Annotated in this window: 50 protein-coding genes and 1 pseudogene (1 of these 51 running past the window's edge); 22 read left to right on the plus strand and 29 right to left on the minus strand. The window is 62.7% G+C overall.

What is annotated here, in order from left to right; genetic code table 11:
• Positions 1-639: 639 nt before the first annotated feature.
• The 3 genes from nrfD to fdh are packed head-to-tail and all read right to left on the minus strand — an operon-like array spanning position 640 to position 5689.
• Positions 640-1629 carry an NrfD/PsrC family molybdoenzyme membrane anchor subunit gene (gene nrfD / locus ACFRAU_RS14405; protein ID WP_378000418.1) on the minus strand — a complete coding sequence of 330 codons (990 nt, stop codon included), beginning with the start codon at positions 1627-1629 and terminating at the stop codon, positions 640-642.
• The gene (locus ACFRAU_RS14410; RefSeq protein ID WP_378000419.1) at positions 1626-2444 is read right to left on the minus strand and encodes a 4Fe-4S dicluster domain-containing protein; all 819 of its coding nucleotides are present in this window, start codon (positions 2442-2444) and stop codon (positions 1626-1628) included. The genes nrfD and ACFRAU_RS14410 overlap by 4 nt, the downstream gene beginning before the upstream one ends.
• Positions 2441-5689 (minus strand): formate dehydrogenase, encoded by a 3249-nt coding sequence (gene fdh / locus ACFRAU_RS14415; protein ID WP_378000420.1) that lies wholly within the window; start codon positions 5687-5689, stop codon positions 2441-2443. The genes ACFRAU_RS14410 and fdh overlap by 4 nt, the downstream gene beginning before the upstream one ends.
• Positions 5690-6138: 449 nt before the next feature.
• Between fdh and ACFRAU_RS14420 the strand changes: the two genes are divergently transcribed.
• The gene (locus ACFRAU_RS14420) at positions 6139-6357 is read left to right on the plus strand and encodes a hypothetical protein (RefSeq protein WP_378000421.1); all 219 of its coding nucleotides are present in this window, start codon (positions 6139-6141) and stop codon (positions 6355-6357) included.
• 216 nt (positions 6358-6573) lie between these two features.
• Here ACFRAU_RS14420 and ACFRAU_RS14425 read toward each other — a convergent pair whose 3' ends face one another.
• The gene (locus ACFRAU_RS14425) at positions 6574-7896 is read right to left on the minus strand and encodes an MFS transporter (protein WP_378000422.1); all 1323 of its coding nucleotides are present in this window, start codon (positions 7894-7896) and stop codon (positions 6574-6576) included.
• 281 nt (positions 7897-8177) lie between these two features.
• Between ACFRAU_RS14425 and ACFRAU_RS14430 the strand changes: the two genes are divergently transcribed.
• Positions 8178-8516, plus strand: a complete 339-nt coding sequence (locus ACFRAU_RS14430; RefSeq protein WP_378000423.1) for a hypothetical protein — start codon at positions 8178-8180, stop codon at positions 8514-8516.
• Between the two features lie 46 nt (positions 8517-8562).
• Here ACFRAU_RS14430 and ACFRAU_RS14435 read toward each other — a convergent pair whose 3' ends face one another.
• Positions 8563-9258, minus strand: coding sequence for a VOC family protein (locus tag ACFRAU_RS14435; RefSeq protein WP_378000424.1), 696 nt, complete (start codon positions 9256-9258; stop codon positions 8563-8565).
• Between the two features lie 1403 nt (positions 9259-10661).
• Here ACFRAU_RS14435 and ACFRAU_RS14440 point away from each other — a divergent pair.
• Positions 10662-10847 (plus strand): annotated as a pseudogene (locus ACFRAU_RS14440) (hypothetical protein); the annotation flags it as partial.
• A 327-nt stretch (positions 10848-11174) separates the two neighbouring features.
• On the opposite strand, the gene ACFRAU_RS14445 reads toward ACFRAU_RS14440, so the two are convergent.
• Together ACFRAU_RS14445 and ACFRAU_RS14450 are read right to left on the minus strand one after the other, a co-directional pair.
• Entirely contained in the window at positions 11175-11645 is a 471-nt protein-coding gene (locus ACFRAU_RS14445; protein ID WP_378000425.1) for a hypothetical protein, read from the minus strand.
• Positions 11645-11899: a hypothetical protein gene (locus ACFRAU_RS14450; RefSeq protein ID WP_378000426.1), complete on the minus strand. Its 255-nt coding sequence runs from the start codon at positions 11897-11899 to the stop codon at positions 11645-11647. Before ACFRAU_RS14450 ends, ACFRAU_RS14445 begins: the two co-directional genes overlap by 1 nt.
• Before the next feature lie 216 nt (positions 11900-12115).
• Between ACFRAU_RS14450 and ACFRAU_RS14455 the strand changes: the two genes are divergently transcribed.
• The 3 genes from ACFRAU_RS14455 to ACFRAU_RS14465 all read left to right on the plus strand — a co-directional run bounded on the left by ACFRAU_RS14455 (position 12116) and on the right by ACFRAU_RS14465 (position 13336).
• Positions 12116-12805, plus strand: coding sequence for a TetR/AcrR family transcriptional regulator C-terminal domain-containing protein (locus tag ACFRAU_RS14455; RefSeq protein WP_378000427.1), 690 nt, complete (start codon positions 12116-12118; stop codon positions 12803-12805).
• 187 nt (positions 12806-12992) lie between these two features.
• On the plus strand, positions 12993-13154 hold the full coding sequence (locus ACFRAU_RS14460; protein ID WP_378000428.1) for a hypothetical protein: 162 nt from the start codon (positions 12993-12995) through the stop codon (positions 13152-13154).
• 11 nt (positions 13155-13165) lie between these two features.
• A complete protein-coding gene (locus tag ACFRAU_RS14465; RefSeq protein WP_378000429.1) occupies positions 13166-13336 on the plus strand; it encodes a hypothetical protein in 171 nt (56 codons plus the stop codon).
• Between the two features lie 30 nt (positions 13337-13366).
• Here the strand turns inward: ACFRAU_RS14465 and ACFRAU_RS14470 are convergent, their stop codons facing one another.
• The 3 genes from ACFRAU_RS14470 to ACFRAU_RS14480 form a co-directional block, all read right to left on the minus strand.
• On the minus strand, positions 13367-13528 hold the full coding sequence (locus tag ACFRAU_RS14470) for a hypothetical protein (protein ID WP_378000430.1): 162 nt from the start codon (positions 13526-13528) through the stop codon (positions 13367-13369).
• A 1092-nt stretch (positions 13529-14620) separates the two neighbouring features.
• On the minus strand, positions 14621-15256 hold the full coding sequence (locus tag ACFRAU_RS14475; RefSeq protein ID WP_378000431.1) for a hypothetical protein: 636 nt from the start codon (positions 15254-15256) through the stop codon (positions 14621-14623).
• Positions 15257-16007: 751 nt separating this feature from the next.
• On the minus strand, positions 16008-16496 hold the full coding sequence (locus ACFRAU_RS14480) for a hypothetical protein (RefSeq protein WP_378000432.1): 489 nt from the start codon (positions 16494-16496) through the stop codon (positions 16008-16010).
• A 922-nt stretch (positions 16497-17418) separates the two neighbouring features.
• Between ACFRAU_RS14480 and ACFRAU_RS14485 the strand changes: the two genes are divergently transcribed.
• Positions 17419-17829 (plus strand): hypothetical protein, encoded by a 411-nt coding sequence (locus ACFRAU_RS14485; RefSeq protein ID WP_378000433.1) that lies wholly within the window; start codon positions 17419-17421, stop codon positions 17827-17829.
• Between the two features lie 9 nt (positions 17830-17838).
• Here the strand turns inward: ACFRAU_RS14485 and ACFRAU_RS14490 are convergent, their stop codons facing one another.
• Entirely contained in the window at positions 17839-20682 is a 2844-nt protein-coding gene (locus ACFRAU_RS14490; protein ID WP_378000434.1) for a LuxR C-terminal-related transcriptional regulator, read from the minus strand.
• A gap of 594 nt (positions 20683-21276) precedes the next feature.
• Between ACFRAU_RS14490 and ACFRAU_RS14495 the strand changes: the two genes are divergently transcribed.
• From ACFRAU_RS14495 to ACFRAU_RS14520, 6 genes are all read left to right on the plus strand, one after another.
• A complete protein-coding gene (locus ACFRAU_RS14495; RefSeq protein ID WP_378000435.1) occupies positions 21277-22389 on the plus strand; it encodes a HesA/MoeB/ThiF family protein in 1113 nt (370 codons plus the stop codon).
• The gene (locus ACFRAU_RS14500) at positions 22335-23585 is read left to right on the plus strand and encodes a hypothetical protein (protein ID WP_378000436.1); all 1251 of its coding nucleotides are present in this window, start codon (positions 22335-22337) and stop codon (positions 23583-23585) included. The genes ACFRAU_RS14495 and ACFRAU_RS14500 overlap by 55 nt, the downstream gene beginning before the upstream one ends.
• A gap of 411 nt (positions 23586-23996) precedes the next feature.
• Positions 23997-24725: a GNAT family N-acetyltransferase gene (locus tag ACFRAU_RS14505; protein ID WP_378000486.1), complete on the plus strand. Its 729-nt coding sequence runs from the start codon at positions 23997-23999 to the stop codon at positions 24723-24725.
• A gap of 180 nt (positions 24726-24905) precedes the next feature.
• Positions 24906-25880, plus strand: a complete 975-nt coding sequence (locus tag ACFRAU_RS14510) for a DUF998 domain-containing protein (RefSeq protein WP_378000437.1) — start codon at positions 24906-24908, stop codon at positions 25878-25880.
• Positions 25881-26234: 354 nt separating this feature from the next.
• Positions 26235-26954, plus strand: a complete 720-nt coding sequence (locus ACFRAU_RS14515) for an HNH endonuclease family protein (RefSeq protein WP_378000438.1) — start codon at positions 26235-26237, stop codon at positions 26952-26954.
• Positions 26955-27161: 207 nt separating this feature from the next.
• Positions 27162-27749: a TetR/AcrR family transcriptional regulator gene (locus ACFRAU_RS14520; RefSeq protein WP_378000439.1), complete on the plus strand. Its 588-nt coding sequence runs from the start codon at positions 27162-27164 to the stop codon at positions 27747-27749.
• A gap of 707 nt (positions 27750-28456) precedes the next feature.
• Here ACFRAU_RS14520 and betT read toward each other — a convergent pair.
• The 3 genes from betT to ACFRAU_RS14535 form a co-directional block, all read right to left on the minus strand.
• Positions 28457-30523: a choline BCCT transporter BetT gene (gene betT, locus ACFRAU_RS14525; RefSeq protein WP_378000440.1), complete on the minus strand. Its 2067-nt coding sequence runs from the start codon at positions 30521-30523 to the stop codon at positions 28457-28459.
• A 338-nt stretch (positions 30524-30861) separates the two neighbouring features.
• Positions 30862-31239 carry a cupin domain-containing protein gene (locus tag ACFRAU_RS14530; protein ID WP_378000441.1) on the minus strand — a complete coding sequence of 126 codons (378 nt, stop codon included), beginning with the start codon at positions 31237-31239 and terminating at the stop codon, positions 30862-30864.
• A 717-nt stretch (positions 31240-31956) separates the two neighbouring features.
• Positions 31957-32409 carry a DoxX family protein gene (locus tag ACFRAU_RS14535; RefSeq protein WP_378000442.1) on the minus strand — a complete coding sequence of 151 codons (453 nt, stop codon included), beginning with the start codon at positions 32407-32409 and terminating at the stop codon, positions 31957-31959.
• Between the two features lie 458 nt (positions 32410-32867).
• On the opposite strand from ACFRAU_RS14535, the gene ACFRAU_RS14540 reads away from it, so the two are divergent.
• A complete protein-coding gene (locus tag ACFRAU_RS14540) occupies positions 32868-33200 on the plus strand; it encodes a cupin domain-containing protein (protein WP_378000443.1) in 333 nt (110 codons plus the stop codon).
• Between the two features lie 411 nt (positions 33201-33611).
• Positions 33612-33974 (plus strand): cupin domain-containing protein, encoded by a 363-nt coding sequence (locus tag ACFRAU_RS14545; protein WP_378000444.1) that lies wholly within the window; start codon positions 33612-33614, stop codon positions 33972-33974.
• Here ACFRAU_RS14545 and ACFRAU_RS14550 read toward each other — a convergent pair.
• Positions 33964-34965 carry a hypothetical protein gene (locus tag ACFRAU_RS14550; RefSeq protein WP_378000445.1) on the minus strand — a complete coding sequence of 334 codons (1002 nt, stop codon included), beginning with the start codon at positions 34963-34965 and terminating at the stop codon, positions 33964-33966. The two genes, ACFRAU_RS14545 and ACFRAU_RS14550, sit on opposite strands and share 11 nt — an antisense overlap.
• A 525-nt stretch (positions 34966-35490) precedes the next feature.
• On the opposite strand from ACFRAU_RS14550, the gene ACFRAU_RS14555 reads away from it, so the two are divergent.
• Positions 35491-36336: a hypothetical protein gene (locus ACFRAU_RS14555; protein ID WP_378000446.1), complete on the plus strand. Its 846-nt coding sequence runs from the start codon at positions 35491-35493 to the stop codon at positions 36334-36336.
• Here the strand turns inward: ACFRAU_RS14555 and ACFRAU_RS14560 are convergent.
• Both ACFRAU_RS14560 and ACFRAU_RS14565 read right to left on the minus strand, forming a co-directional pair.
• Positions 36333-36785, minus strand: coding sequence for a DUF488 family protein (locus ACFRAU_RS14560; RefSeq protein ID WP_378000447.1), 453 nt, complete (start codon positions 36783-36785; stop codon positions 36333-36335). The genes ACFRAU_RS14555 and ACFRAU_RS14560 overlap by 4 nt on opposite strands.
• A gap of 1681 nt (positions 36786-38466) precedes the next feature.
• Positions 38467-38928, minus strand: a complete 462-nt coding sequence (locus tag ACFRAU_RS14565) for a hypothetical protein (RefSeq protein ID WP_378000448.1) — start codon at positions 38926-38928, stop codon at positions 38467-38469.
• Positions 38929-39403: 475 nt separating this feature from the next.
• Between ACFRAU_RS14565 and ACFRAU_RS14570 the strand changes: the two genes are divergently transcribed.
• A complete protein-coding gene (locus tag ACFRAU_RS14570; RefSeq protein ID WP_378000449.1) occupies positions 39404-40318 on the plus strand; it encodes a ComEC/Rec2 family competence protein in 915 nt (304 codons plus the stop codon).
• Positions 40319-40962: 644 nt separating this feature from the next.
• Here the strand turns inward: ACFRAU_RS14570 and ACFRAU_RS14575 are convergent.
• The 6 genes from ACFRAU_RS14575 to ACFRAU_RS14600 form a co-directional block, all read right to left on the minus strand.
• On the minus strand, positions 40963-41826 hold the full coding sequence (locus ACFRAU_RS14575) for an aldo/keto reductase (RefSeq protein ID WP_377994255.1): 864 nt from the start codon (positions 41824-41826) through the stop codon (positions 40963-40965).
• A 457-nt stretch (positions 41827-42283) separates the two neighbouring features.
• Positions 42284-43261, minus strand: a complete 978-nt coding sequence (locus ACFRAU_RS14580) for an ROK family protein (RefSeq protein WP_377994254.1) — start codon at positions 43259-43261, stop codon at positions 42284-42286.
• Between the two features lies 1 nt (position 43262).
• Positions 43263-44102, minus strand: coding sequence for an alpha/beta fold hydrolase (locus ACFRAU_RS14585; RefSeq protein ID WP_377994253.1), 840 nt, complete (start codon positions 44100-44102; stop codon positions 43263-43265).
• Positions 44102-44938 carry a sugar phosphate isomerase/epimerase family protein gene (locus ACFRAU_RS14590; RefSeq protein ID WP_377994252.1) on the minus strand — a complete coding sequence of 279 codons (837 nt, stop codon included), beginning with the start codon at positions 44936-44938 and terminating at the stop codon, positions 44102-44104. The genes ACFRAU_RS14585 and ACFRAU_RS14590 overlap by 1 nt, the downstream gene beginning before the upstream one ends.
• On the minus strand, positions 44938-46005 hold the full coding sequence (locus tag ACFRAU_RS14595; protein ID WP_378000450.1) for a Gfo/Idh/MocA family protein: 1068 nt from the start codon (positions 46003-46005) through the stop codon (positions 44938-44940). The genes ACFRAU_RS14590 and ACFRAU_RS14595 overlap by 1 nt, the downstream gene beginning before the upstream one ends.
• Positions 46006-46099: 94 nt before the next feature.
• Positions 46100-48100, minus strand: a complete 2001-nt coding sequence (locus ACFRAU_RS14600; protein WP_378000451.1) for a glucose PTS transporter subunit IIA — start codon at positions 48098-48100, stop codon at positions 46100-46102.
• A gap of 193 nt (positions 48101-48293) precedes the next feature.
• Between ACFRAU_RS14600 and ACFRAU_RS14605 the strand changes: the two genes are divergently transcribed.
• Together ACFRAU_RS14605 and ACFRAU_RS14610 are read left to right on the plus strand one after the other, a co-directional pair.
• Complete coding sequence (locus tag ACFRAU_RS14605) at positions 48294-49439, plus strand: glycerate kinase (RefSeq protein ID WP_378000452.1); 1146 nt, start codon at positions 48294-48296, stop codon at positions 49437-49439.
• A gap of 82 nt (positions 49440-49521) precedes the next feature.
• Complete coding sequence (locus ACFRAU_RS14610) at positions 49522-49800, plus strand: HPr family phosphocarrier protein (RefSeq protein WP_377994248.1); 279 nt, start codon at positions 49522-49524, stop codon at positions 49798-49800.
• Between the two features lie 51 nt (positions 49801-49851).
• On the opposite strand, the gene ACFRAU_RS14615 is transcribed toward ACFRAU_RS14610, so the two are convergent.
• Both ACFRAU_RS14615 and ACFRAU_RS14620 read right to left on the minus strand, forming a co-directional pair.
• On the minus strand, positions 49852-51054 hold the full coding sequence (locus ACFRAU_RS14615) for an ROK family protein (protein ID WP_378000453.1): 1203 nt from the start codon (positions 51052-51054) through the stop codon (positions 49852-49854).
• Positions 51055-51174: 120 nt separating this feature from the next.
• The gene (locus ACFRAU_RS14620) at positions 51175-52023 is read right to left on the minus strand and encodes an HAD-IIB family hydrolase (RefSeq protein WP_378000454.1); all 849 of its coding nucleotides are present in this window, start codon (positions 52021-52023) and stop codon (positions 51175-51177) included.
• A 408-nt stretch (positions 52024-52431) separates the two neighbouring features.
• Between ACFRAU_RS14620 and ACFRAU_RS14625 the strand changes: the two genes are divergently transcribed.
• A complete protein-coding gene (locus ACFRAU_RS14625) occupies positions 52432-52587 on the plus strand; it encodes a DUF4177 domain-containing protein (RefSeq protein WP_378000455.1) in 156 nt (51 codons plus the stop codon).
• A 100-nt stretch (positions 52588-52687) separates the two neighbouring features.
• The gene (locus tag ACFRAU_RS14630; RefSeq protein WP_378000456.1) at positions 52688-53101 is read left to right on the plus strand and encodes a hypothetical protein; all 414 of its coding nucleotides are present in this window, start codon (positions 52688-52690) and stop codon (positions 53099-53101) included.
• A gap of 141 nt (positions 53102-53242) precedes the next feature.
• On the opposite strand, the gene ACFRAU_RS14635 is transcribed toward ACFRAU_RS14630, so the two are convergent.
• The gene (locus tag ACFRAU_RS14635) at positions 53243-53761 is read right to left on the minus strand and encodes a hypothetical protein (protein ID WP_378000457.1); all 519 of its coding nucleotides are present in this window, start codon (positions 53759-53761) and stop codon (positions 53243-53245) included.
• A gap of 110 nt (positions 53762-53871) precedes the next feature.
• Here ACFRAU_RS14635 and ACFRAU_RS14640 point away from each other — a divergent pair, with 110 nt between their 5' ends.
• On the plus strand, positions 53872-54015 hold the full coding sequence (locus ACFRAU_RS14640; protein WP_378000458.1) for a hypothetical protein: 144 nt from the start codon (positions 53872-53874) through the stop codon (positions 54013-54015).
• 272 nt (positions 54016-54287) lie between these two features.
• Here the strand turns inward: ACFRAU_RS14640 and ACFRAU_RS14645 are convergent, their stop codons facing one another.
• From ACFRAU_RS14645 to ACFRAU_RS14655, 3 genes are all read right to left on the minus strand, one after another.
• Entirely contained in the window at positions 54288-54713 is a 426-nt protein-coding gene (locus ACFRAU_RS14645) for a hypothetical protein (RefSeq protein ID WP_378000459.1), read from the minus strand.
• Positions 54714-55519: 806 nt separating this feature from the next.
• On the minus strand, positions 55520-55744 hold the full coding sequence (locus tag ACFRAU_RS14650) for a hypothetical protein (protein WP_378000460.1): 225 nt from the start codon (positions 55742-55744) through the stop codon (positions 55520-55522).
• Positions 55745-55872: 128 nt separating this feature from the next.
• Positions 55873-56222: the end of a tetratricopeptide repeat protein gene (locus ACFRAU_RS14655; RefSeq protein ID WP_378000461.1), read on the minus strand. It continues 514 nt past the right edge of the window; the window shows 350 of its 864 coding nt (coding positions 515-864); its start codon lies off the right edge, out of view — the gene reads right to left on this strand; the stop codon is at positions 55873-55875.

Raw genomic sequence — 56222 nt, forward strand, 5'->3', positions numbered from 1 at the left:
CAGCCACGGGGCGAAGTAAGCCCGGTGCCGGCCAGAAAAGCCGGCGCCGGGCTTACGCCTGGGAACCGGCGAATTGACGGTCACCTCCGGCTTCGCGTCCGGCGACGCGGTCGGTGGATGGTGTCCTGGGGTTCGGCGGTCAGGGTGCCTGCCCTTTCGACCGTCCGGTGTGTTCGCAGCTGCTCCTTTGCTTGTCTTCGATGGCCAGGTTCCTTCTAAATGCCTACTGACTCAGATCGGCGGCGAAGAGAATGGCCTGTCCGCCCGCTGAGGGGTGATGGGCGTGCACGGCACTGTCGATATTGGCCGCGGGGACTCGACCACCAAGAGCCGGACTGCGTTGTTGCCAGAACCGCGGGTGAGCTCGTTGGTCAGGGGCATCCAGGCTTCCCTGCCTCGCGGTTTTTGTGCCGGGTTCCTCCCGGCGGTCCGGGTCTGGACAGTTCCGATGAGGTTGTATTCAGCGGCACCGACGTTCGCCGGATCTGGGCGTTCCCCCGAAGGGTACCTGTCTGTTCTGTGGGAGCGGCAAGCCCTGTCAGGTGCTTAGACCTGTGGGGTCGTCAAGAATGGCATTTCTGCCGTTCCAGTGCCGGTGTGGAGGGATTCCTGAGGCCTGGTTTAGCGGGTTCCGGTGGTTCAGGTCCAGCTCCGCGCCGACGGATTGCTGGACTGCGCTTTCATGCGGTCGCCGAAGAGAAGACGGCCGGAGCCCCGGCGGTCCTGTCCGGCGTCCACCCGTTCGCGCTGGGGCACGACCACGTATTTCGGGTCCAGCGTGGACGCTTTGCCTGCTTCGAACACGCCGAACCGCAGCATTGCGGAGCCGGCGGCGACGGCGAGCCCGCACACCGCCGCCACGGCCCGGGACCGCTGGCCGCCCAGCGCAAGACCGGTAACCCCGGCCAGGGTGCACGCCTTCGACAACCGCATCAGCGTTCCGGCGCGCCCCTGGTGCAGGGTCTCGGCCGAGAGGTGGCCGCTTCTTTCCATGGCAAGGACCATGACGGTTTCAACGGCCGCCCCGCTGACGGCCAGCCGCCGGGCCGGGCCGGCCTCTTCGAGAGGAGTTAACGCGGCGGCAAATCCGCCGGCCGAGGCCGCAGCGGAACCGGCGAATACAAATGGCAATACTTTGTGGGCGTCGTGCCACGTGGGCACTGCCGTGTCTGCCAGGAGCACACCGGTGTAGGTCGCTACTGCCGAGCCGGCCACAGCGGCGCCAATTCCGCAAGCGCGCCCGGCCCGGGGCAGGATGCCGAGCAGGTTCGAGACGGCACTCGCTCCGGCCAGCGGCCCGTAGACCGAAAGGATCCAGGAGCCCATGCTCATCGGGGAGGTCGGCTTGGCCACCCGCAGCATGTTGAGGAACCGCTCTGGCCGTCCCAGGTCATGGACCAGAGCCAGCGCGGACACGGAGATCGCTGTCAGGGCAGTGAGTTTGGTGCGGCGCTCAAGCCGGGGAAGCCCGCTGTGCTGGGCGCCTGCGGCGAGCATCGAGGACGCCGCCGCCAGACCCCCGGCAAAAATGTATCCCGCGATGTCGACGGCATGCCAGGTCGGCTGCTTCAGGATCGGCCTGCCGTAGTACGAGGTGAACTCCTCGCTGCGTTCGCGGCGCGGGCTCACTTCTTCGCTCCCCAGAAAGCGACGGCGGCGCCGATCAGCATCCCGGCTGCCGCGCCCGCCGCGCACTTCCACATCGCGGCAAGATCCCGGGTAGTAACCACGGGGTCGGGCGGGAGACCATACGTCTCGGGTTCGTCGAGCAACAGGAAGAACGCGCCGTCGCCGCCGACGCCATCGTTGGGGTCCCGGCCGTACAAACGGGCGCCTTCCTCCCCGCGCTCCTGCAGCTCGGCCAGCCGCGCGTCGGCCCGTTCATGCAGTTCGTCGAGTTCGCCGTACTGGATGGATTTCGTGGGGCACGCCTTCGCGCACGCGGGTTCCTCGCCGGCGCCGAGCCGGTCGTAGCACATGGTGCACTTGAACACCCGGCCGTCGTCCTTGCGCTGATCGATTACGCCGTAGGGGCAGGCCGAGACGCAGTAGCCGCAGCCGTTACAGATGTCCTGCTGGACGACGACGGTGCCGTGTTCGGTCCGAAAGAGGGCTCCGGTGGGGCACACGTCCAGGCAGGCGGCATTCGTGCAGTGCTTGCACACGTCCGAGGACATCAGCCATTTAACGCCGTCGTGCGCGGAGGGATCGGTGGCCGGGACTTGTTGCTCGATGAAAGCCACGTGCCGCCAGGTGTCCGCGCCAAGCGCGGACGTGTTGTCGAAGGACTCGCCCGTCAGCTGCATGGAGGTGTCTGCGGGGACCGAGTTCCACTCCTTGCATGCCACCTCGCAGGCTTTGCATCCGATGCAGAGACTCGTGTCGGTGAAGAATCCCTTGCGTGGGAGACCGATCGACGGCATTCCCAACTGTGTGACGCTCATGGGTTGACTCCCTCCGTGCCGGTACGCTCCGTGATGCCGGCGCGCCGGCGGTAATCCTCCACCAGGGCCAGCAGGCCGGCCCCGCGGGGGCGCCTGCCGGGCCGGATGTCCACGGTGAGCGCCTTCACCTCCTGGATGTGGACGTTCGGGTCCATGGCGATCGATGACAGCTCGTTCATGGCGTCGCCTTTGCTCAGTCCATTCGGGCCCCAGTGGTAGGGCATGCCGATCTGGTGGACTGTCCGTCCGCTCACGGTCAACGGCTTCATCCGGTTGGTCACCAGCACACGGGCCTCGATGGCTCCCCGTGCGGACACGAGCGTTGCCCATCCCTTGTGGCTCAGGCCCCGTTCAACTGCCAGCGCGGGTGAGACTTCGCAGAACGACTCCGGCTGGAGCTCGGCCAGGTAGGGCAGCCAGCGCGTCATGGCGCCGGCGGTGAAATGCTCGGTGAGACGGTACGTGGTGAGCACGTAGGGATAGATCCTGGCGCCCTGCTGCCGGCCGCTGGGATGGTAGCGGTTGCCTTCCAGGGGCAGCAGTTTCCGCACGGGATTTCGCTGTTGACCATAGAGTTCGTTGTCGAATGGCGACTCCTGTGGTTCGTAGTGGGTAGGCAGCGGACCGTCAACCAGGCCAGCCGGGCAGTAGAGCCATCCCTTCCCGTCCGCTTGCATGATGAAAGGATCGATGCCCGAGATCGCGTCGGGGCCCTTCGCATCCTCCCCGGGCCGGTAAGACGGTGGCTTTGTGGGTTCGAAGTCCGGCACGTCGTCACCGGTCCATTTGCCTTTCTCCCCGGCCCACCAGATGAGCTTCTTCCGCTCGCTCCAGGGATTGCCCTCGGGATCAGCCGACGCGCGGTTGTAGAGCGTCCGGCGGTTGGCCGGCCACGCCCATCCCCACTCGAGGCTGGAGATGCCTTGTTCGGTGTGGGGTTTGCGGCGGGCCGCCTGGTTAATGCCGTCGGCGCGGCAGCCGCAGTAGATCCAGCAACCGCACGACGTCGAGCCGTCATCCTTCAATTCGGTATACGCGGACAGGGGAGTACCGTCGGACTTTCGTCCGTTGATTTCCGCGAAGACCGCTTCCGCATCCGGCTCGTCGTGGATACCGGCGCTCGGGTAGTCCCAGGTGAGATCCAGAACGGGCCGGTCGAGTTCGTCGGTGGAACCGGCGAGCATTTTGCGAATCCTGTTCCCGAGGTGCCAGATGAACCAAAGATCACTGCGGCGTTCAGCCTCGGGCTCCACCGCTTGCTCACGCCACTGAAGCAGCCTGTTCGTGTTGGTGAAGCTGCCGCTCTTCTCAGTGTGCGAAGCCGCCGGGAAGAAGAAGACCTCGGTAGCGATGTCCTCGGTGCGCATTTGGCCGGTCGCGATTTCAGGGCCGTCTTTCCACCACGTGGCACTCTCAATCAAGGAAAAGTCGCGGACGACGAGCCACTCCAGGGAGGCCATGGCCTTGCGCTGCAGATGGGCGTTGGCTGAGCCAACCGCGGGGTTCTCTCCCATCAGGAAGTAGCCCTTGCATTTGCCCTCCAATTGGGCCTGCACCGTGTCGTAGGTGCTGTGGCTGCCGGTGATACGGGGCAGGTAATCGAAACAGAAGTCGTTCCCGGCCGTGGCGGCGTCTCCCCACCAGGCCTTCAGCAGGCTGACCATGTAGGCGCGCATGTTGGCCCAGAAACCGCGTTCGGCAGAGTCGGCCTCAATGTAACCATCCAGATGCAGATGCTGATGCGCGTGCGGCATCGGCAGATAGCCGGGAAGCAGATCGTAGAGGGTAGGGATGTCACTCGAGCCCTGGATGCTTGCATGCCCGCGCAAAGCCATGATGCCGCCACCTGGCCGGCCGATGTTTCCCAGCAACAGCTGCAGCACCGAGGCGGCCCGAATGTACTGTGTTCCGGTAGTGTGCTGGGTCCAGCCGACCGCGTAGGCAAAGGCCGTGGTTCGCTCCCGCCCCGAGTTGGACGTAATCGCCTCCACCACTTCGGCGAAGAGTTCCTGTGGAACACCACAGACCCGCTCAACCATCTCGGGGGTGTAGCGGGCATAATGCCGACGCAGCGTCTGAAATACGGTCCGCGGGTCCTGCAAGGTTTCATCCCGCCGCCATTGCCCCCGCAGGCCGGGACCGCCTGAACCGTGGGACTGTGCGTGGGATGACTCGCCTAAAGTGCTGCCTTTCTCCTCTTCTGCCTGGGATTCCCGCTCGCCGGAGGATGCCGCTACGTCGGCTCCCTCGTACTGCCATGTCTGCAGGTCGTAGGACGGATCGTCGGGATTGAAACCGGAGAAGAGGCCGTCAAGGTCTTCCGTGTCCTGGAAGTCCTCCCGCAGGATGGTAGCGGCGTTCGTATAGTTCAGGACGTATTCGTGGAAATACGCCCCGTTGCTCATGACCCAATTGATCAGCCCGCCAAGGAAAGCGATGTCGGTGCCGGCGCGGATCGGCACAAAGGTGTCGGCCAGCGCGCTGGTGCGTGAGAACCGCGGGTCGACGTGAATGACTTTCGCGCCGCGTTCCTTGGCTTCCATTACCCATTGAAAACCGACCGGATGGGCCTCGGCGAAGTTGGACCCCTGGATGATGATGCAATCCGCGCGCTGCAGGTCCTGCAGGTACGTCGTTGACCCGCCGCGGCCGAAGCTGGTGCCAAGACCCGACACTGTGGAGCTGTGGCAAACCCGCGCCTGGTTCTCGACCTGCACGATGCCCAGCGACGTGAAGAGCTTCTTAATGAGGTAGTTTTCCTCGTTGTCCAAGGTGGCGCCGCCCAGGCTTGCGATCCCGAGGGTCCGGCGGGTCCGCACGCCTTCGTCGTCCCATTCCCACGTGTCCCGCCGGGTCCCCACAACCCGCCGGGCCACCATGTCCATCGCCGTCTCCAGATCCAGGCGTTCCCAATCGGTGCCATGCGGCCGGCGGTAGAGCACATACCTCTCGCGGGAGTCGCCGGTGGTCAGCTGAAGCGAAGCCGAGCCTTTAGGGCACAGCCGTCCCCTGCTGATGGGGGAGTCAGGGTTCCCCTCGATCTGGATGACCTTCTCGTCTTTCACGTACACCCGCTGGGCGCAGCCGACGGCGCAGAACGGGCAGACCGACGGCACGACACGGTCCGCGGTAACTGTTCGGGCCGTAAGCTGCTCCGTAGCCCGGGACTTGACGGCATGATGCCGGCCCGTGGGGTCATTCTCCAACAGTTGGCGCAGGACGGGCCACTGCAGCGGGTTCACCATTCGGGCACCTCCACCTCGTCGGGAAGCCACCGCGTGACGTCCGCCACACGGCACCATGCGGAACATCCTAACCGAGGATCAGCTTTTGTGGGCGGCAAGCCGGGGAAGCCATCCGGGGCCGGATGCACTGGTTCGTCCAGCCTGGACGCCGCCAGGCAACAACTGGCCGAAAAGGTCAACAAGAGCTCCCACGGATGCACGCCGGCCAGCCTCCCCGACACCCGGCCCGGCATTCCGGAACCCCTCCCCGCCGGCGAGCCCTGATTCGGGATCGTGCAACGGTGGCCTCCGAGAAGTCCTCCAACAAGCCAGGCAGCGGCTCACTCTTACAGCTGCCTGAACCGGGGGCCGGCCTGCAATGCAACGAACGCCGATAAGCGTGATCCGGCCACCTAACACGGAACGAACACGCGGCATTAGGCTTGTGCCATGAGAACGGAGGAGACGGGATGACCACGCCTATGCGCCGGCCCTGGCAGCGGCTGCTGACCCCGGCCCTTGCTGTATCAGCGATGGCCGTGGGAATTGCCGCCCTTCTGGCACCCCGGGAGCCCATCGGATGGTTCGCTTATGCGCCCCTGGCAGAGGAGACATTCATCCCGGACCAGCTCGTCCTGATGGACACCGGTGCACGGGCCGATACCTGCTTATTGCTGCAGGCCTTCTGACACTGGCATTCTGGCTCGGATACCGCCTTGGTGTCCGACGTAAGGGCAGCTGACCCGGGAAGGACAGCTGAACCCGCGCCCGCCGCCATGAAGGCATGACTATCAGGGTGCTTCTGCAGAGGGTTCCGGCTGGCGTCCTTCAAAACGCCTATGGGGACGGTTCCTGCCTCCGGGGAAGGCCAGCTGCGGCTTTCTCATTGATGCCGCGCCTGTCGCTCAGGGTACTGTTCGGGCCATGACGACGGCGGTGGCAAGGGCTGTGGCCGCGGCCAGGAGGAGGCCCACTGAGTAGGCCGAAAAGGCGCCGTACGTCCCGGCAGATGCCACAAGCACTAAAACGGCCGCTCCCAGCGCTGTGCCCACTTGGGCGCCGGTGTTCAGCAGCCCGGTAGTGGTGGAGACATGGGTTCCGGGAAGGTCCGTGCCCAGGTCGTTGCATCCGACGGAGGACAGGCCCAGTCCGAACCCGATGAGTGAAACCGCCATGACGATTCCGGCGATGGAGGCCAGGCTGAAGGCGGCGAGGAGATTTCCTGCGGCGATGAGTGCCAGCCCGGCGGTGATCGCCATCCGGCGGGAGGACCGTTTGATGACGGGTGCTGCGGCGCTGGAACCGGCGATTACTGCAAGGCTGACCGGCAGCAGGGCGAGGCCGGTCTGGAACGGCGTGAGTGCTTCCTGCTGCTGCAGAAACAGCGTGAGCAGCACTGAGGTGGAACTTGTTGTGGCGGTATTGATGAACGAGCCGAAGGTGCCGAGGGACGGTTTTGGCCGGCGCAGGGCTGACGGCGGAATGATGGGATCTGGCGCCCGTTTCATCCAGCGCGCCAGCACGAATGCGCCCAGTATTCCCAGGGCCACTGCTGCTGCTCCAAGAGCCCGGGAAGCGGCGTTCTCCAGGAACGCCGCGCCCACAACCACAGCCATAACGGACCCGATGAGCACCATGGCTCCTGGAATATCAAATGACACGTGCGGCTCGCGGTCGCCTGGGGCAGCCACCCGCCAGCGGACCCCGGCCGACAGCAGGATCCCAATGGGTATGTTCATCCAGAAGACGGCCGGCCAGCCCAGCAGGTCAGTCAGGCCGCCGCCAATGAAGAACCCGGCGGCGCCCGCGGCGGCCCCTGCGGCACTCCACAGTGCCAGGGCAGGGGCGCGGATTCCCTTGTCGTTGGCGACCGAGAGGAGCAGGCTCAGGGCGGCGGGCACAGACACGGCCGACGCGGCGCCCTGCATCGCCCGGGCGGCCACCAGGTGCCAGCCCTCTGCGGCCACGGACCCCAAAGCACTGGCGAGAACGAAACCCGCCAGCCCGCCAAAGAGTATCCTCCGGTGACCGTACTTCCGGCCCAGACGGGCTCCGAGCACCAACAGGCCGCCGAAGAACATGGCATAGGCGGTGGCCAGCGGCCCGGCGAGTGAATGGCCGGCTCCCACCCCCTCCAGCATGGCGGGAATGGCGGTGATTGCACTGGTGACGCCCAGGACATCCACGAACTGGACGAGGCACAGAACTATTACAGCGCTGTCGGGCACTAATCCTGTGCTGCCCGGGCGGCGCATGTCATGAACCTCCTGCGTGGGAACGGCAAGGAACGTTTGGAGAGTCTCTCGCATGCTACCGGCAGCGAACTGTCAGGTGTTTGTTCAACCGTGCCGGACGGCCACGACTGGTTTGACTTGCAATTTCCCGGTCCGCCGGTAGCCTCTGTCGCAACCACAGCAGCTTCGCGTCGACCCGAAGGGCCAGCATGCAGCCTGATACGTCCGCTACCCCCAATCCCACCATAGAACTCATCCGTCCCGGGCTTGTCCGTGTGACAATCCATCCCGGCTCCACGCTCGACGAGGATGACGCCGAGGCGGCCCGTTGTGCAGTGCGTCCCTTCACGCGCGGGCGGCCTGTCGGCTTTCTTCTGATCGTCTCGGGGACTACTTTTATTCACCCGGCTGCCATCCGGGATGACGGCACCATAGTCCCTGCCGCCCTTGCCATCCTGGGCCGGACACCAGTGGACAAGGTCCTCGCGTACCGTCTCCTCCGACTGCAGCTGCCCTGCCCGGCCAGGTACTTCACTGACGAGGATGACGCCGCAGAATGGCTGGAGAAGCAACTGGCCGGCAGACCCGACGATCCTCCGAGCCCCATGGAATAGCGCCGGCACGCTCCGTCGGTGCAAACTGCAGGCCGGGCCCCAACTCTTAGCGGGCGTCGGGGTGGTTTTCGTCTGGCTTCATTTCTATGAGCTGGATGAGGTTGCCGCAGGTGTCGTCGAAGACTGCCATGACAGCGGTGCCGATGTCAGTCGGCGGCTGGGTAAACACCACGCCCCTGCTGGTCAGCCGGGCGTGCTCGGCCTCGATGTCCTCCACCGCGAATTGCGCGAGCGGGATGCCGTCTTCGGCAAGGGCATCCCGATAGGGCTTCACTGCGGGGTGGCCCGAGGGTTCCAGCAGCAGCTCGGGACCGTCAGGCGACTCGGGCGACACAACGGTAAGCCAAAAGTCATCGCCGAGGGGGATGTCATGGCGCTTGGTGAAGCCGAGCACGTCGGTGTAGAAGGCGAGGGCCGCCCGCTGGTCGTCGACGAACAGGCTCGTCAGGGCAATTTTCATTGTTCGGTCCTCTTTCTGGTGGGCCATCGATCGGTGACCTGGGCGAGTGGCCCGGGGTTTGAAGTAGTGGAACTTTGCACGTCCGTGGCGCTCCGTCACGATGAGACCGGCAGACTCGAGCACGCCGAGGTGCTGCGAGACCGCCTGACGCGTGAGGCTGAGGCCATGGCGCATGGTGAGCAGGGAGCAAATCTCGAACAGGGTCTGGCCGTCGCGTGCTGACAGTTCGTCGAGGACAAGGCGTCTCGTCTCATCGTCAAGAGCCCGGAACACATCAGCCATGGACATACTTTAGGCAAGTAGCAGCTTGCATATCAAGGTCTGGGCCCTCACCGATGCCGCGAACGGTGCTTTAGGCCGGCAGTCCTGCCTCTGCCTAGCAAAAAGAGCTTATGGCGCGAATGATCCACCGAGGTCGGGGCGTCGCCCGGTCTGCCCGAAGCATCTCGTGGTCGAAGCGCGTCGTCGTTCCCTGGGCCTCGTCCGGACCTTGCCCTATGGTTGGGGCACAACGGTCGTTGGCCGGGTGCAGTTCCACTGCGGTCCGGTTTCTGGTCGGTCTGCTTGTTGGCTAGGGTGAATGACCATGAGCTATCGACAGTGCGGCAAAGCATCATCACTGAGAGGGCTCGGGCTGGGTCTCCTCCGCTGTGCAGCCGCGGTGGCGCTCGGAGCGGTCGCGGTTGCAGCTGCAGGGATGCCAGAGTCGAATGCCGCTGGTCCGCAGCTCGTAGGAGCAGTAAGCCGTTCGGATGACGGTACCGAACTGGTTCCAGGAGGGCTGGACAACTTGCCCATCTCCTTTGGCCCGAAGCCAACAACGTCTGAGGCACCAGCCGGCCGGCAGGAGGAGCGCACAGAGCAGCAACCAGTCAGCCCGCAAGAAGGCCAGACAGCCACGCGGGTACCGGAACCGCCCGATGCTGGAGTGGCAGGGGGGTCAGAGTCTGAAGTCCCACCGGCCACGGCCACTCCGTCGGTTCGCTCCACACACGCCGGTGTGCAGCTTCTTCCTGCTGGGGCCCACGTTCGACAGCCGGGACAGGTCAAGTCAGGGACAACTCCCAGGGCGCCCCTGCGGACGACCGTGGAAGACCTGACACCTACAGGCGCCGGTACCGGTGCAGAGAAACAGACGGCACCCGTCCTGGAACCGGCATCGATCATGCAACGGCAACAGGGCAGTGCGGCCTCCCTCTGGTGGGGCAGCGGGCTTGTGATTACTGGCGGAACGGCAGTGGTTGTCTTCTTCAGAATGCGTCACGCGGGACGGCGTCAGGGGCCTTCCCGTTTCCGTCAGTTTTCAGCGCAAGCCGCCGACCAAAAATAGCGAGGGCAGCGACCGGACCCAGTGTTTGCGTCAGCCCGACACGACCGTCCCTGGCGACATGGTGGGTGCCCGGCAGAGGACTGCTTCCCGCCGCCCGCCACAAGCGCGGACAACATATCGGCTGTGTTGACCACTTGCCCCATGCGATGACAGGAAAACCGGCGCGGCCCTGGGGGTCCCTGGACGACGGTTTGAAGCCAATGTGCCTGGCGGCGGAAGAATACCCCCGAAGGGCTGGTGGCACTCGCCCGGACCTCTGGCGCTCTGATGAGCGATGACGACTACGCACTCGAACGACTAAACGAGGGAGCGCATGGAGGACCCGGGAGCGCGCCTTGGAAAATGCGGTGAGCCGGCTGAAGGCGTAGAAACAACGGCAGAACTCGCCGCCGTCGTGGAAGCAGGCCTGACCGAAGGACAGGGGTACCTGCTGGGCCGGCCGTCGGTGCATCCCCTTGACTGGTCTGCTTGGATCATTCAGGCAGAAACCGCCGTGAGTGCACGGTCATGCCCGGGTGGTCCGGAACGCCAAGTTTATTGACTTCCAAAGACGCGCTCCCTCATTCTCATTCCACTCACGAGTGACGAGGCGCGCAGATCACGGCGCTGGCAGCACTCTTCTATCCCGCAGTGCGGTCAAGGAACACGACCACCGCAAAGGCGACTGTGAAAGCACGCAGGAGGGCGCTGGCGATCTCGTTGCGGCTGCGGCTTGTGCCCGCCGTTAAGGGTTCGCGGCCCAAGACAACCCTGCCGCCCGGTCGTGGCCATTCCGCCTGTTCACCGCCAGGTCGCCCTGGGTGCCGCCGCTACCGGTCCATCCTCCCCCTGCGAGGGCCGTGACGAGTGCGCTGGGGGAGGATCAACCCTAATTCTCGGCAGCTTCGGCGCTTGCGCCCGGCCGGTGACGCGGTGGCTCCATCTGGAAGCCGCACCGGCAGTGCAGGACCCTGGTTTGCAGGTAGGCGTCCAGGAAGTCGGCCGGACCGGGCTGGGTGTGAACCGGCCTCTCCAACTGCCTGCGCGCCACGTCCGAGGGGGTCATGGGTTCTCCACAGTGAATGTAGGCGGCGCCGACATGAACGACGTCGTCGTCCGGACCGAGATAGCGCGCCAGGACCGGGGCGAGGAACTCTGCTGTCGTTGCCAGGACGCTCGGGCCGCGGCAGGCGGAACAGCTGAAGGTCACTGCCACGGAGCCGCCGCGCTGATCGAGTACGGTAATGGATTCGGCGAGCAGGTGCTCGTCCGTGCCGCAGGCGGTGCACGAGGGGCGCGGCCTATGGGGCTGTTTTCGGTCGGCAGGGTAGTCGGTGCCCGACGGGATTTTCGCCGGCATCAGACCAGACTCGGGTAGCTGGACAGAAGATAGTCCGCTGCCGCCGGCCCCGTCATGCGCAGGCTGTTGTGGCCGGGGTCGATCCGTTGCTGCATGGCCGCCCAGAATGAGCGTTCCCGGCGTGGCCGGGTTTGGGTGACGGCGCACCAGCTGATGTAGAGCCCGTAGAGCCGGTCGCGCCCTAGGGGCAATTCTGAGTCCGGGTCGTTGATGGTGGCGTCGTGAAGGAACTGGTCGAACTGTGAAACGGCCATGGCTGGCTCTTTTCGTGCCGGTGCAGGTAATGCTGCCATGTGGCTATAGCAGCCGGGCTTCGGCGCTCTGCACGTGTCGCCGATAGCTGTTCACCGGATCGCCCCTACACGGCCGGCAGGGCTTGCGCCCATATGTCTACATTGTAGGCTTGATATGTAAGAAGAGTAAGGGGCAACATCGGCTCTGGACGGAGTCCGGAGAGGCAGGCCGCCATCGTGGACAACGGCAGCAACGGAGACGGTTCCGGCCGGAAACCGCGGCTTAGCCGGGACGTGGTGCTCTCCGCCGCCCTGGAACTGGTGGATGCTGAAGGGCTCGAAGCGCTCACCATGCGCCGACTTGGGCAGAAGCTCGGACGTGACCCCATGAGCCTGTACCGGTATGCGGAGAGCCGGTCCGCGCTCCTGGACGGCCTGACCGAAGTCGTCCTAGGCCAACTGATTGTCCCGCAGGGAATGGAGTGGCAGCTCACGCTGCGCGGCGTGGCCCACGACCTGCGGCGGCTCGCGTTGCGGCACCCCAACGTCGTGCCGCTGCTGGTGACCAGGCCGCTGTCCACCCCGTTGGGCCTGCGCCCGCCCGGGACGGTCAGGCCGCTGGAGCAGATCCTCGCGCTGCTGATCGACGCCGGTTTCACTCCCGTGGATGCCCTGCACGTTTACCGGGCCTACTACGCATTTCTCAACGGCCACCTGCTCAACGAGCTGCAGGAACTGGTGGTCGATCCGGATGAAAACGAAGCGGTCCTGCGGCTGGGCCTGTACCACCTCCCGGCCAGGGAGTTTCCGAGGCTCAGGTCACTGGCCGCGGCACTGGCCGACTATGACGGAGCGCGGGAACTGGACGAAGGACTGGGCATTCTCCTCTCCGGCCTCGCCGCACGACTGAGACCAAAGGACGGGTAACCGCTTCCGGGGTTTCACTTTCGCGCCGTCCAATCCGAAGGGTCCTTGGCGGAGCATGCGGGTCCGGCTTTCGGCATGTGCCCTGACACAGATCGGTTCCTGAAAGTGGGGTGCGGCCTCACTGTCCGCCGCCAGGCTTTCGGCGATGTCCGCCATCAGGGAACGGCCCTCCCCGTGTTGTTGCAACATGCGTCCGGGTACAGCGCAGGTGCGGGGCGAGGACCGCGGCCGTAGGATCACTTTCGCATTCAAGTCCAGCACTACCGGCCGCGCCGACGTGAACAAGACATACGATTTCGGCAATGTCGCCTTCACCCTGAACCAGATCCCCCAGTCCGGCCTGTCCTAGGCTGGTTCCGGTTGCGCCGGCGGCTCCGGCAGCCGGCGCAACCGGCAGCCGGCTGGCTCCCGTCACGGCACCGCCGGCGGGTGTCCTACATCGGCATGGCCTCGTACACCCACATGTCCATGGGGCACGCCTCAAGCAGCGAGACCGCCTCCTCCATCGACTCCGCCTGCACGATCGAATAGCCCACTGCCGGAGGAAGGTCGGCAGCGATCTCAGCAAACCCCGCCGGTCGCGGTCACGTCATGTCCGTTGGTCAGCGGGTTGCCGGAGTCGATGACATGGCCTTGCATCGAGGACCACCACACCCGCTGCGCCTCCAGGAACTCCGGGGTGCGCTCCATCGTGCCATGCGCGAGGAATACAAACTTCTTCATGGTGACTCCTTGGTCGTGGATCTCTGGCGCTGGAAGTGGTCCGCGTAGTTCTCCGGGTCGGCGTCCCTATCGTTAACCCGAGGCGTAAGGGTCCATCCGCACAGTGCGGCTGTCAGGACCAAAAGGGCGCAGGCAGACGCGACGAGAAAGTCGAAGGTCGTTGTGCGTTGGTGAAAATCCGTGCTGAGGTTGAAGACCATCGTGGCGAGTGCTCCTGTGAAAGCGAGCGTGACTCCGGCCTTCGCATCCTCGTGCCGGATCCACTCGTTCACCAACGAGAGCGTTTTCCATGCATGATCCGGGTTGGGAGCTGGAGCAACCTCTCGGCTAGCGCGTGACATGAAAGAGCTGAACATACAAGCAGAATACTGAGCAGTGCTGACGTAAAACCAAGGCCCGCCCACGGTTGCCGATCGTGTTAGGTGGCTCACGCCGCCGGCGCTGTCGGCAGGGCCGGCTTCGCTGGCCTCGTCTGGGGCTCGGCAAACAGGGGCGATCCTGCCTAGTGAGAATCCACCTCCCTTTTGAACAATGACTGGCCGTCGATAGACGGTGGCTCTCGTCGACTCGCCGGAAGGTGGTTTTCAGTATTTCTGCTGGTCAGGTGCGGGATTTGACCCACCTGTTATATCAGGCCGCATCCGCCGGTCTATCCGCCTTGCGCCGAGTTAGCCTGTGGATTAACAGGGGTGCATTTCACGTCGCCGGAAGTGATCTCCAAGCGAGGCCGACCCGATCGATGTCAACGCCGTGCCGCCCGCGGTTGCCGGCGGTACCGGGTTGATGCAGGGGAGTACGAGTGCCTGGCTGACGTGCCGCTGCTACGCCAGGGACATGTGGTCCCAGCGGGACCGGGTAGACTCCGGGTCTGTATGGGCCAATACGTGAATCACGGGGTCAGGTTCCTCCAGGATCTCGATCCGCTGGCGGGCGGCGTCGATCCTGGGGAGTACGATGCGTTCCTGCCCAGCCAGCACATCGGGCGTGTTCCGCCGCCTGGCTTCCTGCCGGACTGCGTTCAGCCAGGCCAGGTGGCCCTTGATCCCGAGCCTCAGTGCCCTACGTTCGGCACCTGTGGTGTCAGGTTGGGCCTCATTCTGGTCCGGGGGGCGGCACCCACTGTGGCGGGCGCTTCTGCGGCTGGAAACGTGAATGTATGCGGAGAGGCCGTCTCATCCGGGCGGCCACGTCGTTGAGGAGTACGTCGAGGTCATTGTAGATAACTCTGCGTAAGTCAAGGTAACTCGTGCGCAGGATGTTCCCCTCGCCTTCCCTCCAGTGCTCTGAGGCTCCGGACAGATCAGCGCCCCGGTAATATTTTGTCGCGGCTTCCAGACACTGGCGGAGTTCCCGAATCACATACACGGATGAGTCCGCTACCGACGATTGAGGATGGAACACAAGCCGCATGGTGGCGCGGATAGCTCGTACCGCATCGATGGCCACCTCGCAGCGCTCTATCCGTTTGGCGCGCTCCTCTTTGTTCGTCAGGAGCGATTCATTCCGGTGCACCTGGTGCGGCTCTGGGTCTATGGACGGAGGGCTGATATACCTCAAGGCCGCCAGAGCTTCGATAGTCTTCCGGGCGAAGTCTTCCGACGGTTTCAGCATGGACTCGCGTTGCTGATGCTCCCGCTGGTGACGCTTGGATAGCAGAGCGACGGACAGTGCGCTGATAACGCCGATTAGGGCTACCAGCACCGATACCTGCGCGGCCGAGTCCCACATGACCTCATCCTAATGTGGTCATGCGGCCACGATCAGAAGCTAGTGGGAGAGTGTCTCCTGCGGAACGTCCGGGCCCGCCAGCGCCAGGATCGGCATCCAGACGGCAAGCGACTGCCGGACCGGGCCGTGAGGACAATGAGCCGGTCCAGCAGCTTGGCGATGCACCGGTACAGGCGTTCCTCTGCTCGGAAGTCGTAGAGGCATCCCAGGTGAGATCAAGTTCAGTTCTGGCGTCCTCAACCGTGGCCATCACAACCTGGATCGACAGGACCTACCACCGCCGACGACGCCAAAGACGGCTGAGCAAACTCACTCCCATCGAATAGGAAACAATCAACCGGACTGCGCTCACAGCGGTCTAAGACCCCGAGTCAACAAAAGCCGGGGCAGTCCCGGCTCGATCAAACGTATGTTGTGCGATTTCAAGGGGAGGGGCCTTCTGTGAGTGCAGTGGGAGGAAGCCACTTTGAGCTCCCGACTCGGATGACACTTAAGGTGTTGTCTCTGCTGGCCGTCCGTCTCCGCCGGGCAGGCAGGTGAAAAAGGAGGGCTGCTGAACCGGTGCCAGGGGGACGATAAGCCACCGGCCCGCGTAGAACTCCACGTACGAGTCCGAAGGGCAACTGGCATAAGCTTCTTCTCGTGTCACGCTGGTTAATCCCTTTCAAACCTAGTGGTGAATCTGGCCCTGATCCAAGAAGTGGCGGGCCTGAAATGCATTCAGGCCCACCCCTTTTTTGCCCTCTGTGCGTCACCTCACTGAGGCGGTGACCTCCATTGAGGAGCCGTACATCTGAATCCTTTGCGCGTCCCAGTAGTTCGGGTAATCGGTCCAGGTCTCGGAAGGATCGGACGAGCAGGTGAAGTCGGCCTTGGCGCAGGCCGTGAGGTCGTGCGACACGCTCCACAGCGGGATCTTGCCCAATGGAGTGTCTCCGTAGATCGTCGCGGTGACCGTGCCCCGTGCAGCGACAAAGATGTATGGCGTGGAGACATGAAGCGAAGTCACGAGTTGGTTGCTGCTCCGCGTCCACGTCGCCGACCCGGCGCTGAACTTGCCGTCTGAGGACCGGGATGAATCGTAACCGATAAGCACACCGTCACTGATGGACATCGGCGTTGATGTGGGGGACGCCTGCGTGCTCGTCGGGGTCAGTGTTGCTGCCGAGGCAGGGCCGCCGCCGGCAAGCAGCGCCGAGGCGATCATCGCGGGGGCGACCAGTATGGTCTTGATGTTCATGAAGGTTCCTTTCGGGTCAGGCATGGCGGGTACAAAGTGGATGCACCCATGGCTGGAGAGATGGCATACATTGAATTTCCTTATAAATTAATTGCAATGTAAATTGAATTCATCGGGCGTTCGCACAGGTTCCGTGATACGAGTCCGACACGGGGAATTCTGTTCTTTATTGCTGGTCGTCCGATATCTCAAGTTTGTCCTGGGTCTCTATTTCGAACATCTGTAATTCGACGTATTAGGAGCATTCAAGAAATTTAGGTGCTGCGGCACTGTGCCCATCGGGCCAGGCGAGTTCGTGTCCGAGCGGTCGTTGCAGTTGGAGGTAGTCCGCGAGATCGTGCTCCAACGCGCTCATCGCACATCCTCCGGCCATGGCAGGGCAACCAGGCGTAGCGCGTCCAGGTTGACCTTGGTATGGGGGCGGTCGTGGCCAGATCCTGGTGACGAAGGCCCTGACTGATTGCCACCAGACCTGCGCCTTTCCGGAGCAGTTCACCGGCCAATGCAAGCCTCAGCCGATGCGGGCCGACGTTAGGCAGCCCGGCGCGTTTGCAGGTCCGCTCGATGACATCGCCAAACGAGATCAGCACCATCGCCCTCTGGGAGCCTGGCATGTGGGGAACACCTGCACAGCATCGGTTGGACTCCGCCCCGAGGGTCTGACCGAATCGCTGACTGCACGGGCGTGGTCAGAGACGCCCCAAGAAGGTCTCCCAATCTCTGGTTTCTCAGCACTCACAGGCTGTGTCCCTCGCATTTGCATTTGCTCCAACGCGCGCCAAGCCCAGACGGGTTGACCATTGGCTGGTCAGCGTCCAACATAACTACTTACTGCACTGGCTGACGCTCAGCCTTGGCTTGCGGCGTGTCTCCTTAGCGGAGCAGCGAACGTGCGGTTATCCAGCCATGAGAAAGGCATGTCATGACCGAGAACGATGAGTCGCGGGTAAACGGTGAGTCGTGGGTAATTGTCTATCGGATCGATAATGTCAACGTCGAGAAGATTGTGACGTGGTGGAATGAAGCGTGGTCGCAGGATGGACCCGGCGCCCCGCTGGAACACATTCAGGATAAGGAACTTCCGTACCAGGTTGCGCTGGAGGTCTCGGACGGGGGAGGGGAACCGAGGGCGTATTGCGCAGCACTTTTCACCGGTAAACAACCGCCACAGGATGCGATTGTGTGGCTCAGTAAACTGTGGTCGGTCGCCGATGCTGGCACGCCAGTACTGATGGAGAACACAGTATCGCGTGTGCTCACCGGCACCATCGGTTGGTATGTCGACCCCGTGGAGCTTGGTAGGCACATTATAGTTAAGCCCTTGAGTTCGTAGAGGTATTGGTCAATTCGTGAGGTTGAGGCGGTAGCCGATGGCTGCTGCTTCTCCGCGGTTTTTCGCGCCGAGTTTGCGAAGGACATTTGATACATGGACGCCGGCGGTTCTTTCGGAGATGAACAGGGCACGTCCGATCATCCGGTTGGTGGCTCCGTTTGACACCATGATGAGGACTTCATGTTCACGGGGGGTTAGATTAGCCGGCAGTGGCGGCTGCTTCGCTGCCGGCGGTCCTTCGAGCCGGAGGTTTGCCCTCTGGGCCAGGGCTTGAACCTCTTTGATGAGGATGGGTGCGTCCAGTTTGACCGCGGCCTGCGCGGCTTCAGAAAGTCTTTTGGTGGCGCGGGGCCGGTCATGGTGGGCGTCGGCTTCGGCGGATTCAATAAGGCATCGGATCAGCCACACAGGGACGTTGAGGTCCTTCCAAAGGGAAGCGGCCGCCTGCCATTCTGATGTGGCGGAAAGACCGTCCGCAGCGTGCGCGGCCGCCTGGCTCGTGGCGACCCAAGCCGAGCGCAACCGGTCATGTGACTGGCTGTCGGCGTTGCCTTCAGCGGTGACGACCTGATCCGTAAGAAAAGCTCGATGCTTTCTAGCGCTGTCTTCTGGGAGTAGATGCCGGGCCGCCCTAAAAGCCATAAGGCCGAGGACCGTAAGGTTAAGGATGTCGACTTCGTCGTCGGACTCGACCCGGTCTGACAGCGCCTGTATCGCGATGCTCAGGGCGCCACTCGCGGATCCGGCCGCGAGTTCAACGTCGGCGGCGGCGACCGCGATCTGGGCCTGCATTCCCACGGCAGTCAACCCGACAATTTCGTGCGCGGCATCAGCCGCAGCTTTCCGCGCCCGTTCGGTTTCTCCACGGAATGCAAGGATGTGTGCGGCATTGGCCAGCAGGCTGGCCCGTACTTCGGGAGCAGCGCTGGCTGCCAATCCGTCGTCTACATGACTCATCGCCTCGCTCCAGCGTCCCAGAGTCTCCAGACAGCCGACAAGATTCGCAAGGAGGAGCGCGTTGACGCTTCGGTCCAGATGCCGTTCTCGGGCCAGCAGAATGCCTTCCAGGGCGCTGCTCGCTGCCTCCTCATAGCGGCCTTCGCCCTGAAGGACGAATGACTGGTTGTTGAGGGCTCGCAGTTCCGCTTCTCCGCCGGGCGTTCTACGTGCCAGCAGGAGGGCTTCATCGAGCAGTGCCAGCCCCCCGCCAGTATCGCCACCGAGGCTCTTTGCGACTCCCGCCGTGATCAGCAGGTTGGCCCTGACCTCAGTGAGTTCCGGACGGCCGATAATCGACTTCGATGCCTCAAGGACGTGAAGCGCCTCCTTGAGGGCTTCGTCATGGGCACCCGACACGAGCAAAACGGAGGCAAATGTGGCCAAGACATTGAATTTCGTCTGGTTGTCCACCTGCTGTTCTGCCACTAAACCGGCTGCTTGCCGGGCCGTGTCCAGCGCGGACCGGCCGTCACCGGTCCACCGTAAGTAGTGCACCAGCCGTTCAAGTACATTCACCTTGGCGACCTCATCCGATACTGTGCCTTCGAGGAACCGCTTTGCCAGATTTACCGCACTTTGCGCTTCTCCGGAACGATAGGCTGCCTCCGCCGCCACAGGCAGCAGAGGACGGGCGTCGGGCCCTTGATGGGTGGTAGCTAACTGGTCAGCTGCGGAAATAGCGCGCCGAAGGCTCGCCCATTGTTCGGGATAGGCGCCAATGGTTTCTGCTTCCCGGGCGGCTTCGACGTACGCAGGAAATGCGCTGGCCCACTCGCCGGCAGCCCACCACTGGGCCGCTCTGAGGGCGGATCCGTGACCGCCGCCAACTTCAGCGTAGGCGGCGGCGAGTGCCCGGTGAATTTCGCGTCGGCCAAGCGGCCCCAGAGTATGAAGGGCCGCTTCGGCGATCAGGTCGTGGGCAACGGCCACCGTCCCGTCTTCGTGCCGCAGTTTCAGGACTCCTTGTCGTACGCCTGCAAGCACTTGGCTTTCAGTCTTGTGCTCGTTTCCTCCCAGTGCGCGGGTGAGTATTTGCAGTTCGAGTTCGTTGCCCGCTAGGGCAACGAACTCGATGATCTGTTGCACCTTGGGGCCCGCATGGTGAAGCTGCGCCAGCAGAAACTCGACAAAGGACTCGGAGAGTCCGACTTCGTGGCCCGATGTGGCGCCACTGAGCAAACTCAGAGCGAAGAACGGGTTTCCCGCCGCGCGGACGACAATCTCTTCACGTAGTTTGTCGTCAGTGACCGATTGAAGCAGCTGCGCGATCGCCGGATCGTCCAATGCGCCCAGACGGAGCCGGTGGCACATTTCCAGGCGCTCCCATTCGGGGAGCAACCTGCTCAGCCGAGACGAGTGATCGGCGGCCGGACGAAAAGCCGCGGCGACCAGGACCTTGGCACGTGGTATTTCCTCCAGCCCCGCGCCCAGAAGTGCCAGTGACGAGGCGTCAAACCATTGCGCGTCATCCAGCGCAATCAGGAGCGGCTTACTGTCGGCAACGTCAACCAGGTCGCCCCAAAACGAAGCCACTTTCAAACGCCCTGAAGGATGCCCGAGGAGATTACCAACGGCAGCCAAACCGGACAGCAATCCCGCGTCCGTGCATCCACGTGGTGATTCAAAGGCCCGCTCCCATGGCAAATACGGAAACTCCTTCCCTACCAGCGGGGCTCCCTTGGCGCCCAGAACCACACCCTCATCGGCGGTCCACTGCGATTCGAACCACTCCAAAAGATTTGTCTTCCCAATTCCTGCGCTTCCAGAGATGAGGACGAGCCGGCCCTTTCCACGACGGGTGGAGGCTGCCAACTCAGACAGGATCTGCCGTTCCTTCGCTCGTCCTGCTATCACTGCTGCGCTCCAGGACTGCGCCTGTACCTCATCGAGTGCCGTTCCTTTCGTCCTGCGCGAGGCCGCGGCTGTGACTCCCCGCGGCCACGCGTGTTCACACCTTAGAGCTTCGAAGCACTGCGCATAAGGCCATATCGTTCCGTGGCCGGCCTCGGGATCATTTGTCTGGCGCTGCCGCCCCGAGTTCCATCGTGGGTCTTACCGCGAGATCAGACGCGAGCACCCCAGCGTAGGAGATGACCAACTTCTGTTCGTTGCCAACTCAGGTGAGTGGCTGTGCCCGATCCGGCACGGTCATATAAACGCTGGCGACTCCGGCGACACCTCCAACTAAATCTTTCGGCAGCTCCATATACGTCGAATTACCGATGACCAGAAAGCGGGTAAAGGGCAACCTCGATGTATGGCCTACACGATCGAAAGGAGGTGTGCCATGAAGATCACAATTGTAAAAGTCGAGCGAATCCAGGCGACCCGTCCCCATCCCGATCCGCGTCAGGAAGGCGGCTTGTAGCCGTCAAAGACATGTTGCTGACCCGTGCTGTCGGGTCAGCAACATGCCCCAGCTAAAAGAGTCAACTTTCAGGAACCGCGATGAAACGTCCCCAACTTAAGTCTGTGCCGGTCGTCAAAACGGATACCGGCGTCTTGGTGTATCGCCGCGCCCACGAGCGCGTGGAACTTGAGGATCCCGACGGCAGCATCAGCCAGCTTCTCCATCTGCTTACAGATGGACGCCCCATCACGCAGGTCGCTGCCCGAATGCAGGAGCAGGGCTTCTCGTGGAGCGCTGACGACGTCGTCGCTGCTGTTGAAGTCCTGAACGGACTCGCGCTCGTGCACGAAGCTGGAACGCGCGACAGCCTTCCAAGGCCCGTGCAGACCCGGCAGGCCAGCAATCTGCACTTCTTTGACCTGTTCAGCGACCTTGACCGCTCTGCCGCGGACTTTCAACGCGACATAGCGGCGTCACACGTGCTGTTGCTCGGCGCGGGCGGTGCCGGCAGTGGCATACTCCAGGCCCTCGTCGGCGCAGGGGTCGGATCAATCCGCATCGTCGATGAGGACACTGTGGAGGAAAAGAACCTGGCCCGGCAGTTCTGCTATGGCGAACATTCCATCGGCCTTCCCAAGGTCGACGCTGCTACAGAGTGGGCACGGGCGTACTCGCACAGCACCTGCGTCGAGGGAATCAACCAACGGATAACCACAGTCCATCAGATTCTGAAACTGGCGGCCGGAACGGATATCGTCATACTCGCCATTGACAGCCCGTCCGATATTCAACTGCTGGTGAACGCCGCCTGCCAGGAACTGGGTGTGCCCTTTGTTACTGGCGGACTGCAGCAATCAACGCTGTTCTACTGGTCGGTCGACCCTGGCGGCTCTGCCTGCCGGATGTGCCTTGAGCTGCACCGACAGGCAAACCTGGAGGGTCGGGACCACCCGCTCCAGTCCCGGCTGGTTTTTCAACCTGATCTTGTAAATCGCGGAACAGGGCCCGTCGCCCAAATTTTGTCGGGCCTGATGAGTCTGGAGGCGCTCCGATACATCAGCCAGTACGAGCTCCCCGTCGCCGCCGCCACATATCACTGGATAAGTTTGGCTGAGTCAATGTCCGTGCACTCCGAACGCTGGACGAACCACCCAGCATGCCCCTACTGCCCACGGGCCGCCGTGCTGTCAGCACCCATGGGCACACCGTGATTCCCGACGACCGGCTCCGCGACATATCGATCGTCCAAGACGGAACCAATTACATCGTTGGCAGCAGCATCAGCGGCGTGTACGTCGATGTACCTGAAATCGGCGCGCTCATCCTTACGTGGCTCCAATCCGGATCCGGTGTCGCCGATTGTGAGGCCCGTGCCGCCACGCTCATGGGACAGCCTGTCGACGTCGCTTCCTTCCTCCGCCAGCTCGAAGACGAGAACGTCCTCGTGCAACCCCTCGCACGGCACCGCCCGGAAAAAGCACCACGCGGTGCCCGGGCCGGTCGCCTGCTTTTTGGCGCCGCCGGGACGTGGGCCCAAGTGGGGCTGGGACTCACGGGAGCCGCGCTCATCATTGGAAACCCGGATCTCCGTCCGTCCCCCGCCGATTTCAACGTCGGGGGATCACCCCTGGTGAGCCTCCTGACAGCTACCGTGATTTCATGCCTCTGCACCGTCCTCCACGAAGCGGCTCACGTATTGGCTGCCGCGTCCGAAGGGGTTCGAAGCACGCTGTCCATCAGCCGCCGGATGTACTTCGTCACGGCGCAAACCGACCTCACGCGTCTGTGGAGCCTGCCTCGGCGGCAAAGGTACCGGCCGCTCATCGCCGGGATCACCATTGATGCAGCAATAACAGGGCTGCTGCTCATCATCTGTCAGGCAGCCGGACCGCGCCTCGGCGAAATGGCGATCTCCTGGATCCGGATGGCGGTCGTCCTTCAATTGTCCGCACTCACAGCCCAATCCGCCCTTTTCATGCGCACCGATCTTTACGCCGTCCTGGCCACCTTCAGCGGTTCCCGTACACTCTGGCGAACCAAGACCGCAGTGCTGCACTCCTGGCTGGGGAAGCCCACCACTGAGGACACCGAGGTACTCGGCCAGGCAACACCGAAAGAACTCAGCTGGGCACGCCGCTACCTCGCACTGTACATACCAGGACTGGCCCTCGCCGGCTGGTACCTCATGGAGGTAACGCTGCCCGGCGTCGTCCAAATACTTCACCTGGCCATAGACGAACTGGGAAGGCCAGATTTCTCGTCGTCGACGACGTGGGCCGCGGTGGCTTCAGTCGTCCTCGTCGTCCTTCCCTCCGGGACCGTTCTGCTTGTGGCCGGCCACGAGGCAGTGACCAAAGTCAATACATTCCTGCGCACCCCGCGCAGCAACCAGACGCGAAACGGTTGACTACAAAGACCACCGCCCCTGACAGCAGGTCGGCATGTCCACGGCCCCGTCGATGGCGCCCTTCGGACGGCCGGGGGAGGATGAACCTTTTTAATCCGTTAGATCTCTCGGACGGCCTCGATTGCCGGCGACACCACGAGCGGCCCAGTGCAGCACAAGCATGAGTCCGTTCTCCAGAACGGAACACAGCCACCAGGGGGTAGACCCCTGGAAGCCGCAACCCGGGCCAGTTCCCTGAGCGGTAGGATACTCCGTCTATGAACAAAGTCAGGTGACATCCTGTCTGGGCGGAATTAAAATCGCAACCTGACCTAAGCCATCAGGACAGATCAGTTCGTCCTGGGATATGAATTACGCAATACCTGAACTGCCGCGACGGTTACTCTCGAGAAAAAGGATGGAAGGGTGAACATGACGTCGTTTTCGAGAACGGTAAATGAATTTTGGCGAACTCCCTTTGATAATGGGGACGTCCTTAGCGACGACGATTCCTTTCGGTTGATCATTAATCCCAGGCTCAGCCATGAACGGCGCGTCACGGTACTGAGGACGAACGAAGGCAAGGTGATGGCCGCCTTGACTCCCGCGCTGGCCTACAAACTCGACCTTCATCAACGGCGACCGCTGTCGGAGCCGGCATTTAGGCTAGCCCTAAAGGTCGGGGCAATCAGGCTGCACAGCCCAGATTGCCTTTTCTACTATCCTGACCCCTCCAAGGCCGATTTGCTGCGACAAGACGCAGGAGGTGTCAGGCACCTGCTTCGGGGCCGGGACGGTGCACTGTTTGAGGAGTTTCAGTCAGCTGCCCCAGAACGGGATTTGGCTGAGGCCTACGTCGAACTCGACCACTGGGCAGTATTTGGTTGCTTGGACCATGGGCAGCTGGTCAGCGCCGCCAGCATGTACCCTTGGGAAGGCGCTCACATTGCAGACATCGGCATTCTTACCCTTCCGGCGTTCCGGGGAAACGGCCATGCCAAGCGAGTGGTACGTGCGATCAGCGCGTACGCCTTCGATCAGGGGTACGAACCCCAATATCGGTGCCAACGGGAAAACCACGCCTCAAAAACCCTGGCAGCATCAGCGGGTCTGGAAATTTTCGGGGAATGGGAAGTCATCGCTCCCAGCGGCTTCGATTGACCCGGCACGGCTGTACGATTCGCCGGAAACCGGAGGCCAGAGCCGAGTTTTCCGCCTGAAGAGAGGAAGCCAGAAGCGAGTTTAGAATGGCCGGTTCCATCGGGATTAGCCCTGCGAGAAACGAGCCAGATAACTCTGCCATTCACATTCTTGGCCACGGCCGGTGCCCGGACATTGTTGATGGCTTCCGTCAGACCCGTGGGGCCGCTGCTGGTTCAGGGACCTCAGCTGTTGCCCACCCGCTTGTATTTGGATCGTCACGGTGCCTTAATCATCGTCATGGACAGCGTCGCTGACACCAATATTGGACTGCTCGGGGCCTGGTCGACGAACCGCCACCCAAGCGCCGCCGACAGCAGACACATCATCGGCTCATGGGCAGCCAAGAGCGCCCTTCAATACTTTGCTGTTGAGTACCTCGTGCACCTTACCTGGAACCACTATGACTACCGGTATAACGTCATCAGTGCCCTGGGAGCCAGACATTGCGACAACGCCAACAATTGCGGCTCGTCATTCGTGATCATGGACCTCTCATTCATGGTCCTCGGCGTGGGCGCCCTCGTCGCGGCCTCGCTGATCACATCCACGGTGCTCCGCGTGGGTGGCCTCTTCCCGAAACTCATAGAAGAGTCCGATTCGAAGAATAATCATGGGCGCGAACTCGATCGGCTGCACGGGCTCACGACCGCGGTCCGGATTTCCTTAGGAGTGACCGGGGTGGCTCTAATCGGCGTCGGCACCTTCCCGGAAGACTATCTGCTCTTCTGGCATGTCGTGAGTACGAGCATCGTCGTTGTCGGGTCAGTCGCGACGCTCATCACGCTGGGCTTGCTGTGGCTCAAACCTCGGCCAAAGACAGCCTTCGCCATTCTTGGCCTTGCTGCCATCAGCGTTGTCGGGGCGATTGGATTCGGAGTCCCTGAACTGGCCCGGGTGTTTTTCAGTCTGGACCTCCAATGGGGCTTGGCTGGCCTTTACGAACGGCTCGTGGTCTGGGGCTTCATTTTCGGGCTATTCGGCATGGGGCTCGCGCTGACCAACGGGGCACACCAGCCGTCCGCAGCTGAAGTCGCGGCCAGGCAAGTTGCCCAGCGGCGAACGAAGGGCGCCCAGCACGCCGAGGGCGTCCCAGAGCCGGGCGCGCAAGCGTGACGAACTTGTCGCGGACAGCTCCGGCCTGACACCGGACCGGCGCCGACTAGGTACCCGCAGAAAGCGACACGGCGCCTTCCGCGATAAGAGGGACGACACCAATCGGACGTCTGGACCTGCCCGGCCACGACTGCTTTCTTGAACGGGGCACCGCAACTGCTTCCGAGGCTTGAGAAGCCCTGGATCAGACCGCACACGAGCAGGAAGGCGCCGCCACCGATTCCACACGGACTGAAAGTGTGCAGAAGTCAAGTATTAGCGCCGGTGTGTCGCCTTTGTTGTCCGTCCGTTATGGCACCATTAGTTCACGCCCTAATCGGGCAGCCAGATTCAGAGCTATATGGGGGAACCACGATGGTCAACCAATCCGAGTACAGCCGCGCCCAAACAACGGGGCCATTCAAGACCGCGCGGGCAATGACGCTTGCAAGAACATTCTCGGCGTTCGGCATCGCCGCCGCGCTCCTGCTGACCGGGTTCGTAGGCCCGGCCCAGGCCGTGACGGTGTATAAGGCGCCTCTGCGGACTGCCGTCCGTGCCCTCGTTGTCACACCCGAGGTAAACGCAGGCTACGACAGGGCCCGCTACTTCGGTGACTGGAAGGACGCCAACGGCGACTGCCAGAACACGCGCCATGAAGTCCTGATCCAGGAAACGAAAGCTGCCCTGACGTACTCGAGCCGCTCATGCACCGTAACCCGCGGACGATGGGTCACTACATGGGATAACCGCGTCCACACTTCGCCAACAACGGTCCAGATCGACCACACCGTTCCCGTTGCCGAGGCGTGGGGCTCCGGCGCCCGATACTGGTCGCAGGCGCGGCGGGTGGCTTTCTACAACGACCTCGGGGACGCGCGCACGCTGAACACGCAAACGTCTGCGCTCAACTCTGCCAAACAGGCCAAAGGCCCCGAGCAATGGATGCCGCCGGCAAACAAGTGCTTTTACATCGGCCAGTGGGCCGCAGTTAAGATCCGCTGGGGGCTGCGGGTGGACGCCGCAGAAAAGGCGGCATTGATCCGGTACGCGGACTCCTGCCCCAACGTGATGCTCACCGTCACCCGAGCCTAACGAGGCCAACGATGGGCCCCGTCCCACCTGGAAGGCTATACGGGGCCCATCTTGGGCGTTATGACAGCTCGGCGCAAGGACATCGAGGCTGAACCGGCTGGGCTGGGGGACATCTGTTCCAGTCAACGGTTCTGGACAAGGGGGTAAGACAATAGTCTTATGGGATGGCCCCTGCTGGGCCGGAAACGGGAGACTGGAGAGTGCGCGATGCGGATACCCGCTGAACAACGACGAGAACAGCTGATTGCGGCGACGGTTGACCTAATGCGTCGCGAGGGCGTTCAGGCGGTGACGGTCCGGGCCATAGCCAAGGAGGCTCATGCCCCTTTGGCGACCGCGCACTATTGCTTCAATAGCAAGGACGAGATCATGGAGGCAGCCGCGGAGGCCTGGCTGAAAAACCTGAGTCTTTTTTCCAACGTCGCCCCGATCGACTTAGGACTTCGTAAGGCTGTGGAGCAAGTAGCCGAGGGTTATTGGCGTGCGCTGGAGGAGGAGCCGGCAAGCATTCTTGCTGAGATTGAAATGATTTTGTGGGCAACACGCAATGCCCCCGCCAGTCCGCTGGCCGCGAAAGTCTATCCGGCCTATGTAGCAGAGCTGGGAAACATCTTCTCCTCCGCGGCCAAAAACAGCAGTGAAGAGTGCCTTATGGGCTTTCCCATGCTTGTGAGGTCTTTCCTGATGATTTACGACGGGGCGGCCATTCAATATCTGACGGACCCGACAGGTGCCGATCACCGAACCATGTTCTTCACGATGGTGGATGCCCTGCTGGCCAAATCCGGCGTCTAAACCTTGGCGGGCCAGGATCCGTCCGCCGGCTTGTCTTCGATACCGTCTTCCGGCCCGCCCAGGTCGTAGCCAGACAGAAACGGCTAGCTGGGCCGTGGGATGCCCGGCAGGTTTGGCCCCCGGTTGGGTCCCGGATTTCCCGCTGTGCCGGCACTATTGCCCGTCGTTCATGCCTTCAGCATGACACCCTCCCTTCTCTCATGCCGCCGTGCATCCGGGAGTGTAAAAGTCGGCCGGGAAGCCTTCCGGGGCCAGGGGCCGCGGGGAGAACAAACTCGGGGATTCCTTCGGCCGTCAAGGCCGTCGCGTACGCAGTGAGGGTACCGGCGGGGACGCCTCTCCCGATATCAGGTCATCGGCATCAGATTCTGTCGCTGGGGCCTACCGGGTGTCTGACAGTGTGACCGGTGGATGTTGCCCCTACGGTACCGGCCCTGGCGGCACCGTATCGCCCCTAACGGCCTTGGAACTTGCAGCCGCGTCGGTGCCCACGTTGCGGATCGGGTCACTCATCCGTCGCGAACACTTTCAATCGCGGTAGCCGGGTGTGCAGGGAATGGCACGAACGGGATGCAACGACACAACCCGCATGGTGGGCAGCGAATTCGTCGCCCACCATGCGGGTTAGTTGCGCGCGCCGGGGTTCATGACGCTACAGAGCTTCCCGAAGGCGCAACCGTTGCTGACTGGCCCGTGAGGTGACCGGGTCAGTTCTCGACGCGGATGCCGGTGCTCTCGCCGTCTTGCTGGTTCAGGTAAGTGAGGAAGCCGAGGTGTGCCTCGTACCGGGCCAGGACGTCGTCGATCATCTGCTCGTGGGTTACGCCCATCAGGTCGTAGCCTTCCGAGCCGGTCTGGGTGAAGACTTCCACCCGGTAGTAGATCTCGGTTTCCGGGAACATCCGCCCGCCGAACACGGGCATTGGGGCTTCCACGGCGCGGACCTCGTAGAGGAAGTCGGGGTGGTCCGGAACGCTGACCACCAGGGCGTAACTGGAAATGCCTGTCCGGTCGTTCGGGACAATGTCCAGGCTTGCCTCGTGGCCCTGCTTGGTGAACTCGCCGACAAGTTCGTTCAGGGCCGGATGCACAGTCTCTTCCATGAATTGGGCGGCCTGTTTCTTGGAGGGGTAGGACAGCAGCCCGGAGAGCCTGTGCCGCCAGGTGCGCTCCGGGGCGTGCCCGCCGTCGGCGGCCGTCGACCGTCGGCGCAGTACCCGGCCTTCGCGTTGGGCGCGTTCAATACGCAGGGCCTTGGTGAAGGAGGCCATGACCAGCCAGGCGATGATGGTCACCGGCAGGGCGAAGATGAGCGTGGCGTGTTCCATGGTGCTCACCCCGCCTGCGACCAGCATCGCGATGGTCAGCAGGGCGGTGACCAGGGCCCAGAAGATGCGCAGCGATTTGGGCCCGTCCTGGGAGGGGTCGGGGATGGTGGAGGAGAAGTTGGACATCATCATCGCGCCGGAATTGGCGCTGGTGAGGTAGAAGAGCATGCCGGACAAGGTGCCCAGCCCGATCAGGAGCGGGGCGCCGGGGAACATTCCGAGCAGCGCGTACCAGCCCTGTTCCGGGCTTTCGATGGCGAGTTTGGCGAAGTCCTTGTTGCCGCCCAGGACCTCGTGCATGGCGCTGTTGCCGAAGATGCTCACGACCAGGAAGTCGCACAGGACGGGGGCGGTGATCGCGGCGATCACAAACTCCCGCAGCGTCCGGCCGCGGGAGATCCGTGCCAGGAACAGGCCGACGAACGGGCCCCAGGCGAGCCAGAAGGCCCAGAAGAACAGGGTCCAGCCGCCCATCCACTCGGAGCCGCCGTGCTCGTAGGCGAATGTCTGGAGTGTGCGGCCGGGCATGGTGACGATGAACTGCCCGATGTTCTCCACCAGGGAGTTGAGCAGGAAGGAAGTCTTGCCGGTCACCAGGATGTACAGCAGCAGCGCCGCGGCGCTCCAGATGTTCAGTTCGGCGATCCACCGGATTCCTTTGTCGACGCCGGAGGTGCAGGCGCCGATGGTCAGCACGACGGCGACAAGCACCAGTGCGATCTGCAGTGCCAGGCCCTGCTCGAGGCCGAACATGATGGAGAAGCCGACGTTCAGCAGCACGACGCCGATGCCCATTGCCGTGGCGACGCCGAAGACGGTTCCGACCAGGGTGATGATGTCGATGGTGTCGCCGACGCCGCCGTGAACGCGTTTGCCCAGCAGCGGGTACAGAGCGGCCCGGATCGACAGCGGTTTGCCGTGCCGGTAGGCGAAGTAGCCCATGGCCATGCCCAGCAGCGAGTACATGGCCCAGCCGGCCATGCCATAGTGGAACATGGTCCACACCACGGCGTCCTGGGCGGCGGCAGCCGTCTGGCCTTGGCCTGACGGGGGAGACATGTACTGGGTGATGGGTTCGGTCACGGAATAGAACAGCATGTCAATGCCGACACCGGCAGCGAACAGTTGGGCCACCCACGTGAAGAGTTTGTACTGGGGACGGGAGTGGTCAGGACCCAACCGGATCGAGCCCACCTTGGACAGGGCCACCCACAGGACAAACCCGATCACGACAGTAACGGTGAGGACGTACACCCAGCCGAGGTTTTCCGCGGTCCAGCCCACCACCGCTTTCATGGTGTCCTCGGCGTTACCGGGCGTCATGATCGCCCAGATGGAGAAGCCCAGGGTGATGGCTGCTGCGATGATGAGGACCCGCCAGTTGATCTTGGGCCCGCGGTCCCTGATGACGTCGGCAGGCGCCGTATCAGGGTCTTTCGTGGTCATGGTGATGCTCAACGATCCAACTCCAATTCTGGTGTTGTGCTGCGCGCGGCAGCACAAGATGGTGATGTTCGCGGCCCGTTCCCTGGTCGGTCCCAGGCCGGAAGTTCCAATCGAATAAAGTCCGTCCGGGGGCAGGTTCGCGATTGGACCTCATCCGGTTCAGGGCTGTAGAGACTTTGAATGCACCGGCTCAGCGCCGGCTAGGGGGCCGTGCCAGCCGCAAGACTGCCGGGAGCCATCCGCGCGCTTGCGGGGTGACGAGTAAAGGAAAGGCGCCGGCAAGGCGCAGATCTCCGCACGACGCCGCCCGTGGCCAAGGCGCCAACACAACGTTGGTTCTAGGGGGCGAAGGAGCGGTCGCCGGCGAAGAACCCCAGACCATACTCGGGAGTCTCAAACCTGACCGTGGTTCCCTTGGGGAAGAACAGCACGTCGCGCTCCTTGGCGTGAGTGACTTCGCCGGTAGCCTCGTCCGTGAGGATGAATTCACCGGCGATGACGACCTTCATTTCGTCGTAGGTGTACGTGTACACCAGGGGCTCGGAAGCCGTCAGCTCGAAGAAGCCGGCGCACATGACCGAGCCTTCCGGGTTGTGGAGGGAGTCACCGATTGCAGCCTCCGTCCCGGGCTCGTTCATCGGCGGCAGGCCGACATAGCCGCCTACTACCTTGTGGATGGATCCGGCCTTGCTCAAAGTTCCTACGAGGGTCTCCATTGGGTTCTCCTGTCAGAGGTTTACGTTGCGAAAGATGTGGCAGAACTGTTCATCGTCGTCAGGACTGCACATCTTTTGTGGTTGCAAATACGACTGGCCGAAGATCGGGCCAGGACCCGGTCGGGAGTGCTGGAGAATCTTCCGCAAATCCGGCATCGCCTAATTTCTAAAGGTCCGGCCAGGCTCCGCATCGAGCCCTTTCGTGTGATGCCAGTCACTTGGTTCGTCCCACAAACTTTGACATGGACGCTGGTCCAAGTCAACGGTCTATGTTCAAAAAGTAGGAGTTTGTCCATGTGCGGGGCAGGCTTCAGGCCTTTGGCCGACTCCCCAATGGCCTCTACTAACCTGGCCTCAGCTCCCTGCCACCCCGGGAAATAGGGGCCTGTTCCGCCTCCGTTCCGTCGCCGCTTCCGGCGGGAGCCAGGAAATCGGACGGCCGCGTCGTCGTGGCCTTCCAGATTGGAAATGGCACCCTTCCGCTTTCCCCGCCCAGGGAAGGGAGGCTTGGGCGGGCCAGGCCGGCCACTGTCGGACGTGGCCGGGGGTTGAGTCAGAGCAGCTGGCGGCACCGCTTCAGCTTCTGTTGGGCCGGGGGAGTGCTCGACTTAACGCTCCGGAGTGCCGGCGGCCGGGACGGTTTTCTTCTGATACGGCCGCGGGCGGTACCCGCAATGCGGGTACCGCCCATGGCCGTATTTTGCGGATGTGTAGCACTTATGCCAGGGCGGCGACGGTGCGGTTTTTGCTGCGGCCGAAGACCAGGGCGTCGACAGAGAGGCGGCCGGCACCTGCGATGGCGAGGGCGGCTGCGCCCGCCGCGAGGACAAGTACGAGCTCATATCCGCCCTTGTCGGCGAAGATACCGGCCGGGGCGTGTACCAGGAACAGGGCGCCGAGCATGTCTGCAGCCAGGAGGATGGCGATCGGCCGGACCAGAATGCCGAAAATAATGGCCGCGCCTCCGGCGAGTTCGAGGAAACCGATCGCAGGGGCGATCAGCTGGGCTGCCGGTACGCCCATCTGGGTGAAGGCCGTCTGAGTGCCGGCGATGGTGTAGTCGAAGATCTTCTGCCAGCCGTGGGTGAAGAAGATGGCACCCAAGGCAAGGCGCAGGATGGTGCGGGCAACAGTGGATCGGGTGGCTGTGGTACGGGCCTGTGAAGACATTCGGTCTTCCTTTCCGTCGTGGCACTGCAGCCAGTCGGGCTGGAGTGCGGGGTACATAGAAGTACGGTGAATAGTTGTAGCTTCAAGTAAAAGCCTAAAAGGCGAATACTTGTTTCGTCAACCATTTCTTTGTTGCGACGTCTCATGGTCGATCCCGCAGGAGCAACGCTCCGACAATTCTCCTGTCCTTCTGGGGGTACCCGCAGAAGGACATTTTCCCCTTGGTCCGTTTCCCGAAGTCCCGAATTGAACTGTTGACTTGGACGCATGTCCATGTAACAGTATTGCCAGCGAAGTGATCCACATCACGACAGCGCGAACTTGAGCTTGATGAAACCACCCGCGAAGCGGGTTTCCCACGGAAGAAACGGTTAAGGACAATGGCGACTACCACCTCTCAGCCCTCGACATCGACGGGGAAAGCGATCGATTTCTGGCCCGCACAATCCATGAAGGCCATGAAGGATGAATGGCAGGGACTGAGCTGCAGGTTCATAAATTCCCATCCCTCAGTAGGCAAATGGGAGGACTTCATACTTTCGGAGTGGGAGCTGCATTCCTGTGCCTGGGAGGACTTCCATCCCCACACCGAGACGAACTTCGTCCTGGAGGGCGAACTCCACATCGAAAGCGACGGCAAGACGGTCATCCTCAGGCCGGGCGATGCGGCACGCGTAAATCCCGGCCGAAAGGGCCGGTACTGGGCGCCTGTCTACGCACGGATGGTCACCATCTACGGCCCCAACCCCGAAGGCCTGGAATCCCACTCCTTCCGATACTCCGAAATCTGAGCTCAGACGGGACCCGCACCCATCACCTCGGGACAAGCTGCTGCACGCACGCTCCTTCCGCGCACTAACAGACAGCTGCCGCCTTCATTCAGAAGGACCCGTCCCATCCGGCCAGCACTGGCTTGGAAATAGCGCTGCCTGACTGCTGAGCCCGGAGATCCGGCCGGCCGCGGGGTTCCGCCGCTGGCATTGAACAAGGAAGGCCGTAAAAACTAGCCGGGCCTCACACCAACTGAGCGGCGGGGAAATGGGCGCGGTCTTTCGGATCCAAAAGGAATCAGCCAGTTCAACCTGGCCGGCAACGAGCCCCACTGGCAGGCGGGCTGGATGACCCCTTAGGAACCGCACCCTGAAAAGCACTACCAAAATCTACGGTAAAAGCGGCCGCTGACCGCACGAAAGGCAAGATCAATGACCGAAAAGACAGCCTCCATTTCCGCCCACCTGATCCGCGACGCCCGGAACGTCACAGAGCTGGACGACTGGGGCCCCTGTCCTGAAGCGACCGGCCGGCAAATGGACACTCGCGGACGCTACCTATGGAAGGACGAGAACGGCTCCGAAGCCGGCATCTGGGAATGCACCAAAGGCCCGTCCCGCTGGGTCCTGGAAACAAACGAATTCGTCCACGTTCTATCTGGCTCTATGACCGTCACCCCCGACGGCGGAGAGCCCCAGCTTGTTGGGCCCGGCGACACAATCTTCATTCCGCGGGGCTGGAGCGGAAACTGGGAACTGCACGAAACACTGCGCAAACTCTACGTCATCTTCTGACAGCACTTACGTACGCTGCGCATGGCGCGGCGCGGATGCCAGCCAGCACGGCCACTCTTACAGCTGCCAAGTCAAGGACCTCCGCCCCGCCCCATTGCTCACCACAACCGAAACATGCAGCCGCACCTGAAGCAAACAGCTCCGACCCCGGGGAGCCGTCACTGGGCCGCACGTTGCTGTTGGCTTCAATTTCCCAGGCGAAGCGCGGCCAGTCGTCGCCAATGTGAATGGTCCGGCGACGCTTGTCTTTTTCGACGACAACACTGGTTTCTTCAATATCCGATTCGTCTATGGCCACGCTGAGGACCTGATTAGCAGGAAGGCGCCCGTCTGATCGGAGCTGATCCAGCCAGCGCCGAGGCAGTACATCGCCGCGGCGGTCTGGGCGGACGTCATAAAGTTCCTTGGTCGGGCGGCCAGCCCGATTACCTTCGGCAGGCTTGCGCGCGACGAACGTCAATTCGCGGAGGTTGGCCCCATCCAGGAAATCGTTCCAGGCATCGGCGTCCTCGACATAATCAATTTCAAGGCGATAGCCGTCATGACGCGAACCAAACCACTTCTTGAAGTCGGAGGTCAGCACGCCGGACGAGCTCAGGCGCCCAATCTGTTCATGGGCGATGTAGCTGAAGGATCCTTGCAGCGGTACGCGATGGAGCAGGCGTAGGGCATCGCTGGCCACCTCATTGCCGGCGATACTTCCTGTCTGTGAGCCGGTGTTGGAATCGCGGACGCGGCGCGAGTTGCCGAAGTGTCCGTAGTCGAGCTCGCACTCCACCTCGCGCTTGGATGCGCGCAATTTCTTGGTCTCTACTGTGAGGAACCGCTCCCGGTGTCGCACGCCTCCGGAGCTTCGGATTCCATCAACGTAGGCGTCCCATTCAGTCAGGAGGTCGTTGGACTCGGGCCCGAAAATTGATGGGTGGACTTCCTGATCTGTCTGGTTGTGAAGTACGCGGACCTGGAGAAGTCCGATGGTGTGCTGAGGCAAGCTTCCCCCTGTTCGAGACCGTCGTCAGTGCAAGGGAACGGTCCGGTGTGCTGCCACTCCAACGGCGGAAGGAATGACAGTACTCAGGTTAGCTGGCGCTACCGACAGTTTTCCGATCCCGAGAAGGCGAAAACACAGGAAGTGCTCCATTTAATGCATCTTGGCCTCCGGACGGGACGCTTTGACACAGACGATAGATAGAAGCCGCAAGGGATCAAACGTCACCGCATTTCCTGACTATCACCAGGCAGCGAGGGAACTGAAAATCGGCAAACCATTGGGAAACTTCCGCGGACTGCGAGAGGGCTGCGAACTGCCTGGCTTTTGATTCAGGACCGCGCAGGGAATTTCGTTTGTAAACGGGTGCGTGCCGAGGCCGCCATAACCTTTGCAACCGGCGGATCCTGTATATGATCACTACGAGTGAGCCATTGGCCCATGCAATATCAGTAGCACCGGCCGCCAAGAGCGGGGGTGCAGTCCCGATAGTCGCATGACAGAGGATTATTTTGGGGGGCAATTGACATGATGTTCAGCGAAGGGTTGTTCGCTAACGGCCGGCCGGAGTATGAAAAGGAACTCGGAGCGGGTATTACGGCGGCGAAAGTGCTGATCACGGTCAAGGCCGCTCCGCAACCCTCGGCTAATCATGGTGACACTGTTTGTGTGGCAGGGCTCAGACTTACGGACGATGGCCCGGAATGGATTCGTCTTTACCCGATCCCGTTTCGCTATCTCGAGGCCGACGCGAAATTCAAGAAGTACGACATCGTGAAACTAAATGTCACGCCTGCGTCCAGGGATCGACGACCTGAGAGCTACACCCCGATCCTTGACTCTTTGACCATCGACTCCCACCTTGAGCCTTGGAAGCCGCGGCACCCGCACGTTGATCCGCTCATCGGTGCGTTCAACACCTGCGAACTCTACAGCCGCGCCTTGAACGGATCGGCCGGCCCATCCTTGGCTGCGGTTGTGCCGGCGGACATCGACAAGCTGGAGTTACGACTGTTCGACGGGTGGACCTCCGAACAACAAGCCAAGATGGAAGCGCATCTGCACCAAGACACACTCTTCGGGCCAAGGACGGACAAGTCGATCCTGTCCCCGCCTAGGTTTGAAGGTCATTATCGCTACCGCTGCGCTGCGAGAACCTGCAAAGGACACCGGCAAGGGCTGCTGGATTGGGAATTCACCGAACTTCAGCGGCGGCATATGGGGGACTCAGACGCAGCCGCCAAAGCGGCAATCCAAAAGAGATTCCTGGATCAGCTATGCGCTCCGGCTCGCGGTCCGGCGTTTTTCCTGGGCAACCAGCTGAAAAGACCCCAGGCGTTCGGTGTCTTGGGCGTTTACGCAGCGGCCCGTTAGCTACCTACCAGAGCAGCCAGTCGTTCTTTGACACGCTCAAGAACGAATTTGCGATGGCAGCACAGCTCGCTCGCCTCAAAGCACAGCACGGCCACACGCTGCCCTGCGGCAAGGTTGGTGACCTCAATAATCTTTTCAGCAGCTACTTCACTGTCAAGCAGAGACTCGAAACGTTCGCCCGCAAGCCTTGCTGCCGCGGTGCCCGGAGCCCAAAAACCTTCACGGTTGTCCTTGGGATTTCCTAACTCTGGCATGTGGCTGTAGCTGACGCCGGCCTCGGCTAGAGCTTCGGTCAGCGCCCTCTTTGAGAAGCCTTTCTTCCTGGAGATCGGGTTCAACCGGACGTCTACGACCGTCCCGATTTTCCAGGTCATCAGTTCCTCAAGGAACGACGCAAGGTCCTTCCCTTCATAACCAACACCTATAACGCCGCTCGTTTCTGTCCACATGGTTTCATTCTTGCACGTGGGCAAAATCGACAAACGTGCACTGCATCCTGGCTCCTCGATGCAAGCGCGCTATATTACTGACCCGGCACGAACTTGAGTTCCACTGGGCGTCCGGTGCTTTCAAGTTAGGCGGGCCGCTGCGGTTTGGTTCCGGTGGTGGCGCCGGAGGCATGCGATGGCTCTAGATAGTCCCGCCGATCGGTGTCAAAGCGTCTTGCATTGACGGGGCTTTCATTTACCGGATCGGGTTCGAGCCACTACCCAGGCGAGGCAGGACGAGGCGATTCCACGACGGATCCGCCAATGGTAGCAACACGGGAATCGATCAGGTCCAAGACGAAGGTTCCATGACCGCTTGTGCGCAGTGCAGGACGTTTTGGAGTAGCAAGGGGATGATCTTTGTCATAGGTAAGAAGAGACCAGGGGTTTTGTGCCACGGCTGCGGTTGCCCACTTCTTCCCCGAGTGCTCCAACGCCGCCACCGTATTCCGGCACAACCACAAGGCGGCAACCCTCGATCAGATCCATGCGGTGCTTGCCGTCGGCCAGATCGTCCCAATGCCGCTCTTTCAAAGATACTGTCTACTGCTGGGTGAAGCCGACTCACTGGTGCCCGACTCGAGTAGAACCAGGCGGGCGAATCTTAGGCGTGGGAGGATCCCAAACACTTAGCCTAAATGCGCCAGGCGCCAAGCTCTTAACCTTATTGGCCCGCGGCGGACGGCGGGACGGCTCTGAAAAGCGCCTGTAAGGGGATCATTGACCCGACGCCCCGTACCTGCACCCAATCCGGCCGTGGTGCCCGGACACGTCTATGCATGTCAGTCCGCAGATCCGGTCAAGTTTCTTCGCAGTTCCGAAAGACGGTGCTCCACTTCATCAAGTAGTTCCAGTCCAGCAGATACCTGGCTCTGAGAGACCGACTCCTGATGAGCCACCTTGTTCCGGACAGTTACCACTTGTCGGATAGTTGACGATAGCTCCCGATCTATCACTCCAGCGCTCGTTAAGTCCATCATCAGGGATCCGATCGGCCGAAAGCTGAGCGACTCCTGTGGAGCACCTGGCCGAAGCATGTGGGCCAACTTACGAAGGTCTTCTTCTACGGAAACCCACTTGGTCAGGAATAGTCCGCGTTGCTGGGCTTCGCTTAAGGTCCTAGGGGTGCCCGGGGCTTGTCCGTGGTTGCCCATCTCGTTTTCATGATCCATGATTCGCAGCCATTGTTCGTGGGACTCTCGCGAACGACGAGTAGACCGGTATTGCAAGAATGCCGCTGCGGACGCGGTGCTGACTCCCAAAAGTCCAGCCACCAACCCAATGAGGCTTGAGGCGTTAAGCCACTGTCCTCCGATACCACCCTGCCGAGGAACAAGAAAGATCATGAGGGCTGTAAGGGACATGAGGGCCAAAAGAGCCGTTACGGTGGAGATGACGACCTGTCGGCGGCGCAAAAGATCTGACCTCCATAGCTCCGTCACGTCGTAACGTGGTGGCTGCCCGTCGTCGGAGTAGTACGCCCGAACTACGTCCGCAGCTGTAATCTCGCGGCCCCTCGTAGCACTTTCGGCCTCAGCTAAAACCTCTTGGCGTCGCTGTGCGAGTAGCTCGTCGAGAGCTTGAACAGCGGCTTCGGTCAAACGGGCTCCGTCTTTTGGCCCAATGTCATGCGTAGCCATAATTAGCGCCCCCTGTTGAATTCGATGACTTCGGTGACAATTGTGATAGCCAATGCTGCCGTTGCAGATACGCACAGAACGACCACCCACCCGATCACGTCGAGCCCCCACGGTTTGTTCTGGAGCATCATATTGCTGCTGATGCCCACAGCTACTGCAAAAACGTAAAGCGCAATTTTGCCAGCAATAAACCACCGTGATCGTCGTGGCGCCTCAAGCCCTCTGCTGCGCACAACTCTCTCTGCGACTGCCACTTGCGCCGATGTGAACTGCGGGACGGTTGAGGAATCCGCACGATGCTCTAATTCACGCCTACTGGCTTCATTCAGGAGTTCGGTTGCGTACGCCTTAACCGCAGTGTCAAACACCTGCCGCGCTTCGCCCGTCAGAGCGCCGGATCCGCCAACTTCAACCTGTACATGATCAGCGGATTGTGTCATTTGGCCGGCTGCTGCGTCCGCCATTGTCCCCCATTGATAGCACTTCGTCGTCGGACTAATTCTATCTTTGTTGGGTGCTACGAGTGCGACTCACCGATCTCGTAGCTGGCGCAGGGGTTCCACAACCGGACTGCCCCGCCCTGAGACCTGTCCCTCTTTGGTAGCGCGTGGAGCTGACCTGGGCATGTCGGTTCCTCGCCTCTCGCAGCAATTCATTGGACCGGACCCTTTGAGTGTCTGGAGATGGGGCCGCAAATGGTCAGTATCAAATGTGCCGTGCGACATGGTCTTCGTCAACAAGTGTCTCGCCCCCGGCTGGGCGTGCCCGTATACCGGCTCCGGCAGAACGCGTGTCCGTGTGCTCTTTGTGCTGCAGGGTTGGTCACGCTTCTGCCGCCAGGTTGCCTATGCGCGCCCGCCCAGTGTGCGTAGTAGTGACCCACCTCCCTTTTGAACTATCTCTGGCGCCAACTGCAGCCTGATACTCGGCGCACTGCTGTTGGCGGCACGTTCGCTGCGCCTGGCCAGGATTCCGGCGGCGGCCGTCGCCCTCGCAGGCCTCGGCCTGTTTGTTCTCATGGTGGGTCCCGACGCCAGCGTGCTCCGGGCGTCGCTCATGGGAGCGGTCGCTGTGGCGGCCTTGGCAGGCGGCCGGGCCGGCCGCGGACTGAGTTTCCTTTGCCTGGCGGTGATTGCCCTGCTCCTCGTTGCGCCGGAGCTGGGCGTCAGTTTCGGGTTCCTCCTGTCCGTCCTGGCCACGCTGGGAATTATTGTGCTGGGCCGCAGCGTCATGGGCTGGATTCCGGCGAGGGTGCCGCGCTGGGCGGCTGCAGCTGTAGCCGTGCCGCTTTCAGCCCAGGTCCTGTGCGGCCCCGTCATGGTGGTGCTGCAGCCACAGTTCTCCACCTACTCACTGCTGGCCAACGTGCTTGCCGCCCCGCTCGTAGCGCCGGTTACCGTCCTGGGTACGGCTGCCGTGGCCATCCTGCCCATCGCGCCGTGGCTGGCAACCGTCCTGATCGGCGTTGCCGGCTTCTTTGCCGGGGGTGTGGCAGCCATCGCCCGGTTCACCGCCGGTCTTCCCGGTGCCGCGCCGCCCTGGCCGGAAGGGGTGTTCGGGTTGCTGACCATGCTGCTGTTCTCCGTTGTGACATTGCTCGCCGTGTGGATGGCTGCCCATCCCGCCGGAACCATCCGCCTCGTGTTGACCACCCACCACCTGACAGCCTGTCTGCTTGACCGGGTACTGGACGGGAAGCCCCAACGGCCCGGCCCTCCTGGCTGGACTGTCCGCGGCTTGGTGCAGCCGGTGCCGGTGCGCCGTGGCAGGCTTAGAGTCTGCAATTCAAATCCGGGGAGGTCCCAGGTTCCTCCAGAACCTCGATCCGCTTCAGCCAGGCCAGGTGGCCCCTGATCCCGAGCCTGAGTGCCTTACGTTCTGCGCCTGTGGTGTCGTCGTCCTGAGGCAGGCGGGGCATCCGGAAGCCGGGCTCCCGGATGCGCGCCAGCACGGCACCGACGACGACCTGATCCAGATGCTCTGGTCGCATGCTGACGTGGAAACCTCCAGCCCCGCTGCCAGGCGGTAGCGGGGAGCGGAGGTTTTCCTGGGACCGATGCCGGTCTTGCGCTTGCCGGGGTTCTGCGCGCCGATCCTGACACCTGCACCGCAGATGCCGCAGACGGCGAGTGCGCTGAGCAGGTGTCGCGGCGGACGGCCCCTGCCTCGTCCCTCCGGTACCTGCGCTCCGCTGTGCATGCAGTCAAGTTTCGCCGATGAGGTGAGAACCCTGCGCCATAGGCGGCGCGATCCAGAGCATTCGTTCGTCACGTGCTGTGGGTCATGCGCGCTTTCTTTTTCCGTTTCCCCGGACGGAACTCTATTTCTGGCCGGGGACCACGTCCTCGTGCCAGCCGGACTCGACCAAGCCCTCGCCTCCGGAAGCTTCCCAGTCAAATCCGCGACGGCGATGGCCGACGAATAGGCGACGCACGTTTCGGATTACTGGTTGGGGACCCTGTGGGTGCTATTGGGCGACTCTGGTGGCTTGGTTGCCGTCAGTCAGTGAGGTTGTTGATGGCTGTGTATTCCTCCGGGGCGAGGACTATTTTTGCGGCGGCCATGTTTTGTTCGAGGTGTTTTGTTGAGGTGGTGCCCGGGATGGGCAGGACTTTCGGTGACCGGTGCAGTAGCCAGGCGAGGGCGAGCTGGCTCGAGGCACGGCTGTATCTTTTGGCCAGTGTATCCAGTGGGCCGCCTGGTGATGTGAGCTTTCCTGTGGCTAGCGGATACCAGGGGATGAATGTGATGTTGTTCTGTTCGGCGTAGTTGAGGACGTCTTCGGAGCGGCGATCAAGCAGGTTGAACTGGTTCTGTACGGTGGCGATGGGAGCCACGTGTCTGGCGGCCTCGATTTGTTCAACGGTGACTTTGCACAGGCCGATGTGGCGGATCTTTCCCTCACGTTGAAGCTCTGAGAGAACCCCGACTTGGTCTTCGAGCGGCACTTTGGGATCGATTCGGTGAAGCTGTAGAAGATCAAGGCTATCCAGTCCCAGGAAGCGGAGACTGAGTTCAACTTGCTGGCGAAGATATTCGGGCCTTCCCAGTGCTGTCCACTGGCTGGGTCCTTGTCTGGATTGTCCGACCTTTGTCGCAATGATGAGGTCATTCGCGTAGGGCGAGAGTGTCTTATGTATGAGCTGGTCCGTGGCAAAGGGACCGTACGAGTCCGCAGTGTCGATAAACCTGACGCCCAATTCGACTGCCCGGAGGAGTACTTGGGCTGCGGCCTCGGGGTCGGCAGGCGGTCCCCACTCGCCGGGTCCCGTGAGTTGCAGCGTTCCGAATCCGATACGGGGCGTGACGAGGTCGCCGCCGATCGACACAATCTGTGGGGCAGCTACGGTCTGTTGCGGCATGGGGTGTCCAATCTAATCGGTGGCTCCTGCCCGTGTGAGTTGAGGTCTTGGGGGGCGGCGACCGCCGGCCTGTCGGGGCCCACGGTTCTGGCAGAGCATGACGGCATCGTTGAGGGAATGATGGGGTGCGGCTACTGAAGGTATCGGAAAGCGCTCCACGTTGAAGAGACAACTTTGCAGCCGGCAACATGACGTGCCCCGAAGCTCGGAAGGGCGCCCCGTCCGGCCTTGCGGAAGAAAGCCTTGCCGCCGCATGCGATGCATACGAGGTGTGACCGCCGTTGATTGATGCCCTGTTGTCCCAGGGCTTTGAATTCGTCGACCTTCCACTCTCTCTTGTCGGCCAGGCACAGGACCAGTCTCATGGCGGCTCCTCCTCCTTCAATGCGCTGGCGGGGCCAGCGTCCGCGTGTTTCTTTTGCAGGGCTGGAAGGGTGTCACGCTGTGGCAGTTCCCTTCAGGTCGCGGGCTCGCCGGCGTCAGCTGTGGTCCCGATCGCTGCCTTCCTTGCCGTGATTGCGGCGCCGTGCAGCCCCGCGTCGTCGCTGAGTTCGGCGTGCACGATGCGCGGGATGGGGTAGCCGTCGCGGGCGAGCGAGCCGTTCAAGGCCCTGGTGAGTGGGCACCAGAGCGGTTCGCCTGCCTGGGACACACCGCCGCCGATGGCTATCACTTCGGGGTCGAGCATCCTGACCAGGTTGGCGACGGCTTCGCCCACCATGGTTCCGGCGTCGTGCATCAGTTGGAGGCAGATCGGGTCCCCGGCAGCAGCGAGTTCCGCCACGAGTCTGGCGGTGACTGGGTGGTTCGCTGCCGCTGCTGTAAGGCGGGGTGAGCTTGTGGTGCGCAGCAGTTCCGTGGCGTGTGCGGCGATGGCGGTTCCGGAGGCGTAGTGTTCCAGGCTGCGGGACACCCCGTGGCCTGGTGCCCGGACTTGGATCCTGCCGAATTCGGTGGCGGCGCCGCGGTGCCCGGTGATGAGTTGTCCTCCGGCGATGATCCCGCACCCGATTCCGGTGCTGATGGTGACGTAGCAGAAGTCCCGGGTGCCGCGTCCGGATCCCAGCTGCCATTCGCCGATGGTGGCGGCATTGGCGTCGTTAACGATCCCGATAGGAAGGGCAATTCGTTCCTGGAGCTGTTGGCGCAGTGGAAATGCATCGAAGACGCCGATGTTCGGGGCGTCCCTGATTGCTCCGGTTGCCGGGTTGACGGGGCCCAGCGCACTGATGCCGATCGCCCGCAACTGTCCGTCCGCGAGCTTTTGGGCGCGTTCGATCTGGTGGACCATTTCGTTGACCACCGCGGCGGCACCCCTGGGCGTTGGCACACTCCACCGTTCCAGCAGCACGGATCCGCTGAAGACGGCGGTGCGCAGTTGTGTACCGCCCAAGTCCAGCGCAACGACGTCCGGCACGCCCCCCAAGGCTGTCATCTCAGACGTTCTCCCAATCGGTGCTCTCGACGAAACCTGAAATGGCCGCGTTGACCTCAGCCATGAACGACTCGGAGCTGCGGTCCTTGCTGGTCACCTCAACGAGCCGGGCCGCCGGGATCACATCGGCGTAGGCCTTGGCGATGTCCCACGGATGGAAGGGGTCGTCCAGATGCCCCACGACCAGCGTGGGCGCCGCGATGCCGGCCCAGTCATCCCGGCTGCTTGACGGCGCCCCGACGGGAAAGCGCCGGAGGACCGCCGCGTTGATGGCCGCGCGGGGACGGGTGACCTGGTGGCGGAGGGACTGGGCGGCGGATTCGGATTCGGCTTCCACGCCTTGGTAGAGCTGGCTGGCAAGGAGCCGGCTGAGTGCCTCGTCCGGCTCGTGCTGTTCCAGCAGGTCGGCGATCAGCTGGTAGGCGGTGACGTTGCGCTCTGCCTGGCGGTGTTCCAGCCAGGCCGGGCGGCACAGTACCAGCCCTGCGACCCGCCCGGGGTACCGGAGGGCGACGTTCAGTGCGGTGCCGGCGCCAAGGGAGATACCGCCGACGATGAACTTGCTGAATCCGAGTTCGTCTGCCAGGGCGACCACGTCGTCGGCGAAGGCGTCGAAGGAGCATCGCCCGTCACCGACGATGTCGCTGCTGGACCCGTGGCCGCGCGCGTCCATAGAGACCAGCGTCGTGCGTTCGAGCTGCCTGATGTAGCCGAGGGGCTGGCTCCGGTCCCCGCCCATGCCGTGCTGGAAGATGAACGGGAGGCGGCCGGGGGAGGGGGTGGCCGCCTGGACCGTCTGGTGTTCGAGTCTGGCGCCGTCGTCCCGGATGAGTCTGGGCATCAGACGGTGACCTCCAGTTGCTGGCGGAGCAAGCCGACGCCGGAACTGACTGCGGACTCGGGGAGGCCGTGCATGACCAGTGCCCCGTTGTACCCGGTGGCGGCAAGACCGGTGAGGATGGCCTTCCACGGCAGGGCGCCCTGGCCAGGTGCGACGGCGTCGCGGCCGGGGACGAGTTCCTTGGCGTGGGCCAGTACGATATCGGGGCCCAGGACCTTGAGTGCGCTTACGATGACCGGAACGGTGGTGGCCACGGACAGGTCGGCTGTGTCCAGGATGTTCGCGGCATCGAAAACGATTTTCAGCGCCGGAGAACCGATCTCATCCAGCATCTTGCGGGCAAGGTCAGCGTTGGACACCACGTTGGTGTGTTCCGGTTCGAAGGCGACAACGATGCCCGCAGCCTCGGCGAGCCGGGCAAGCTGCGTGAGAGAATCGCGTGAGTCTGCCCAGGCTTCCGGGGTCGCATTGTCCGGGTGGTGCCGCCACATGTCCTCGGCGTCGCGGCTGCCGCTGCACAGGGTGATCACCGGGATGCCGAGTTCGACGGCGACGCGGACGAGTTCCGGGAACCGGCTGATGCCCGTGCTGCGGACGGCCGGGTCCGGGTGTGCGGTGTTGAAGGTGCCCGAGATCGCGGCAAGCCGGACGTTGTGGTCAGCTGCGGCGGACCGGATCCGTTCGATCGTGTCCGCGCCCACTTGTTCCGGCACGGTTGGAACGCCCGCGATGGAGAGGTTGTACTGGACCGCGGTGATGCCGGCTGCCGCGACGGCAGCCATGTTCTCCTCGATGCCGGCGGCTTCGAAGGTCTTGGCGAAGATTCCGATTTCCATCAGACGGCTCCCGCGACATCGGCAAGACGGACCCAGTCGCCGGATTCGACGGAGCGGGCCAGGGCGACCATGCCGCGCACGCTGGCGAGCCCGTCGACGGCCGTGGCGCCGCGCGGGGTCGATCCCGTGCGGGCGGCGCGGGCAAGGTCTTCGAGCTGGAGGCGGAACACGTTCGCGTCGGCGCCGATCGGCTGGTGGAACATGTCGTCCTTGGCTGAGAAGGCCTGGACCTCGGCCGCCTTGAAGTACCAGGGGTTGTGGATCTTGCCGATGACGCTGCCTTCGCTGCCGTAGACCTGGAAGCCTTCCCACCAGTCCATGCGCACGGCCAGGGTGAGGTCGAGCTGCCCGAGGCAGCCGTTCTCGAATTCGACGTCGAGGAACCAGCAGTAGGTGCCCGCCTTCGTGGACAGGCGCGCGCGGATCGCGGCGATGGGGCCGCCGAGGTAGCGGGCGGTGTCCAGCAGGTGGCTGCCGTGCCCGAGGACGTAGTAGCGCTGGCGGTTTGCCTTGGGGTCCCCGGCGGGCCGGCGGGCCGAGGCGCTGTGCTCGATGAGGGGACGGATGGTGTCGGTGACGGCGTAACGGTAGGTGGAGTCGCAGTACCAGTGCTTGAGGCCGATCAGCTCGCCGATTTCGTCGCGGATGAAGTCGTGGGCGTAGGCGATGCCCGGGTCGTAGCGCTTCTCGTGCCCAACCAGGAGAACCTTGCCGCTTTGCTTCTGTGCGGCCACCAGCTCTTCGGCTTCCTCGACGGCGACGCCCATGGGCTTTTCGACGAGGACGTGTTTGCCGGCTTCCAGTGCCCGGATGGCCAGCGGCACGTGGAACTGGTCGGCCACGGCAACGACGACGGCGTCGACGTTTTCGTCGTTGAGCATCTTGTCGTAGTCGTCGAAGGAGGTGGTGGGCTGGTGAATCAGGGTCATGCGGTCGCGCAGGTCATCGGCGGCGTCGCAGATCGCGTAGAGCTCAACGTCTTTGGACTTGCGGGCGGCGGGGAAGTGCGCGGCCTGGGCGATGTCGCCGGCGCCGAGGACGCCGATCCGGAAGGGATTCTCAATCATGGATTTTCCTGTCTTCGGGAGGGGTTGATGGATGATGTCCCGGAGGAAACCGGCGCCGTCGCGTCGGGCGCTTCGGCGCCGGTTCCTTGGGTGGTCAGACGGCGACCGGGGCCGCGAGGCTGTAGCGGCCGGCGGGGGTGGTTCCCGCTTCGGCCGGGCCTGAGATGACAGAAAGTCCCTCGGCCGCCTTCTTGGTCGTGATCACCACCGGAGTCACCGTGGAGTATCCGGCTGCTGTGATCACGTTAAGGTCCACGTCGCAGAGCAGGTCGCCTGCGGCTACCTGGTCGCCCTTGGACACGTGGGCGGTGAAGCCCGCGCCCTTGAGGTTGACGGTGTCCATGCCGATGTGGATCAGGACGTCCACCCCGGCCTCGGTGCGGATGCCGTAGGCGTGGCCGGTGGGGAAGACTGTCACGACTTTGCCGGACACAGGGGATACAAACCGGCCGTCGGTGGGATCGATCGCGAAGCCGTCGCCCAGTGTTCCGGCGGCGAAGACCGGATCGGGGACCTCGGAGAGCGGGATGACAGTTCCATTGGCCGGGGCAAGGAGTTCCTGCTGTTCAGCGGCGGAGGAGTCCGCAGCCGCAGCGGGGCTCTCCGGTGCCTGGAGGTGGTTGCCCTTGGATTTGCGGCCGAAGATCCCCGAGTTCGGGCCTTCGTACCCGAGCGTCGTGATCGTCAACATGGAGACGAGGAACGCGACGCCGATGCCGATGGCGTACAGGGGGATGTTGTTGAAGGCCGGGATGGTCAGCAGGGAGGTGAAGAGGAAGGCGTTGGTGGTGACGCCGCCGCCCAGGCCCATGATGAACGCGCCGGTGATGCTGCCGGCGAGGATCGCGGGGATGGTGCGCTTGGCGAAGCGCAGGTGGACGCCGTAGAGGGAGGGTTCGGAGATTCCGCCGAGCAGGCCCGCCGTGAGGGCGCCGCCGGCCACCTGTTCCATCTGGGCGTTCTTCCGGCGGACCGAAATCAGGAGCACACCGGCGGTAACGCCGAAGCAGCCGAAGTTCCATGCGCCCATGGGGCCCTGGATGAAGTCGTACCCGAGGGTGGAGATGTTCAGGAACATGATCGGCACCACTGACCAGGCCGTACCGGTGATCACCAGGAAGGGGTAGAGGGCGCCGACCAGCACGGCGAAGATCAGCGGAGAGAAGCCGTTGACGGTGACGAAGAGGTTGCCGATGCCGCTGCCGGCGTAGACGCCCAGGGGCGCAAGGATGAAGGCGGTGACGGGGATCATGACGAGCATCGAAAGGAACGGAACGAAGATGACCTGGAGGTTGCTCGGGATCACCTTGCGCAGGAGCGTGTAGAGCGGTCCGAGCAGCAGCGCCATGAGCAGCGGCGGGAAGACCTGGGAGCTGTAGTTGAAGATCGTCAGCGGCAGGCCGAAGACGTTCACCACGGCGGGAAGCTTGGCGCCGGCCCCTGCCAGTTGGGTGAAGGCTGGCAGCATCATGACGGCCATGATCGAGAAGCCGACCCACGGGTCGGCCCCGACCTTCTTCGTGGCGTTGTAGGCCACCATGAGGGGCAGGAACACGAAGACGGCCTGCCACGCGAGGTTGACGAAGCTCAGCGACGCATCCAGCGTGACACCGGGGGCGTTCCACGCCGGAATGACTTTAAGGGTGGCCAGGAGCGCCATGACCGTGATGAAGATCGACGCTCCAAGCATCGCTCCCAGGACAGGGCGGAAGGAGTCAGCGAGGAATTCGAAGAACCAGTTGAGCCAGGCGAATTTACCCCGGGGTCCGCGGTCCTGCAGTTCGGCCTTGAGCTCGCGCATCGCGTCCGGGTCGGTATCCGCGCCGCCCTTGCCGAGCTGCGGGAAGGCCCTCGTCATCTCGACGTACAGGTGGTTGACGGCGCCGCCGACAATCACTTGGTAGCGCTGTGCATCCTGCCGGACAACACCCATGACTTCGGGGATTGCATCGACGGCGTCGTCGCTGACGACGGACGAATCGCGGAGCTCGAAACGCAGCCGCGTTGCGCAGTGGGTCAGATTGGTGATGTTGTCAACACCGCCCATCTGGTCGATGATGCGCGATCCAACGGATCCGCTTGCGGGTATGGCCATCATGTTCTCCCTTGAAAAGTGATGTTCGTTCGGTGAATGAATTAATTAGCCCAGGACTAGCCCATGTTCCAGGGATTCTGAATGGGTTTGTTCGTGTGATGAATTAATCAAAGCGTAGAAGCGACATCGGTGCCTGTCAATACTTTCCGGGTAGATTGTTCATGGCGCGAATTAACGCTACGGTGTTCGTTCTATGACACAAAACCAAGAGCCCGCGGCACCGGTCCGGATCCTGATTGCCCCCGACTCGTTCAAGGGGACCCTCACCGCACGGCAAGCGGCCACCGCCATTGCCGGAGGCTGGCGATCCGTCAGGCCCGGCGATGATTTGGAACTCCTTCCGCTCGCTGACGGAGGGGAGGGCACACTGGACGCCATCGAGGCCGTAATGCCCGGCAGTGTCCGATGCAGCGTGGAAGGCGTCACAGGTGCGGACGGGACGCCCCGCCGCGGCGAATGGCTTCGGCTCCCGGAAGGGGTGGCCGTCGTCGAACTGGCTCAGATCGCCGGGTTGCCGTCCGTAGACGAACCGTCTCCGCTGACGGCAACCACGCGCGGTGTAGGCGAACTGATCCGGGCGGCCGTGAACGCCGGGGCCCATGAGGTCTGGCTGGGACTTGGCGGCAGCGCATCCACCGACGGCGGGCTGGGCGCCCTGCGTGCGCTGGGCGCGGTGGCGTTGAACGCCACCGGCAAGGAAATTTCCGACGGCGGAGTTGGCCTGACACGCGTTGCATCCATTGATTTTTCCGGATTGCTGCCGGTCCCGGGCGGAATCAAGCTGCTCTCTGATGTCACGGCGCCACTGACGGGACCGCAGGGGGCCGCTTCTGTGTTTGGTCCACAAAAGGGCGCAACTGGCGCGCAGGTTCACTTGCTTGACCAGGCGCTGGAACGCTTTTCCGTGCTGGCCGGAGTCGATCCCGCTACGCCCGGGTCCGGTGCCGCAGGCGGCGCGGGATACGGATTCATGGCCGCCTACGGGGCGAACATCTCCTCGGGAGCCGACCGGATTGCAGAACTCGTGCAACTGGATGAGCGCATCCGGAAAGCTGACCTTGTCATCACTGGTGAAGGCTCATTTGACGGCCAAAGCCGGATCGGAAAGCTTGTGGGGAATGTCCTGCAGCGGGCCGCTGATGCCGGCACTTCGTCCGCCGTGATCGCTGGCCGCGTCCGGGCCGACGCCGGTACCTGGGCGCTCGGTCTCGACCAGCTTGCCGGTGATCCGCAGTCCGCCATGGAACAGCCGGCCCGCTGGGCGGCCGCCGCCGGACGGCTTGCAGCGCAAACGCTGCTGTCGGACGGCAGCCCGGGGGCCGCCGTCGTCCTTGCCTGACACGCCGCCCTCGCACAACGCTCCACCTGTCCGGCTCCGGACTCCAGAAGACAAGACCATAACCTCATCAAAGGAGAACACCATGACCGAACGAACGGCCGTCGTTGCCAGCCGATCCGGTCTGCACGCCCGCCCTGCGGCGATTTTCGCCGACGCCGCTGCCCAACTCGACATCGACGTGACCATCGCCCTGCGCGGCACCCGGGCGGACGAAGCACTGGATGCATCGAGCATCCTGTCCCTCATGACCCTCGGAGCGGCCTATGGTGACACCGTGGTGCTGCGCGCCGATGATGCATGCGCCGGGGATGCACTCGAGAAGCTGGCCGTCCTCCTCGAAACGGACCTGGACGCGTCATAGCACCCGGGCGAGCGACGCAACTGCGGCCGGTGGGGACCATGGAACAGGGCGTCAGGCGCTAGAGCCGTCTGAGGTCCCGGTGCGCCCGTACGCAGGTTCCTGCTCCGGACGCAGGGCGGGAAGCGAGAAAAACTCGCTCATGGGAAGCGCTGCCGCCCCCATGGCGATGGCATCGGCGCCGAAGGCGGAAACGGCAAACTGCGTCCGGTCCGGGTCTGCTTCGGTGCCATGAACCACAGCCGACATCGCCTCGTCATTGCTGAGGATGGCAGACGCCCGTCCGCCAAACACCACCAGTTGGGGGGACAGCATCCACACCAGAGCGGACGTGAACCACGAGAGGTGCTGTTGCCATTCGGCCGCAGCGCTGGCGGCTGCCTTGCCGTCAGCTGCCAGGTCCTGCAGAAAACCGGCGAAGCCCGTGGCCGTCCCGCCCAGGGCGGTGTAGCTCTTCCGCAGTCCCGAGAGGCCGATAACGTCTTCCACGCTGGGCCACTTGGCTGCCGGTGAACCGTCACCCCGGGGGATACGGATGTGGCCAACTTCGCCGACCTGGCCGAGGCTGCCACGGTAGATCCGGCGATCGAGGACCAAGCCGGAACCCACCCCGGTGTCCAGGAGGATATAGAGGAGGTCGCTGCTGTCACGTCCGATTCCAAACTGCGCCTCGCTGATCGCCGCAGCGTTGGCATCGTTGTCGATCGAAACCGGCACACCGGTTCCGCGGGCTATCAGGTCGCCGAAGGTGACATGGCGCCAGCCGAGGATCGGGGCCCGCTGGATCTTGCCTTCCACCACAGTGCCGGGCACGGTGATGCCGATGCCCTGCAAACGGGCACGCACACCAGCATGCTTTGTCAGAACAGTCTCAAGCAGTGCCAGCAGGTTCTTTTCCGCGGCTGCCGGATCCGTGCGGTCGGTGGCCGCTGACGCCCGCCCTACTTCTGAACCGCTGAGGTCCACGACGATGGCGGTGGAGGTCTCGTTGCCGAGGTCCAAACCGGCGAAGTATGCGCCCTCAGGGCACAACTCCAGTGTGACGCGGGGGCGGCCGGCGCCTTTCGGTGCGGGTCCGTCGGCGTGCATCTCGCGGACAAGACCGTCGTCGATGAGTGCGCCTGTGATGACTGTGATTGTTGATCGCTGCAGTCCGAGAAGTTCCGAGAGCCCGATGCGTGAACGGGGGCCGTGCCTCCTGAGGGCGTCAAGTACCCGGGCCTGGTTTATGTGGCGGAGCGTTGAGCTGGAAGCCATGGTCACTTCCTTTCGGCGTCTCCACAATGCTAGATGCGTTTGCGTTCGTGAGTCGAATTTATTCGAGGCGAGTCGCTCATTCTTCCATCACAGGACTCGCAGAAGCCGCTGAAGGCCGGATCAGATGAGGCCGAGTTCGGCGAAGGCAGCAACGAGGCCTTCGTCCCGCGGACGCGCAGCGGTGCGGTCCGCGATGGCCATAAGCTCGGGCGCGGATCCTTCGATGGCGACACCGACGCCTGCATAGGCGATCATTTCCAGGTCGTTGGCTCCGTCGCCCATCGCGATCGTGTCTTGGCGGTCAATGCCCAGATGGGCGATGGCTGCCGCGACACCATCGGCCTTGCTGATGCCGCGCTGGTATAGTTCCCCCGCGTGCCGGCCCTCGTCGGCCACCGAATTCGCGACCACGGCAATGGCGCCGCCGATCTCCCTGACCAGGTGCTCCATGGAAACTGGGGAGTCAAAAACGGAGACCTTGGCGAAAGCTACTTCGGCACGGTCCAGCGTGGGGCGCACCGCGTCGAAAATGTCGGAAGCACCCACTGGGCCTTCCGGTGCCTGGCTGAAATGGGCGTCAAGGATGGCCCGCAAACGTTCCAGGGCCGCCGGGGGAGCGTGCAGATCCTCCTGCGCCTCCAGGATGTATACGGCGTCGTGCGCGTCGAGCGCCCTGACTGTTCTGGCCGCAAGGTCCGGCGGGAAGCGCCGGTCCACGAGCACTCTGCCGGCTACCTCGACGTAGGCGCCGGCACTGGCCACGAGGCCATCAAAACCCGCAGCGAGGATGCTTTCGGGCAACATGGCCACGGGACGCCCGGTGCACAGCAGAACACGGTGTCCGGCCTCGCGTGCTGCCCGTACGGCACGCACATGACCGTCGGGGACGACGCCGTAATCCGCGTAGGTGCCGTCCACGTCAAGGAAGACAGCCCGGACGGTTCCATTGGTGCTCGGCGTTGTGCTCATGCTCCGGGATCATATCCATTCACGCCATCCCAACCCAATTGGGTTCACGGGCAGGTGCTGCTCGGGCAGACGTCGTGTTCGTGACCCTTGCGATGCAGAATTAGGAAATTGCCGCAGGGGTGCCTATGCGCGCTCGGCCATTAGCGCATAGGAATGACCCACCCCTGTTTTAAATGATGTCTGGGGAACTCTCAGGGGTGGGTCTCGTGGCCCTGCCGGGCCTCTTGCCTAAGCGGCTGGTCGGAGGGATTTTCGCTACCCACCTCTATCTTGAAGATGGTACGGATTTGAAGTCTTCAGGCCGTGCCTATGCAAGGAGCACAGCCCCATCGCGGCGCCCGAGGAGCGGTCCCGACCCATCGCGTAGCATTGCTGCCAGTTGACCAGTAAGGGGGAGGAAACAGCGTTATGCAGTACGTCGTCCTACACGTAATCCTCAAAGAGAAGCTGTGGGGAACAGGTTCAGGCGACCTGACCTCCCTGGAAAAGGCGATTAACGATCAAGCCGCGAAGGGCTACCGACTCCACACCATAACCACCGCGTGCAGCGGGAGCAAGGAATGATTGGCGGCGGTGACCGCATCCAGGCAACCATGGTGTTCGAGCGCCTCGGATAATTGCAAATGCGAAACGATCTCGTGATGGCTGGATAGCCGGCTCCCGCATGCGACAGTTCGCCGACCGGTATGCCCGCAGTGCCCGCCCACGATGGACTGGAACCATCGCCTGGATCCTGCTCGTCCTCGCCTCGATGGTCCTGATTGGCTACGGGATCGCGCGCGCCAACTGGCATATCGGGTTGCCAGGTCCGGCCGAGCAGGAAGAGGTCTGGATCGGTGGCCGCTACATCCTGGCCGGCTGCGCACTCTCCCTCGCGGCCGGTGCCCGGTCGCACCTCCGCGGCAATCCCGTATGGGTGACGGTGTGCGTGGCACTGCCAGGGATCCTCGTGGGCTGGGCGGCGTGGGTGAACCCCTACAATCTGATGCGTCACCTGGCCGCCCTAGTGGCATTCCCCTTCGCTCTGGGCGGGGTCGTCGGGGTCATCCGCGTTCGCGGCCAGCGGCAGAAGGACTAGGTTTCGAGGCCTATGAGGAGTGTTTCCCTTGCCGCGTCGACGACTTCGGGTGTGAGTGCGCCGAGGTGGTTGAGCGTTTGTATCCTCCGTACTTGTGTGAGCGGCCTGTCCACGCGACGGAAGATTCCGCCTGTAACGAAGCTAAGGCTGCTCCGGCGTGCCACGTTCTGCTGAGTGCGGGGATCTCATGCCGAGAGCGACGACGATCAGCCAGAGTGCCAAGGCGGCAGCTCCGACGAGTGTAACGGCGGCGCTTACCGCTGCCATGTCAGACCCGGGCTCGTTGAGCCTCCACGCGAAGCAGGAGACACCGCTGAAGCCAAGCCAGTAGAGCAGAAACGAGAGGCCCAGGAGCGGCAAGGCTGGTGTGGCTTCGGTCAATCCGTTGAGGTCGTTGCGCCTGAAGATACTTCCGGGGCCAGTCAGGGAGTTCACCGCGAAGATGAGGCCGAGGAGGACGGTAGCCCCGAGCCCGAAGGCCAGCAGCCCGAGGCGCCCTGATGGTGGGGCCATGGCGGATAAGACCGATGCGACGCTGCTGGATGCCGCGTTTGTGATGAGCACGCCCAGGATGGTCAGGTCGGCCGCGGCACAGATACCGACCGCGACCCGCCCGATCACCGGAGTTGCCCCGGCGTCTGACTTTATGGCACTCCCCATGGCTGAAAGTGTAGGCCTCCGCGCCCGAAGTAGTTGGATTCTGCCGTCTCTTGCACCCCACATTTACCCGCCTGACGCAGGCAAATACCGGCGCCGTACGCGTATGGGCCATGGCCACTTCACCTGTCACCGCCTTCAACCTCAAGCACCTCTGCGGTGCGAGCCCGTTCCGGAGCGACCAGCCTGCTTTCCTGGACCCTGACCGCGCCCAGGAGATCGCCGACCACCTGCTTGCCGGCGACTCCTTCCAATGACACAAGACGCTCTCATACGACAACGAGGACGGCACCGTGGAGACCACCGAAAAGTCCCAGGCGCCCTGAGCATGAAGTCGCCAAGGTGTAAGCGCCTCGATCCCGTGACGGCAACTGGAATGGTTCCAATGGACTAGGCCAATCCAAGCTTGTTACCCGAGCGCAACAGTCCTGCGGGCAGAAAGCGTCAATAGAACGAACGCGCCAACTGGCCAGTTGGCCGTGTCAGTTTCCAGGCGTCGTCGCTCTACGATCGAGGCGGCTGGCCAAGATCAGCCGACCCCGGTCCAGGATCTCGGTAATAACGCGCTGCTCGTGGTCATCGAAATACGGGCTGTAGTGCTCTCCGGGGGAGTGATGCTGGGGAGGTTACTGCCGTAGAAGAGTTTGTCGTAGCACTTGTTGGCCTCAGGTCCTCGGTCGTCCAGTGATGCATTCACGCTGCGTGCGATGTCACCGAGGAGGTTCCACGCATTCAGCAGCTGCGCGCAGATGTCATCTGATGCCGGCAACTGGAGAAGTTCTTCGATCCCGTCCAGGTTCTGAGGTTCCTCGTTGCCCGCTTCCAGGATGAGGTTGTGTTGCCGGGCCAGCGCCACAAAGTCCTTTTGAGTGCGGGCCCATACGATCTGGCCCTTAGAGACGAGAACACAATCGGTATCGCCTTCATCGCCAGCCTCGTCGTCCGTTTGCCACACGAGGCCAAGCCTCTGACCTTGAAATTGGATCCAGTGCGGGTACGACATCCTCATCCGCGAAATACTATCTGTTGAATTTTCTCTAACGATCTTGAATGGCCGTCGCCGGGATCATACTTTTCCTATGAGTCCAAGGTTTGCTGGTTGCGCAATCATTGTTGCTCTCCTGGCTGCGCTTACAGCGTGTACCTCCTCCCCGCCACCTTCCGACGAACTGCCGCCACGCCCCACAGGGCAGCCGTCGGCAACGGCCGTGCCTGGCGAGCTCGTTGGCCGCGGATTCGTGCGTCAAGAGGGAAACCAACTGCCCATATTCTGTATGGGTGGCATCGCCACTTCCGATCCGCCCTTATGCAGTGGGCCGCCACTCCGCGGCTGGGACTGGTCAAAAGCGGACGGCGAAGAGACAGTGGGCAACGTGACCTACGGAGACTTCGTGGTCCACGGGACCTGGGACGGAACCAGCTTCACTGTCACACGACCCCCACGAAAAATCGCGTCCAATGAATCCTGGGGGGAACCGGATCCTCGACAGGATCCACGCAACCCTGGCACCGCGAGCAAAGCCCGTCTGCAACAAATTCAACGCGAGATATGGGAGACGGAGCGACCCGCGGCAGATACACAGGTCGAAAACGGCTACCTCTTCAGGTACGTTCCCTACGACGACGGATCTCTGCAGAGGGCAATGGATAAGCGCTACGGTCCAGGGATTGTCGTGGTCCGATCCCGACTGAGGCCAACCACCTAAGCGACCGGATCGCAACCTCTACCGGAGTTTCTGGTCTATTCTCGCGGATTGCCATTCAGCGTTTGCCCTGAGTCGGAGGTCGATGTCCTTTCCAGTATTTTGCGCGCTCCCTGAGCACGACTTTCCAGACGACCACCAACATAAGCACCGTAGCGAGAACGGCAATCGCAAGGACAACCGATATCCACGGCTCGGTTGTGGGGAACAGGACAGAGAAGGAAACCGCCGTCAGGGAGAGGACCATGAGCAAAATGACGGCGCGGATCTCGCTCTTACTCATCCCGAAGTCTAACCACGCTATTGCTGCAGATGTACAGGCCTGACCTGCATCAGGATGCACACCTCATGTTGAGGATCCCCGAACGGGACAGTTGCAGAGGTCTACTCCACACGACGAGCCGCCATCCCTCATTTGAAGATCCGGAGTGGCCGCACGGCGGATGGGTACGAGCCTTGAGGGCGATCGTTTGCTGGTCCTTCTGCCGGCTTGTGCCGCCGTCCATGACGCTGCTTACCGCGAATGTTGCGCAGTACTTCTGGGGATAGTTTGTCGCCCTGTTGCGCGGCCTTCTTCAGTAACGCCCTGCCCTCCCGCACCTGGCCAGCATTCCAAAGGGCAAAGCCCAAGTTATGAAGTGCGTTGGGTTCGCCCTCTGCGACGCTGCGTCTGAGGAGTTCGATTTCCTTCTGTGGATTGCCTCTCTTCGAATAGAGATCCGCCAGCACGATCAAGACTTCTACCTTGCCGTTATCCAGAT

The organism is Arthrobacter sp. NPDC056691, from assembly GCF_042791415.1.
Taxonomy (GTDB): domain Bacteria; phylum Actinomycetota; class Actinomycetes; order Actinomycetales; family Micrococcaceae; genus Arthrobacter.

What these genes read in the sequence shown, in the direction of transcription:
- ACFRAU_RS14585 (WP_377994253.1), bottom strand. Translation starts at nt 44,102, where the DNA reads ATGCCCAGACTCATCCGGGACGACGGCGCCAGACTCGAACACCAGACG.
- ACFRAU_RS14520 (WP_378000439.1), top strand. Translation starts at nt 27,162, where the DNA reads ATGCGGATACCCGCTGAACAACGACGAGAACAGCTGATTGCGGCGACG.
- ACFRAU_RS14475 (WP_378000431.1), bottom strand. Translation starts at nt 15,256, where the DNA reads ATGTGGGACTCGGCCGCGCAGGTATCGGTGCTGGTAGCCCTAATCGGC.
- ACFRAU_RS14605 (WP_378000452.1), top strand. Translation starts at nt 48,294, where the DNA reads ATGACACAAAACCAAGAGCCCGCGGCACCGGTCCGGATCCTGATTGCC.
- ACFRAU_RS14470 (WP_378000430.1), bottom strand. Translation starts at nt 13,528, where the DNA reads ATGAAGAAGTTTGTATTCCTCGCGCATGGCACGATGGAGCGCACCCCG.
- ACFRAU_RS14480 (WP_378000432.1), bottom strand. Translation starts at nt 16,496, where the DNA reads ATGAACATCAAGACCATACTGGTCGCCCCCGCGATGATCGCCTCGGCG.
- ACFRAU_RS14420 (WP_378000421.1), top strand. Translation starts at nt 6,139, where the DNA reads ATGACCACGCCTATGCGCCGGCCCTGGCAGCGGCTGCTGACCCCGGCC.
- ACFRAU_RS14630 (WP_378000456.1), top strand. Translation starts at nt 52,688, where the DNA reads ATGCGACAGTTCGCCGACCGGTATGCCCGCAGTGCCCGCCCACGATGG.
- ACFRAU_RS14650 (WP_378000460.1), bottom strand. Translation starts at nt 55,744, where the DNA reads ATGAGTAAGAGCGAGATCCGCGCCGTCATTTTGCTCATGGTCCTCTCC.
- ACFRAU_RS14590 (WP_377994252.1), bottom strand. Translation starts at nt 44,938, where the DNA reads ATGGAAATCGGAATCTTCGCCAAGACCTTCGAAGCCGCCGGCATCGAG.
- ACFRAU_RS14540 (WP_378000443.1), top strand. Translation starts at nt 32,868, where the DNA reads ATGAAGGATGAATGGCAGGGACTGAGCTGCAGGTTCATAAATTCCCAT.
- ACFRAU_RS14510 (WP_378000437.1), top strand. Translation starts at nt 24,906, where the DNA reads ATGGCTTCCGTCAGACCCGTGGGGCCGCTGCTGGTTCAGGGACCTCAG.
- ACFRAU_RS14410 (WP_378000419.1), bottom strand. Translation starts at nt 2,444, where the DNA reads ATGAGCGTCACACAGTTGGGAATGCCGTCGATCGGTCTCCCACGCAAG.
- betT (WP_378000440.1), bottom strand. Translation starts at nt 30,523, where the DNA reads ATGACCACGAAAGACCCTGATACGGCGCCTGCCGACGTCATCAGGGAC.
- ACFRAU_RS14450 (WP_378000426.1), bottom strand. Translation starts at nt 11,899, where the DNA reads ATGGCCGTTTCACAGTTCGACCAGTTCCTTCACGACGCCACCATCAAC.
- ACFRAU_RS14640 (WP_378000458.1), top strand. Translation starts at nt 53,872, where the DNA reads ATGGCCACTTCACCTGTCACCGCCTTCAACCTCAAGCACCTCTGCGGT.
- ACFRAU_RS14485 (WP_378000433.1), top strand. Translation starts at nt 17,419, where the DNA reads ATGACCGAGAACGATGAGTCGCGGGTAAACGGTGAGTCGTGGGTAATT.
- ACFRAU_RS14635 (WP_378000457.1), bottom strand. Translation starts at nt 53,761, where the DNA reads ATGGGGAGTGCCATAAAGTCAGACGCCGGGGCAACTCCGGTGATCGGG.
- ACFRAU_RS14575 (WP_377994255.1), bottom strand. Translation starts at nt 41,826, where the DNA reads ATGCCGCAACAGACCGTAGCTGCCCCACAGATTGTGTCGATCGGCGGC.
- ACFRAU_RS14435 (WP_378000424.1), bottom strand. Translation starts at nt 9,258, where the DNA reads ATGGCTGATGTGTTCCGGGCTCTTGACGATGAGACGAGACGCCTTGTC.
- fdh (WP_378000420.1), bottom strand. Translation starts at nt 5,689, where the DNA reads ATGGTGAACCCGCTGCAGTGGCCCGTCCTGCGCCAACTGTTGGAGAAT.
- ACFRAU_RS14610 (WP_377994248.1), top strand. Translation starts at nt 49,522, where the DNA reads ATGACCGAACGAACGGCCGTCGTTGCCAGCCGATCCGGTCTGCACGCC.
- ACFRAU_RS14535 (WP_378000442.1), bottom strand. Translation starts at nt 32,409, where the DNA reads ATGTCTTCACAGGCCCGTACCACAGCCACCCGATCCACTGTTGCCCGC.
- ACFRAU_RS14565 (WP_378000448.1), bottom strand. Translation starts at nt 38,928, where the DNA reads ATGGCGGACGCAGCAGCCGGCCAAATGACACAATCCGCTGATCATGTA.
- ACFRAU_RS14505 (WP_378000486.1), top strand. Translation starts at nt 23,997, where the DNA reads ATGACGTCGTTTTCGAGAACGGTAAATGAATTTTGGCGAACTCCCTTT.
- ACFRAU_RS14460 (WP_378000428.1), top strand. Translation starts at nt 12,993, where the DNA reads ATGCGTCCGGGTACAGCGCAGGTGCGGGGCGAGGACCGCGGCCGTAGG.
- ACFRAU_RS14445 (WP_378000425.1), bottom strand. Translation starts at nt 11,645, where the DNA reads ATGCCGGCGAAAATCCCGTCGGGCACCGACTACCCTGCCGACCGAAAA.
- ACFRAU_RS14560 (WP_378000447.1), bottom strand. Translation starts at nt 36,785, where the DNA reads ATGTGGACAGAAACGAGCGGCGTTATAGGTGTTGGTTATGAAGGGAAG.
- ACFRAU_RS14500 (WP_378000436.1), top strand. Translation starts at nt 22,335, where the DNA reads ATGCCCCTACTGCCCACGGGCCGCCGTGCTGTCAGCACCCATGGGCAC.
- ACFRAU_RS14595 (WP_378000450.1), bottom strand. Translation starts at nt 46,005, where the DNA reads ATGATTGAGAATCCCTTCCGGATCGGCGTCCTCGGCGCCGGCGACATC.
- ACFRAU_RS14530 (WP_378000441.1), bottom strand. Translation starts at nt 31,239, where the DNA reads ATGGAGACCCTCGTAGGAACTTTGAGCAAGGCCGGATCCATCCACAAG.
- ACFRAU_RS14620 (WP_378000454.1), bottom strand. Translation starts at nt 52,023, where the DNA reads ATGAGCACAACGCCGAGCACCAATGGAACCGTCCGGGCTGTCTTCCTT.
- ACFRAU_RS14580 (WP_377994254.1), bottom strand. Translation starts at nt 43,261, where the DNA reads ATGACAGCCTTGGGGGGCGTGCCGGACGTCGTTGCGCTGGACTTGGGC.
- ACFRAU_RS14545 (WP_378000444.1), top strand. Translation starts at nt 33,612, where the DNA reads ATGACCGAAAAGACAGCCTCCATTTCCGCCCACCTGATCCGCGACGCC.
- ACFRAU_RS14625 (WP_378000455.1), top strand. Translation starts at nt 52,432, where the DNA reads ATGCAGTACGTCGTCCTACACGTAATCCTCAAAGAGAAGCTGTGGGGA.
- ACFRAU_RS14615 (WP_378000453.1), bottom strand. Translation starts at nt 51,054, where the DNA reads ATGGCTTCCAGCTCAACGCTCCGCCACATAAACCAGGCCCGGGTACTT.
- ACFRAU_RS14515 (WP_378000438.1), top strand. Translation starts at nt 26,235, where the DNA reads ATGGTCAACCAATCCGAGTACAGCCGCGCCCAAACAACGGGGCCATTC.
- ACFRAU_RS14555 (WP_378000446.1), top strand. Translation starts at nt 35,491, where the DNA reads ATGATGTTCAGCGAAGGGTTGTTCGCTAACGGCCGGCCGGAGTATGAA.
- ACFRAU_RS14495 (WP_378000435.1), top strand. Translation starts at nt 21,277, where the DNA reads ATGAAACGTCCCCAACTTAAGTCTGTGCCGGTCGTCAAAACGGATACC.
- ACFRAU_RS14600 (WP_378000451.1), bottom strand. Translation starts at nt 48,100, where the DNA reads ATGGCCATACCCGCAAGCGGATCCGTTGGATCGCGCATCATCGACCAG.